This window comes from Nocardia sputi (assembly GCF_023501985.1).
The window spans coordinates 1-51,931 of sequence record NZ_JAMFLC010000038.1 but is presented as its reverse complement, the minus strand read 5'-3'; the positions used below and the strand labels follow the sequence as shown (position 1 = coordinate 51,931).

35 protein-coding genes and 3 pseudogenes are annotated in these 51,931 nt (G+C 67.7%); 14 read left to right on the top strand and 24 right to left on the bottom strand.

Annotation, left to right across the window (positions count from 1 at the left end; all coding sequences use genetic code 11):
* Window positions 1-206: 206 nt before the first annotated feature.
* Window positions 207-402 (top strand): annotated as a pseudogene (locus tag M8859_RS37900) (transposase); the annotation flags it as partial.
* Between the two features lie 626 nt (window positions 403-1,028).
* Here M8859_RS37900 and M8859_RS34285 read toward each other — a convergent pair.
* Entirely contained in the window at window positions 1,029-2,231 is a 1,203-nt protein-coding gene (locus M8859_RS34285; protein WP_249645501.1) for an epoxide hydrolase family protein, read from the bottom strand.
* A gap of 103 nt (window positions 2,232-2,334) precedes the next feature.
* Here M8859_RS34285 and M8859_RS34280 point away from each other — a divergent pair, with 103 nt between their 5' ends.
* Window positions 2,335-2,922: a CGNR zinc finger domain-containing protein gene (locus M8859_RS34280; RefSeq protein ID WP_249645500.1), complete on the top strand. Its 588-nt coding sequence runs from the start codon at window positions 2,335-2,337 to the stop codon at window positions 2,920-2,922.
* 104 nt (window positions 2,923-3,026) lie between these two features.
* Window positions 3,027-4,568: a lipase family protein gene (locus tag M8859_RS34275; protein WP_249645499.1), complete on the top strand. Its 1,542-nt coding sequence runs from the start codon at window positions 3,027-3,029 to the stop codon at window positions 4,566-4,568.
* Between the two features lie 957 nt (window positions 4,569-5,525).
* Here the strand turns inward: M8859_RS34275 and M8859_RS34270 are convergent.
* From M8859_RS34270 to M8859_RS34245, 6 genes are all read right to left on the bottom strand, one after another.
* Window positions 5,526-7,832 (bottom strand): ATP-binding protein, encoded by a 2,307-nt coding sequence (locus M8859_RS34270; protein ID WP_159928472.1) that lies wholly within the window; start codon window positions 7,830-7,832, stop codon window positions 5,526-5,528.
* Between the two features lie 151 nt (window positions 7,833-7,983).
* A complete protein-coding gene (locus tag M8859_RS34265) occupies window positions 7,984-9,072 on the bottom strand; it encodes an ABC transporter ATP-binding protein (protein WP_249645498.1) in 1,089 nt (362 codons plus the stop codon).
* Window positions 9,073-9,085: 13 nt separating this feature from the next.
* On the bottom strand, window positions 9,086-9,955 hold the full coding sequence (locus M8859_RS34260) for a carbohydrate ABC transporter permease (protein ID WP_159928468.1): 870 nt from the start codon (window positions 9,953-9,955) through the stop codon (window positions 9,086-9,088).
* Between the two features lie 67 nt (window positions 9,956-10,022).
* Complete coding sequence (locus M8859_RS34255) at window positions 10,023-10,868, bottom strand: carbohydrate ABC transporter permease (protein WP_201295327.1); 846 nt, start codon at window positions 10,866-10,868, stop codon at window positions 10,023-10,025.
* A 2-nt stretch (window positions 10,869-10,870) separates the two neighbouring features.
* Window positions 10,871-12,181: an extracellular solute-binding protein gene (locus M8859_RS34250; RefSeq protein WP_159928466.1), complete on the bottom strand. Its 1,311-nt coding sequence runs from the start codon at window positions 12,179-12,181 to the stop codon at window positions 10,871-10,873.
* Window positions 12,182-12,531: 350 nt separating this feature from the next.
* Complete coding sequence (locus M8859_RS34245; RefSeq protein WP_159928464.1) at window positions 12,532-13,191, bottom strand: fasciclin domain-containing protein; 660 nt, start codon at window positions 13,189-13,191, stop codon at window positions 12,532-12,534.
* On the opposite strand from M8859_RS34245, the gene M8859_RS34240 reads away from it, so the two are divergent.
* Complete coding sequence (locus tag M8859_RS34240) at window positions 13,170-13,403, top strand: hypothetical protein (protein ID WP_195070901.1); 234 nt, start codon at window positions 13,170-13,172, stop codon at window positions 13,401-13,403. The genes M8859_RS34245 and M8859_RS34240 overlap by 22 nt on opposite strands.
* 364 nt (window positions 13,404-13,767) lie before the next feature.
* Here M8859_RS34240 and M8859_RS34235 read toward each other — a convergent pair whose 3' ends face one another.
* Entirely contained in the window at window positions 13,768-14,985 is a 1,218-nt protein-coding gene (locus M8859_RS34235) for an NAD(P)/FAD-dependent oxidoreductase (RefSeq protein ID WP_195070896.1), read from the bottom strand.
* 328 nt (window positions 14,986-15,313) lie between these two features.
* Window positions 15,314-16,150 (bottom strand): glutamate ABC transporter substrate-binding protein, encoded by an 837-nt coding sequence (locus M8859_RS34230; protein WP_159928462.1) that lies wholly within the window; start codon window positions 16,148-16,150, stop codon window positions 15,314-15,316.
* Window positions 16,151-16,412: 262 nt separating this feature from the next.
* Here M8859_RS34230 and M8859_RS34225 point away from each other — a divergent pair, with 262 nt between their 5' ends.
* Window positions 16,413-17,519: a histone deacetylase-like amidohydrolase gene (locus M8859_RS34225; RefSeq protein WP_249645497.1), complete on the top strand. Its 1,107-nt coding sequence runs from the start codon at window positions 16,413-16,415 to the stop codon at window positions 17,517-17,519.
* Between the two features lie 317 nt (window positions 17,520-17,836).
* Here the strand turns inward: M8859_RS34225 and M8859_RS34220 are convergent, their stop codons facing one another.
* Complete coding sequence (locus M8859_RS34220) at window positions 17,837-18,214, bottom strand: class I SAM-dependent methyltransferase (RefSeq protein WP_308221252.1); 378 nt, start codon at window positions 18,212-18,214, stop codon at window positions 17,837-17,839.
* A 44-nt stretch (window positions 18,215-18,258) separates the two neighbouring features.
* Between M8859_RS34220 and M8859_RS34215 the strand changes: the two are divergent.
* A pseudogene (locus M8859_RS34215) lies at window positions 18,259-18,339 on the top strand (TetR/AcrR family transcriptional regulator); the annotation flags it as partial.
* 173 nt (window positions 18,340-18,512) lie between these two features.
* A complete protein-coding gene (locus M8859_RS34210; RefSeq protein WP_249645496.1) occupies window positions 18,513-18,800 on the top strand; it encodes a TetR family transcriptional regulator C-terminal domain-containing protein in 288 nt (95 codons plus the stop codon).
* A 150-nt stretch (window positions 18,801-18,950) separates the two neighbouring features.
* Here the strand turns inward: M8859_RS34210 and M8859_RS34205 are convergent, their stop codons facing one another.
* From M8859_RS34205 to M8859_RS34195, 3 genes are read right to left on the bottom strand one after another with little or no spacing between them, the layout of a single operon-like run.
* Entirely contained in the window at window positions 18,951-19,784 is an 834-nt protein-coding gene (locus M8859_RS34205; RefSeq protein ID WP_249645495.1) for a hypothetical protein, read from the bottom strand.
* An 8-nt stretch (window positions 19,785-19,792) separates the two neighbouring features.
* Window positions 19,793-20,092, bottom strand: a complete 300-nt coding sequence (locus M8859_RS34200) for a hypothetical protein (RefSeq protein ID WP_159928454.1) — start codon at window positions 20,090-20,092, stop codon at window positions 19,793-19,795.
* A complete protein-coding gene (locus M8859_RS34195) occupies window positions 20,089-20,235 on the bottom strand; it encodes a hypothetical protein (RefSeq protein ID WP_249645494.1) in 147 nt (48 codons plus the stop codon). Before M8859_RS34195 ends, M8859_RS34200 begins: the two co-directional genes overlap by 4 nt.
* A 143-nt stretch (window positions 20,236-20,378) precedes the next feature.
* Here M8859_RS34195 and M8859_RS34190 point away from each other — a divergent pair, with 143 nt between their 5' ends.
* Together M8859_RS34190 and M8859_RS34185 are read left to right on the top strand one after the other, a co-directional pair.
* Window positions 20,379-23,159, top strand: a complete 2,781-nt coding sequence (locus tag M8859_RS34190; RefSeq protein ID WP_249645493.1) for an AfsR/SARP family transcriptional regulator — start codon at window positions 20,379-20,381, stop codon at window positions 23,157-23,159.
* A gap of 422 nt (window positions 23,160-23,581) precedes the next feature.
* The gene (locus M8859_RS34185) at window positions 23,582-24,886 is read left to right on the top strand and encodes a cytochrome P450 (RefSeq protein ID WP_159928448.1); all 1,305 of its coding nucleotides are present in this window, start codon (window positions 23,582-23,584) and stop codon (window positions 24,884-24,886) included.
* A gap of 108 nt (window positions 24,887-24,994) precedes the next feature.
* Here the strand turns inward: M8859_RS34185 and M8859_RS34180 are convergent.
* Window positions 24,995-25,228, bottom strand: a pseudogene (locus M8859_RS34180) (serine hydrolase); the annotation flags it as partial.
* 262 nt (window positions 25,229-25,490) lie between these two features.
* Window positions 25,491-26,621, bottom strand: coding sequence for an alpha/beta fold hydrolase (locus tag M8859_RS34175; RefSeq protein ID WP_195141239.1), 1,131 nt, complete (start codon window positions 26,619-26,621; stop codon window positions 25,491-25,493).
* Window positions 26,622-26,730: 109 nt separating this feature from the next.
* On the opposite strand from M8859_RS34175, the gene M8859_RS34170 reads away from it, so the two are divergent.
* Together M8859_RS34170 and M8859_RS34165 are read left to right on the top strand one after the other, a co-directional pair.
* A complete protein-coding gene (locus M8859_RS34170; RefSeq protein WP_236565644.1) occupies window positions 26,731-27,813 on the top strand; it encodes a glycosyltransferase family 4 protein in 1,083 nt (360 codons plus the stop codon).
* The gene (locus M8859_RS34165; RefSeq protein WP_159928442.1) at window positions 27,810-28,724 is read left to right on the top strand and encodes a hypothetical protein; all 915 of its coding nucleotides are present in this window, start codon (window positions 27,810-27,812) and stop codon (window positions 28,722-28,724) included. Before M8859_RS34170 ends, M8859_RS34165 begins: the two co-directional genes overlap by 4 nt.
* Here M8859_RS34165 and M8859_RS34160 read toward each other — a convergent pair.
* The 6 genes from M8859_RS34160 to bla all read right to left on the bottom strand — a co-directional run bounded on the left by M8859_RS34160 (window position 28,654) and on the right by bla (window position 34,576).
* The gene (locus tag M8859_RS34160) at window positions 28,654-30,144 is read right to left on the bottom strand and encodes a CocE/NonD family hydrolase (protein ID WP_195070871.1); all 1,491 of its coding nucleotides are present in this window, start codon (window positions 30,142-30,144) and stop codon (window positions 28,654-28,656) included. The two genes, M8859_RS34165 and M8859_RS34160, sit on opposite strands and share 71 nt — an antisense overlap.
* 31 nt (window positions 30,145-30,175) lie before the next feature.
* Window positions 30,176-30,961: a PIG-L deacetylase family protein gene (locus tag M8859_RS34155; protein WP_201295326.1), complete on the bottom strand. Its 786-nt coding sequence runs from the start codon at window positions 30,959-30,961 to the stop codon at window positions 30,176-30,178.
* Window positions 30,958-31,704: a lysophospholipid acyltransferase family protein gene (locus M8859_RS34150; protein WP_201295325.1), complete on the bottom strand. Its 747-nt coding sequence runs from the start codon at window positions 31,702-31,704 to the stop codon at window positions 30,958-30,960. Before M8859_RS34150 ends, M8859_RS34155 begins: the two co-directional genes overlap by 4 nt.
* 216 nt (window positions 31,705-31,920) lie before the next feature.
* On the bottom strand, window positions 31,921-32,337 hold the full coding sequence (locus tag M8859_RS34145; RefSeq protein ID WP_159928438.1) for a VOC family protein: 417 nt from the start codon (window positions 32,335-32,337) through the stop codon (window positions 31,921-31,923).
* A gap of 120 nt (window positions 32,338-32,457) precedes the next feature.
* Window positions 32,458-33,462 (bottom strand): glycerophosphodiester phosphodiesterase family protein, encoded by a 1,005-nt coding sequence (locus M8859_RS34140; RefSeq protein ID WP_195141243.1) that lies wholly within the window; start codon window positions 33,460-33,462, stop codon window positions 32,458-32,460.
* A gap of 184 nt (window positions 33,463-33,646) precedes the next feature.
* Entirely contained in the window at window positions 33,647-34,576 is a 930-nt protein-coding gene (gene bla, locus M8859_RS34135) for a class A beta-lactamase (RefSeq protein WP_159928434.1), read from the bottom strand.
* Window positions 34,577-34,740: 164 nt separating this feature from the next.
* Here bla and M8859_RS34130 point away from each other — a divergent pair, with 164 nt between their 5' ends.
* From M8859_RS34130 to M8859_RS34120, 3 genes are all read left to right on the top strand, one after another.
* On the top strand, window positions 34,741-35,616 hold the full coding sequence (locus M8859_RS34130) for a LysR family transcriptional regulator (RefSeq protein WP_249645492.1): 876 nt from the start codon (window positions 34,741-34,743) through the stop codon (window positions 35,614-35,616).
* Window positions 35,613-36,512 carry a serine hydrolase gene (locus M8859_RS34125; protein ID WP_159928430.1) on the top strand — a complete coding sequence of 300 codons (900 nt, stop codon included), beginning with the start codon at window positions 35,613-35,615 and terminating at the stop codon, window positions 36,510-36,512. The genes M8859_RS34130 and M8859_RS34125 overlap by 4 nt, the downstream gene beginning before the upstream one ends.
* A gap of 250 nt (window positions 36,513-36,762) precedes the next feature.
* Window positions 36,763-38,793: an NADPH-dependent 2,4-dienoyl-CoA reductase gene (locus tag M8859_RS34120; protein WP_195141244.1), complete on the top strand. Its 2,031-nt coding sequence runs from the start codon at window positions 36,763-36,765 to the stop codon at window positions 38,791-38,793.
* Between the two features lie 46 nt (window positions 38,794-38,839).
* Here M8859_RS34120 and M8859_RS34115 read toward each other — a convergent pair whose 3' ends face one another.
* The 3 genes from M8859_RS34115 to M8859_RS34105 all read right to left on the bottom strand — a co-directional run.
* Window positions 38,840-39,343 (bottom strand): PaaI family thioesterase, encoded by a 504-nt coding sequence (locus M8859_RS34115; protein WP_159928426.1) that lies wholly within the window; start codon window positions 39,341-39,343, stop codon window positions 38,840-38,842.
* A gap of 39 nt (window positions 39,344-39,382) precedes the next feature.
* Entirely contained in the window at window positions 39,383-50,311 is a 10,929-nt protein-coding gene (locus M8859_RS34110) for a type I polyketide synthase (protein WP_372492969.1), read from the bottom strand.
* A partial coding sequence (locus M8859_RS34105) for an SDR family NAD(P)-dependent oxidoreductase (protein ID WP_249645490.1) occupies window positions 50,274-51,931 on the bottom strand: 1,658 nt, incomplete at its 5' end. The genes M8859_RS34110 and M8859_RS34105, both read right to left, overlap by 38 nt.

Genomic DNA, 51,931 nt, shown 5'->3' with positions numbered 1-51,931 from the left:
GCAAGCTGACCGACAAAGCGCTGATCACCGCGCTGGCATCCTGTCGGCCCGACAAGACCGATCCGATCGCACGTGCGGTGCTCAGCGCGTTGAAAACCCTGGCGCGGCGTCACCGGTTCCTCACCACTGAGGCTCAGAACCTGCAAGAACAGATTCGTGACCTGGTCAAAACCGCCAATCCGCATCTTCTCTCGCTACACGGGGTCGGCCCCAACAGCGCTGCGCAACTACTGATCACCGCTGGCGCCAACCCCGACCGGCTACGCAGCGAAGCTTCCTTCGCCGCCTTGTGCGGCACCGCACCGGTCCCAGCGTCCTCGGGCAAAACCACCCGCTACCGGCTCTCCCGCGGCGGCGACAGACAGGCCAACCGCGCCCTGCACACCATCGCGCTGGTCCGGATGTCCTCCCATGCCCGCACCCGCGAATTCGTCCGCACCCAACGCGCCAAAGGCCGCAACGACGCCGAGATCCGGCGCATCCTCAAACGCGCGATCGCGCGCGAGATCTTCAAATCCCTCACCCGCGGCCTGGCCGCCCCCGACCTCGACGACCTCCGGCCCGCACGCCAAGCCAAGAACATCACCCTCACCGCCGCCGCAGCCGCGATGGACACCTACATCAGCAAGCTCGCCCGCACCGAACTCGGCACCTACCCCGACTACGAACTCGCCCAACGCTACCGAACATGGCTCACCGCAGCTTGACACAAATAGGAGCATCATCTTCGGCGGCGCAACGGATCTTGCCGGACCGGTTATGCCGCATGATGTTCGACTCGCCATCGAGCTGTCTTGTGCCCGGCGACCTGCGAGGTCTGGTCGAGTCGTTGCTGCCGGGTTCAGCGGTGTGGGCCCGGTAACCGTTCGCTACGGGGACGCCGGGCCGCAGACCGCCGGGACCGGCACGGTCGACCGGTTCTTCCCAGATCTACGGGTGGCTAGGATTTGGGACGCTCGCCGGGCCGAGCAGCCGGCGCACAGCTCGGATCCTCGGACCGATTCCGAGTGCCCGGTACCCAGCCGCGTTCACCGATTAGCGGCCAACACTGCCGCGAGGCCTTCTTGCAGGTCCTTGACAAAGTACTCGGGAACCTCCAGCGACGGAAAATGTCCCCCGGTTTCGGGCGACCTCCATCGGACGATTTGTCGGTACCGCTGCTGTGCCCAGGGGCGCGGACACTTCTCGATGTCGCGGGGGTACATGGTGATTGCTGACGGGACGTCGACCCGAAGTTCGGGGTCCAGCGAGTTGTGGCTTTCGTAGTAGATGCGGGCCGCCGATGCGCCGGTCCGCGTCAGCCAATACAGGGTGACGTCGTCGAGAACGCGGTCTATGGAAATCGTCTCGAACGGGCTGTCTTCGATATCTGTCCACTCGGCGAACTTGTCGAGGATCCAGGTAAGAAGCCCGACCGGTGAGTCGACGAGCGAGTAGCCGATGGTCTGCGGTCGGGTCGCCTGTTGCTTCGCGTACGCCGCGCGGTGCCGCCAGAAATCGCGGGTTTCCTCGGTCCACTCGCGCTCGACCGCCGTCAGCCCGTCCGTTGTCAAACCGGGCGGTGCCTGCGCGAGCGTTGTGTGGATGCCGAGAACATGCGCTGGAAACCTGCCGCCGAGAATTGTGGTGATCACACCTCCCCAGTCGCCACCGTGGGCTGCGAACTTGCTGTAGCCGAGCCTTCCCATCAGTTCCACCCATGCGGCCGCGATTTTCTCGGTTCCCCACCCGGTGGTGGCCGGCTTATCGCTGTAACCAAAGCCTGGTAGCGATGGGACCACGACGTGGAATGCCGGCGCGCCCGCATCTTTCGGATCCGCCAACTCGTCTACCACATCGATGAACTCGGCGATGCTGCCTGGCCAGCCGTGCGTCAAGATCAAAGGAGTGGCGTCTGCGCGCGCGGATCGGCGGTGCAGGAAGTGGATCCCCAGATCATCAATGGTCGTGCGGAACTGGCCGATCCGGTTGAGGCGCTCTTCGAACGACCGCCAGTCGTACCCGGTGCGCCAGTAGTTCACGACATCGACGAGGTCGGCGAGAGGGACGCCCTGTTCCCATCGGCGAGGGCCGGGCGCGGCGCGATAGACCGTCTCGGTCTCCGGTAGCCGCGCTACGGCCAGCCGCGCGCGCAGATCGTCGAGGTCGGCGTCAGGTGCGTGGGCTTCGAATGCATGCACCACTACGGGGTCGGGGGTGAGAACGGGGTCGAGGTGGCCAAGTGTGGGCATGAGACCTCCTGGTCATCGCGGAACCGGCAACGGCTTACCTGGAACCGGCTAAGACGGTTCTAACATGCCCCGGCGGCGGCCGGCAACCCGCTAAGGTGGTTCCATGCCTGCTGGGTTCCCTGACTTTCGCCTCGGTAACGTGCTAGCGACCAGCTTCACGGGGACTCTGTCGGAGCGTCATGGCGACCCGGTGGAACGCATTCCCACGCCGCAGCGACTCGTCGACTGGCTGGTCGTGAACGGCCTGGCCGTGGACTCCTGCACCGCAGCCCAGCTCGAACTCGCTCGGGAACTGAGGGAATCAATTCACGCCGCCGCGACAGCGGCCGCGATCGGAGACGGTCTTCCTGCGTCTGCTGTTCAAGTCATCAATGACTGCAGCATTCAGGGTCGGGCGGCGGCCGTCCTGACGCCCGAGGGCAGCCGTCGATGGCGACTCGGCTCGGCTTCCAGCGTAGAAGATGCCCTAGGCGTGATCGCCGCCGACGCGATCAGCATCATCGCAGGCGAACGAGACGGAAAATTGGCCTTGTGCGCATCGCCAACCTGCCGAGCCGCCTTCTTCGATACCAGCCAGAGTCGCACCCGCAAATGGTGTGACATGAACACGTGCGGGAATCGTCAGAAGAAGGCGCGCTTCAATGCCAACCAGCGCAAGACCAGGACTGCCGCACGGATGGGTGTCATCTGATCCGGCTTGCCCGGGAGGACCGGCTGGAATGATCGGCCGGACAGTGCTGCTAGCCGTCCAGGCCGAGGCGCCGGGCGAAGAGAGCGGTTCTCGCTATCCCAAGTTTGTTTTTGTCAGAAAAGTTAATTTTCGGTGTGGGCCGTTTCGAACAGGGCGCTGGGCATCTACGCTCAGGCGGGGTCGATCGGCCAATCGGTAGCAATCCCATCAGCATGGTGTTCGGGTGTAGCGGCAAGCTGCGAAAGGTAGCGATGGGAGTGGGCTCTAGCGTGGGGAGGCAGGCGGGGCCGGTGCTGGGCCGCTTCTCGGTGTGGTCGCGGATGGGGACTCGCAGGGCCCAGCCGGTGGAGGTGCGGTCGCGGGATGAGTTCCTGCATCCGGGCGGCGACCTGCGTACGTTGCCGCCGGGAACGATCCTGCGGAGTCGTCGGGTCGAACTGGCGTTGTTCGGGCTGGTGCCGCAGAGAGTGTCGGCGTGGCAGTTGGTGTATCGGAGCACGGATATGCACGGTCACCCGGAGGTTGCGGTGACGACGGTGGTATTACCCGCCGACGCGGACCCCGACGTCGAACGGCCGTTGCTGGCGTTCGAGTCGGCGATCGATGCGGTGACCGAACGTTCAGCGCCGTCGTATGCGTTGCGGCGCCGTTCACGGGCTCACGGTTCGATCACTCCGATCGAGTGGCCGTTGATGATCGCCAACGCCGTCCGGCGCGGCTGGGCGGTTAGCATCAGCGACCACGGAGGGCCGCAGGGCAATTTCGGCGCACCGCGCGAACCCGGGTACCGCACTCTGGACGGGGTCCGGGCGGCGTTGAGCTTCGAAGCCCTGGGCCTGGGCGATGGCAGCCCGATCGTGGTTTGGGGGTATTCCGGTGGCGGGATGGCCGCCTCGTGGACGGTGGAGATGGCCCCCGCCTACGCTCCTGAACTCGACATCACCGCGGCGGTGCTGGGGGCGCCGGTGGGAGATCCCGCGCAGGTGCTGGTGCGGCTCAGCGGCGGGTTGTTCGCGGGTTTTCCCGCGATGGTGATCGCCGCGCTACGCCGGCTCTATCCGGTGGTGGAACGCGTGATCGACGCGCACATGCGTCCGGGAGGCTACCGGCTGCTCGAGCAGGCGAAGACCCTCACACCGTTGCTCACCCTGTTGCGGCTGGCCGGGCGCGATTTCGACGATCACCTCGATCGGCCACTCGCGGACATCCTCGCCGAACCCGAGATGGTGGCCATGCTCGATGACCTGCGGCTGGGCGGCCACGCGCCAGCCTGTCCGTTGCTGGTAATCCAACCGGTTCATGACCAGGTGATCCACCGCGAATGCGTGGATGCTCAGGTGAACCGATACCGCGACCACGGCGCGACCGTAGTGTACGTGCGCGACCGGCTCAGCGAGCACTTCACCCTGATGGCGTTGTCGACCCCGCTGGCGCTGAATTGGCTGTCCGATCGCCTGGCCGGACTCCCGATCACAGAGTCCGGAACCCGCACTGTGTGGTCTGTCGCGACCGCGCCCGGCGTCTGGCGCGGCTACCTCGAGATGGCGGACACCGCGCTGCGCGTCACGCTCGGAATGCCGCTGCGCGACAGCCGCACACGGCCCGGACCGGGCCGACGCGGCGGTGAACTGCGTGAAACAGCGTAAGAAGTCACCAAACCCGGCGAGCACGGTGAGTTCGCGGCGCCATGTGGTGCCTTCGCCCGCCAGTTCCCGCTGCAGGCTGCGAGCACTCGTCGCCATTCGGCGTGCCGCGTGATCGACTGGGATCGGACCGTTACCGAGCTTCCCGAGCAATATGTGGTGCAGTTGCTCAGAGCAGGTCACCGCAGGGTGACGCACCGTCGCCAGCCCCGCGCTGCGTTCCGCACTGGAACGTCAGTTGGCGCATGCCCACGACGGCCACCGTGAGGGCGGCTTCAACTCGTTCATCAGCGACTCCAGGTAGCCCGAGCCGTTGAGGAGCGGTCACGGGGTGGGCCGCCGACGCGGACCGCCCCGTGACCGCTCCCCCATCGAGGGCGGCGAATCACTGTTTTTGCCCGGCTACCGGGCAGGTAGGCACTATATGCGCTTATCGCCCTGATTGCGGCGATCGAGGTGGTGGCGGAATGAGCCATGCCCAGAATTCGTGGCGCACCGCGTCCCACAAATTCGTCAATTCTGGAAAAAGTTCTCGTGCTTGCACGAGATCTGGGTAGGTGTCGGGGCCGAAGGAGACGATCGGCGCTGTGTCGCATGTATTATGCACCGCAAGAATCGAAATCAAATGGTCCTGCAGCAAGCGCCACGTGACGCCCAGGCCCTCTGCCTCGGTTCGACGGACGTCATTCATCTCCGGCCCCATTCGGCTGCCGACGGCGCTCCGCGGCGATGTCGAATACTGTCAAAGCCGACCTCCTGCTCGTCAAGATCTGTCGAGCATCACAGATCCGGCACCGCACGGCATGGGTGGAAACACCCACTCGATTACCCATTTGCGCAGCTCGAGGGCGCCTGAAGCGTCATGTGCCCGGCAACGACGACCCGGTCCGGCGCCGATCTCGTTGGTGAGAAGCCGGGGCAGGGCATCGTAGAGTGCCCCGGTGCGCCAGAACAACAGGTTCAGTGCGGACGCGCGGTCCAGGCCGCGACCTGCGCGCGAGAAGAGAAGCCGAGTTTGCAGAGAATGTTCTCGACGTGCCGATCGACCGTTCGAGGCGACACCACCAGTCGCTCGGCGATCCGCCGGTTGCTCAGGCCCTGTGCGAGTAGCTCGGCGACCTGCCGCTCGCGTGCTGTCAGCACCCCCGCTTGCACCGTCGCAGGTTGCGGGGCGCCCGCACTCCGGTCGAGGGCGTAGGCGATCGCCTGGCCGTGATCGAGTCCTTCGCCCCGCACCCGTTCCGCATGCACGATCGCCTCAGGAAGCGCATCGGCCACGACGTGCTCACACGCTGCGTGCCGCTCGGACATATAAGGCCCGAACGTTGCGATGGAGGTACCGATTCGCCGCCACATCGTGTGGATCGCTCCCAGGAGTCGGGCCGCATGGCGGTGCTCGCCGCGGGCGGCCGCGGTCCAGGCCAGTAGCTCGATCATCAGCGCTGCACCGACATGGTCGTTGAATTCGCGCTGGATCTCGAGGGCGGCGTGAGCCGAAGCCATCGCCTGGTCGTAGTCGCCCCGGACCAGCTGATCGTAGCCGAGTGCCCAGACCGCGTACGACTTCGTCCACTGCTCGCCGCACCGGTCTGCCAGCTCTATCGCTCGCCGAGCCGTCGCGCATGCTCTCGGATCATGCGCGTGCGTATAGGCGACCGCGAGCTGGAAGAGGGTCATCCGGACCAGCTCGTCATCCTCGGAGAAGCTCTCGACCGCTCGTTCGAAACCTGTCACGGCAGCGGCGAGATCTCCACGGAAGCCCGCGGCAGTGGCGCGCAGGCTACTGGCCCAGCCGAGCGCACGGCGGTCTCCGGCTTCTGCGGCGAGGGCCACGCATTCATCGAGCACCGACTCAGCCGCGTCGAGGTCGCCCTGCAGAACCATCACCCATCCCGCTACCCAGAGTGCGGAGATCCGCCCGGCATCCGAGTCCGCGGCAATCCGTAGGGCGCGGTCGATCCAGCGTCGCCCGGAGCCGAGGAATCCATCGGCGCACCAGTGATAGCGCAGTGCCGTGACCAATAGCAGCGCCTCGCGGGAACTCGACGGAGTGCTGGTCGCCCACTCCAACGCCCCTCCGAGATTTCCCCGGTCGGCGCGCAACAGGGCGAGGCCGGTCTCCTGGCCGGGCCCGTTCCACTGTCCGGCGATCTGCTCAGCGAACGCGAGATAGTAGTCGCGGTGCCGGTCACGCAGCGTGGAGCTTTCGCCGCGGTCGGTCACCCGCTGCCATCCATACTCACGGATCGTCTCCAGCAACCGATAACGCGTCTGATCGTCGGCCGGGACAAGCACGACGACCGACTGCGCGACGAGGTGATCGATCAGGTCGAGCACCTGCCCACGCGGCAGATCCTCACCTGCGCAAACGTCCTCCGCGGCATGCAGGGTGAACCCTCCGACGAACACCGCAAGTCGCGCCCACAGCAGCTGTTCGGTCGGCGAGCACAGCTCATAGCTCCAGTCGATCAGCGCACGCAGAGTCCGCTGTCGTGGCAGCGCAGCTCGCGCACCCCCGGTCAACAACGCGAACCGATCCTCGAGCCGGTCCAGAATCGCTTGCAACGGCAGTGATCGCAGCCGGGACGCGGCCAGCTCGATCGCGAGCGGAATCCCGTCCAACCGCTCACACACCCGCACCACCGTGCCCGCATTACGCTCCGTGACCGCGAAGTCCGGGCGCACCGCCCGAGCACGCTCCATGAGCAGCATCGGAGCGTCGAACCCCGCCACCGCCCCAGCTGTGACGGATTCATCCGAAGCGGGCATCGACAGCGGGCTGACCGGATAGACGTGCTCGCCCGCTTCGCCCAGCAGTTCGCGGCTGGTGGTCAAGATCCGCAGTCCCGCGCAGGCACGCAGCAGGTGGTGGCACAGCACACGGCAGGCGTCCAGCAGGTGCTCGCAGTTGTCCAGCACGAGCAGCACCTGCCGGTCGGCGAGCCGTTCCACGATCTGCTGCTCCGCTGTCCGGTGCGACAGATCCGGCATCCCGAGACTGGTCACCACCGCACGCGCCACCCGTTGCGGATCATCCACGGCAGCCAGGTCGACCAACCACGCCCCATCCGGAAACGAGCGGCCGGACGCAGCGGCTACCTCCGTGGCAAGGCGGGTCTTCCCCACCCCACCCACTCCGGTCAGAGTGACGAGTCGGGCAGTCGCCAGCAGTGCCCGGACCTCACGAATCTCCCGCTGTCGACCCACAAAACTCGTGACCGCCGACGGCAGATTACCGGCTCCGCATACGGGCCTGCGCTGCCCCATGACATGTGAATCCTAACCGGTGCGGCGAGCCCGGCGCATCCCGTCACTTCATCGCGCGGCCGGCAGTGTGCCTGGTTCCGTGACGGCAAGGTTCACGTCGAGGTAGGGCAGCTCGATCGAGATGAACATATCGCGTCACCCGCGATGGTAATCATGCGACCTGCAAGAGCATTCCGGTCTCCGGGTCGTACCAGCGGCATGCCTCGGGCGGCAGGTACAGATTCGAGGGGCCGCCCTCGTCGGCGCGGAATCCGGGCGGCGCTTGAACCTTCACCGTCTGCCCGCTGACGCGGGTGGTTAGCAGAGTCGAGGAGCCGAGGGGCTCGAGCACTTCGAGTTCGCCCCGCACCGTCGCGGCCGCCGGTCCGTCGGTCACCACGATCGCCTCGGGTCGGATACCGAGCCGCAGCGTCTGGCCTTCGAACGAGGACAGCGCGGCGGGAACGGCGAGCGATTGCCCACCCAGGTCGATGCGCAGCCCCGTCTCCGCCGCGCGGACTGTGCCGGTGAGGAAGTTCATCGGCGGGCTGCCGAGGAAGCCGCCGACGAATTCCGTCGCCGGGTCGTCGTAGACCTCGGTGGGCGGGCCGCACTGGACGATTGCCCCGGCACGCATCACTGCGACGCGATTGCCCAGCGACAACGCCTCGACCTGATCGTGGGTGACGTAGATCGTGGTGGTGCCGAGTTCGGCGACGAGTCTTTTCAGCTCGGCCCGGAACGACAGCCGCAGCAGCGCGTCCAGGTTGGACAGCGGCTCGTCCATGAGCAGCACGTCGGCATCCATCACGATCGCCCGCGCCACCGCGACGCGCTGGCGCTGCCCACCCGACAGCCGCGCCGGGTACCGGTCCAGGTACGGGGTCAGCTGCAACAGCTCCGCGGCCCAGGCGACTTTGCGACGGATCTCGTCATGTGGCACGCCGTGCACGCGAAGGCCGAAGCCGATGTTTTCGGCGACTTTCTTGTTCGGAAACACGGCGTAGGACTGGAACACCATCGAAAGATTGCGACGCCGCGGCTCGAGATAGGTGACGTCCTTGCCGCCGATCACGATCTGTCCCGAGTCCGGCAGTTCCAAACCGGCGACCATGCGCAGCAACGTGGTCTTGCCGCAGCCGGACGGCCCGAGCAGCACCATGAACTCACCATCGGAAATCTCCAGCGAGACCTCGTCGGTGGCACGCGCCGTGCCGCCGGGATAGGTCTTCACCAGATCACGGACAACCACTTCAGCCATCAGCGAACCTCTGTCATCGCAGCGTCGTCCCCCACATGTTCACCAGGTAGCGCCGCATGACGAAGATGAACACCAGCGCCGGGATGATCAACGCGAAACCACCCGCGAAGCGGTACGCGATCGACGCCTCGTCCAATGCCGTGAGCACCTGAGCGGGCAGCGTGCGGTGCCCGAGTGTCACGATCGTCGCGCCGAGGATCTCGTTCCACGACAGGACGAACGTGAAGATCGACGACGCGGCCAGCCCCGGCAGTGCGAGCGGCACCACGATCCGGCGTGCGGCCTGCCAGCGGTTGCATCCGAAGACCTGGGCCGCCTCCTCCAGATCGGGAGGCACCGCGACGAAGATGCTCGCCGTGATGAGCACGGTCGTCGGCAACGCGAGCGTGGTGTGCACCAGCGTCACGGCCAGCACCGTGTCGTACACCTCGATGCGCAGGAACACGGTGGCCAGCGGCACCGAGAGCACCACGATCGGCAACGCGCGCACGAAGAGGATGAAGACCTGGTATGTGTCTTTGCCGCGAAACGCGTGGCGCGCGAGCGCGTATCCCGCGGGTGCGCCGATCACCAAGGACCAGAACACCGTGTAGAGGCCCACCAGCAGCGAATTGCCCAGTGCCTCGACCGTTCCCGTGGCACGGAAGAACGACATCAGAGTCTCGGTGGAGAAATCTCTCGGGATCAGTGGCTTCGGAAACTCGCTGAGCGCCTCACGGGAGGACACCGCGGCCAGGCCGATCAGAACGATCGGCAACACCATGAAAAGGCTGACGGCCGAGCAGGCCACCTGCACCCACACCGCGCGTCTGCGGCGCCTGCGCACGGGTGCGCGATCGATGGGTGGCAGCGCGCGCCGCGGCGGCGCCTCGGTACGGTTCATCGCGTTCCTCGGCTTCCGCGGGCGTACCCGCACCCCGTCGCCTCGATCAACGGCCGGCGAAGGTGTCTCATGGCGCCTGCTCGGGCTGCCGGACCGCCCGCAGGTAGAACACCGCGGTGGCGAGCGAGATCGCCAGCACGATCAGCGAGACCGCGCTGGCCACCGCGGGATTCTGCAGATTCGCGTACCACTCGTAGGTCTCACCCACCAGCAGGGGAAAGTCCCGCCCGGTCAGCGCCTGCGCCACAGCGAAAGCCTGCAGCGCGAGGATGGTCCGCAGGATCAGCGCCACCTGAAGGCTCGGCCCGAGCAGCGGCAACGTCACGTGCCGCGTCCGCTGCCAGAGATTCGCGCCGAACACCTGCGCGGCCTCGTCGTAGTCCCGCGGGATCATCTGCACGCCCGCCACCACGATCACGAACACCAGTGACGTCGCGCGCCAGATCTCGGCGACCACCACGGCGAGCAGCATGGTGCCCGCGTTCTGGTAGCTGAGCCACTGCACTCCGTCATCCGAGACCCCGATGCCGACCAGCAGCGAATTCAGGTAGCCGCGATTGTCGAAAACCGACAGCCATACCAGGCCCGCGGCCAGCTCGGAGACCGCGAGCGGCAGGCACCACAGGTAGAAGTGGCCGCCGGCGAAGCGCGGCCGCGCCTGCATGAGCAGCGCCATCCCGACGGCGAGCGCGAGCTGGACCGGCACCACGATGACGATCAGCAGGAGGGTGTTGCGCAGTGCGGTGCGTACATAGAGATCATCGATCAGTCGCCCCCAATTGGCGAGGGTGAAGCCGTGGTCGCCGCGGAACGCCTCCAGCACGCCCTGCACGAGCGGCCAGCCGAACAGCGCCGTCATCAGGGCGATCGAGGGCATCAGCAGCATCCACGGCGAGCGCAGTCGTGACATCATGGCTAGCCCACCCGGCACAGGTCGGCGGCGGGGTCGGGAGCCCAGCACGGCGCTTTCACATCGTCGAGGATGTTTTGCAGGACCCGTGCCTGCTGGTCCAGCGTGGAGCGAATATCGGCCCCGTCGAGCACGATCGAGCGGAAGCTGTCCTTGAAAACCTTGCTCACCTCGCCTTCACGCTGGCCCAGCCCGGCCGGAGGTAACGACAGAATGGCACCCGGCGCCTGCTGCTGCCTGCGCACCGCATCGGCCTCGAGCTGGATGGCCGGTGGCAGGTCGCTCGGGATCGCCGTGTCGACCGCCGGAAAGAAGCCGTTGGAACGGAGCAACCGCAACTGTGTTTCGGGGCGGGTGAGCGTGTCGATCGTCCGCTGCGCCAGTTCGGGGTCCGAGCTACCCGCGGGAATCGCGAGTCCGGCGATCACTGCCATGTAGCCGAGTCCGTGCGCAGCCCGGGGCGCGGGAAGCATCCGCCAATTGCGCGGATCGCGCTCCGGGGCGCGCGCGAGGCGCACGACGTGGTCCCACGCCAGACGAACCTCGCCGCTGTCGAGCGGCTCCTGCATGAAGTCGAAGTTCGTGCTCGCCGGGACGCAATTCGCCCACAGCTCACGCAGATACCGCCACGCCGTCACCGCCTCGTTCGAGCGGAAGGTGGTGATCTGGCCGCCGGTGAAGGAAGGCAGCAGGAAACCTTGGACGAATCGGTGCAGCAGACCCTTGGGGCCCGCGGGCAGGCCCAGCACAGGGCGATTGCCATTGCCGCGGCGCGCGGCGATGGCCCAGTCGAGGAACTGGTCATAGGACAGCGACACGGCATCCGCGCCGGACGGCAGGTGCTCGAGCGCATCCGCGTGTGCGGCAAGGACGTAACTCGCGGTCGCCCAAGGGATGTACCACGTACGATCGGTGCCCACCCTGGCCAGTTCCAGGTAGTCGGCGGGCCAGCCGCGGGCGCCGAGGTCGGCGAGTAAGCCGGTGAGGTCTTCCAGATAGCCGTCGGCGAGCGGTGCGATGTCGCCGTGCAGGCCGCCCAGCAGACCGATCTGCGTCGCGCCCGCGTGGACCTGACTACGCACCTGGCTCGCGAAGGGGCTCTCTTCGATGGTCACGTAGCCGACACCGGGTGCGGCATCGGCGAGCAGACCACGGAAGCGTTCCGCCTCGTCGGCGGGCCGGAACTGTGTGGACAGGAAGATCATTCCGCCCTTGCCGCTGGTGGCGAATCCGGTGCAGGCCGCGGCGGATAGGGCGGCCGCGCCGGAACCCGCCGCGCGCAAAAAGGATCTGCGCGTCAAACCGGGTACCGGCATGCATGGCTCCTCTTCGCGCACAACCTGTTTCAGGCAAATGTCAGGTTGGTCAACGTAAGTGCGCTGAGGGATATTGTCAATGTGCCTGCGTAACTTCGCCGCCGTCGAGCCGCACCTCGCCCGGCCATGTGCCCGGCCTGCTGTGTACGGCAGGCCCGCTGACGCGCCTCGAGTTGCAGGAACGCGCGGGGCTGTCGAGGTGGCGCTGGTCGAACGACTGGAAGCACTGCGCATCTCGGGCTCGTTCGCCGAGCCGGGCGCGACGGCGCTCTCGGCGCCAGGCCGAATCCTGCGGACCCGGGCGGAGCGAGCGGCTGATCACCGGCCCGATCCGCCCGAGGTCGGCTGCGTCATGCCGCAGGGGGCGTCAACACCGTGTCGATCATGTACACGGTGGCGTTCGCGGTTTGGAGTCCGCCGCAGATCACGCCGGCATCAGCCACTTTGAGATCGTCACCGTTGCCGGTCACGGTGACCGTGGAACCTTCGACGGTCTTGTGGTCCCCCGCGATCTCGCCCGGCCCCACCCGTCCTGGCACCACGTGATACGACAGGAGCTTGGTGAGCGCGGCCGAATCGGTCTTCAACGTTTCGATCGTCGCGGGATCGACCTTGGCGAAGGCCGCGTCGACCGGTGCGAACACGGTGGATTGTCCGCCGTCGAGGGTACCCACCAGGTTCACCTGCGGATTGAGCTGACCGGATATCGCGGCGACGAGCGTGGTGAGCATCGGGTTGTTCGATGCGGCGACCGATGCGGGTTCGGTCGCCATGCCGGTCACCGAACCCGGGCCAGTCGGCACCTGCTCGGCGTACGCGGCGCAGCCTGGGCCGACGGGAGCCGACGCGGGTGTTCCCGTCGACGGGGATGTCGTCGCCGTCGTCTCGGCGGCCGGACTGGTTGTCGAGGTCGCGGAGGATGTGTCGTTGTCATCCGCGCAGGACGCCGCCCCCAGGACGGTGGCGGTGAGGGCCGTAGCCAGCAGAAGTGATCGTTTCGCGTTTCGCATGTTCGGTTGCTTCCTTCGGATTGACCGCAGCGGTCGTGGTTGTCATTGCGCGCGAGTACCCAACCGCTGCGGCAGGCTGGAACAGCCACCGCCGCGTTCACGCGCCCCGTGCAGGAGAGCCGCACGAGCGGATGTTCACTTCAGGAAGTCTTGCACCGATCGCGCTCGAATGCATCGTTTCTGCGTCGATTGATGCTGAAAATTCGCTGTGAGTTCGCCTGACCGGTTCCGGCGACCTCCGAACCCTGCTGCTCGGGTGGTGCGCCGCGGCGATGGCTCCCCGCCGTAAGGCACCGCTGCATCTTCTGCCCGCCAGCGGCGTCCAGGTTCATGCCCTGCCGTTGATGGGTTCTTTGCTGTTCGACATCGGCGCATATCGGGAAAATAGGTGAGGCCGCACTCGGTAACGGACGAAGCATCGTCAGTGAGTCGGATGGCCTCCCTGGCGCGGTCGAGATTGCTTTCTATGAAGCGGCCTGGCGGCCTGTCCCCCACCGAACACTTTTGTAGCGACCATCGCATCCGGTGGCGGAGGGCATGCCACCGGGGAACCTGCTGCGCGGAGCGCCTGGCAGACTAGTGTCCGTGCTCGGGTGCGGTCTGCAGTTCGGGCGCGGCGGCGGCCAGCAATGCATCGCGGTCGCGGTTCAACGGAGGGTAGATACGCCGGGTGTTGATGGCGCGCTTGGTGTCTTTAGCCGCCTTGCCGCACGCGACCACGTGGCGGTCCCAGCCCTCGGTATACACCGCTCCTGCCGGTCCCAGATCGAGAACCGTGACATACCAGGGGATCCGCAACGGCTTCATGGGCTCGCCGAGAAGATCGCCGATGACGTTGTATCCGGCCCATCGGCCCATCGGGCGGCTGTGCTGGCAGGACATCACCGACATATGCTCGTCGTCCATTTGTGCGGCGGCGACGTCACCGGCGGCGAATACCCCGGGCACACCGCAGACCCGCAGATAATCGTCGACGGGGAGTCGACCCAGCCGGTCAAGGTCGACGCCGAAGTCCGCGGTCAGCGGGTTGGCCCGCATGCCGGCGCACCAGACGACGGTGGCAGCGGTCACCATTTCACCCGAGGAGAGCGTCACGCCGCGCTCACCGATGGCGACGACCCCGACGCCCAACCTGGTCTCGATCCCGGTGTAGGCCAGCGCCGCCTCGATGACCGGTCGCGCCGAGGCGCCCATGTCCGAGCCGACGAACGGATTGCGGTCGACCAGGATGACCCGCGGTGCGACGGCACGCGGGGCGAAGGCGTCGGCGAGCATCGCGGGCAGCTCAGTCGCTTCTTCGATGCCCGTCAAACCTGCCCCGACGACGACTACTGTCGCGGCCGCCGGGTCAGCGGGGCCCTGGGCAAGCCTGCGCAGGTGGGCTTGCAGTCCGGTCGCTGCGTCATGGGTGTCGATGTCGAAGCCGAACTCCCGCAGGCCGGGGATATCGGGCTTGACCACCCGGCTGCCCACCGCGAGCACCAGCCGGTCGTAGCCGTGAGCGCCCGCGGTGGATTCCACGACCCGCGCCACGGCATCGATCGCCGTCACTTCGCCGATGATGTGCTCGATTCCGACCGGATCCAGAAGAGCGCTCAATGGGATGCGGGCCGTGCTCAGATCGCTCTCGTAGTCACGCACGCGTATGTCGTGGTACGGAGTGGAACTGATCATCGTGACATCGACGGTTCCGACCGCCACACCGAGCTCGTCGAGCCGCCGCGCCGCCGCGAGCGCCGCCCACAGACCCGCAAACCCGGACCCGAGAACCACGACACGCGAAGGATCGGTCACCGCAGCGCGCTGCACATCGTCATTCTAATTACTCCGGCCGGACTTCGTGATCGTTGATGCCGCTGCTCACGGCGCTGGAGTCTCCGAGATTTCCGGCTGCTGACCCGGATCGGGCGTTGGCAAGCCGCGCGGGCGGAGCACCTTGCCGCCGATCCGGGCGGATCGACGGCGGGCGACAGGCGACAGCGGACCAGCGATACCCGCCTGGTAGGCGACTTCCTGGCGTGTCTCTACGCGAAGAAGTTAGGCGTTTGTGCATGCGTCGTCTATGGCGTTGCGCCGCGCGGGGACTCGGTGGCTCGCCGAGCCACCCGCGCGTGCGGGCCTGTCAGTAACGATCGATGGCGGGTGGCGTCAGCGTCGAGTCCCGGAGCGGACCGATCGTGTTCTCGAAGGCCTTGTGCCACGAGCCGTCGGCGATCATCTGCTCGATCGCGTCATTGATCTTGGCGCGGGTCTGCTGGTCGCCCTTCTTCAGGCCGATGCCGTATTTCTCGGTGGTGAACGCGTCGCCGACCAGCTTCAGTTCGCCCGACACCTGTCCGGCGAACCCTGCGAGGATGATGTCGTCGGCGGTCACCACGTCGACCGCACCGCTGCGTAGCGCTTGGACGCACTGCGAATAGTTGTCCAGTTCGACCAGCTGAACGTCTCTGGCGTAGTGGTCCTTGACATACTGCGCGGGAGTGGAGCCTTTGACCGAGCACAGTTTCTTGTTTCCGGCCAGCGACTCGACGCCGGTGATATCGGTGGTCTCGTTCCTCGCCAGCAGGGCCTGCCCGGCAACGAAGTACGGTCCGGCGAAGTCGACCTTCTGCTTGCGTTCGTCGGTGATCGAGTAGGTGGCCACGATGAAGTCCACCTCGCCATTCATGATCATCGCCTCGCGTTGCGCCGTCGGCGTCTCCTTGAAGGTGATGCCGCCGGGCGGTACGCCGAGCTTGCCGGCCACATACTTGGCGATCTCCACGTCGTAGCCTTGGTACGAGCCGTCCGCCTCGCGAAAGCCCAGGCCGGGCTGGTCGAACTTGATGCCGATAGTCAGCTTGCCCTCGCGCACGTGGTCTTCGGTGGTCGTGGTGTCGCTGCCGCCACCGCAGGCGGTGGCGACGAGGGCGACGGCGATCGCCCCGATGGCGAGGCGAAATGTTCGGTGCGTCCTCATCGAATTCGGTTCCCTCTCAGGCTGAGCTGCCAGGCCGGGCCCGGCCGCCGGGTGCTGACGACACGTCATGTTTCCCGGAAACTCCCGGTGCCCCCTATCGATGGCCTCCCCGCCAGTGGAAAGCTTGCCGACGCCGCCACTGCTGGCGATCTTCTCGGTTGCGGAGTGGTCGCTGCTGTGCTTCTAATGGGGCCGGTCACCCTCGAGACCAAGTTCGGAACGAGCGGACGGTGTGGTGGTCCGCTGACTGCTGGGAGTCACCATGACAACTGGATACGTGTGGAACACCCTCTACGGGTGGGCCGACACGGGTAGCGGAAGCCTGTTCCCGTCCGACGTCACGGTCGGTCTCCAGCCGATCGGCCACCACCTCGCGCACCCCGATACCAAGCGACGATTCCATGAATTGGTCGCGGTGTCCGGCCTGTTGGAGAAGTTGCATCCGATCGAGGCGGTGCCCGCTACCGAGGCCGACATACTGCGCGTGCACACGGTGCAACATCTGGAGCGGATCAAGGCCGAGAGCTTGCAACCGAAGGGCGGAGACGCCGGCGACGGGGTCTCGTCCTTCGGCAGGGGCGGGTACGAGATCGCCGCGCTTTCGGCGGGCGGCGCGATCGCGCTCGTCCAGCAAGTGCTCGACGGGACGGTCGACAATGGTTATGCGCTGGTCAATCCGCCGGGTCACCACGCGACCCGTGCTAACGGCATGGGCTTCTGCATCTTCAACAACGTTTCCGTCGCCGCCGCCTACGCGAAAGATGTTCTCGGTGTGCGGCGCATCGCCGTGGTGGACTGGGACGTCCACCACGGCAACGGCACCCAGGACATCTGGTATGAGGATCCCTCGGTGCTGACCATCTCGATCCACCAGCACCTCTGCTTCCCGCCGGAGTCCGGTTACCGGGAGGAGCGTGGCGCGGGCGACGGATACGGTTACGCGATCAATGTGCCGCTTCCGCCGGGCAGCGGCGACGCCGCGTATTCGCACGCGATCGACCGAGTGGTGGAGCCGGCGCTGCGCGCCTTCGCGCCCGAACTGATCCTCGTGGCGTCGGGCTTCGACGCGAGCATCCTCGATCCGCTGGCTCGGCAGATGGTCACCAGCGGCGGCTTCCAGCACCTGACCCGCCGGATGCTGGAGATCGCGGACGGAACCTGCGCGGGCCGCATCGCCTTCGTGCAAGAAGGTGGCTACAGCCCGCACTATGTTCCGTTCTGCGGGCTCGCGGTGGTGCGCGAGCTGCTCGGTGAAGAATTCGTGGACGATCCGTACACGCCGATCGTCTCGACGCAGGGTGGCGACGTCCTCCTCGAGCACGAGGCCACGGCGATCGAAGCCGCGGCGGACTTGGTCGCCGAGCTCTGATCCGCCAAGCAGTGTCCTCATAAGCCACATGAGTAGGGTCGCGAGGTTCAGCATGCCGCCGTAGGGGGGTTGCTGTTTGTCGTATCGGGTGGCGATGGCCCGGTATTGCTCGAGCCGGTTGAAGCAGCGTTCGACGACCGCCGCTACAACGGACTGCTCGAACGCCTCGGCCATCACCTGCCGTGGGTGCATGCGCACGCATCGCTATTCACCGATAGCTGTTTACGTGGCCCAGGAGCGTGGCGTCATCCCGTCCGCCGGGCGGTGACGGCGAAGTTCAGTGGGATCCGAGGCGCCCCGTCCGGCAGCGCCCATCCTTATGGGCAGGCAACGAGTTCGGGGAAGCCGCGCCAATCCATGTAGGGCAGTTCGGCCACTGCTTCGATGCGGAGTCCGGCCCGCAGTAGTGCGCCGATTACATCGCTCAGGGCGTAGCGCCACTCGTAGACGGTGACGTGGGTGATCTGCCCGTCCGAGTTATCGGTGTAGCTGCCTGCGTTGTCGTAGGTTCGGCTGCCACCACCGCCGAGGTAGTCGTCGGTGATCTCCCAGGGCTGGAAGGCCATAGCCCCCCAGGATGGGGTGATGATGATGTCGAAGCGCCGGTCGATGAACGCCGAGGCAAACCGTGCATCGCCCTCCACCCACGTGATGTCGCGGCCGTCGGCCTTGGCGAGCCGGGCGGCGTGGCGCAAGGAGTTGGGCGAGCGGTCGAGCCCGTGGACATCGACGGGGCCACATCGTCGAGGCCGCTCTGCGGCTCGTTGTCACCGGAGGTGTCGGCGCGGCGACCTTCCGGAAGGTCGCCGCGGAGGCCGGTCTGAACATCGGGTCGGTGCGCCACTACTTCACCGATCACGAATCGCTGGTCGTCGCCGTGGCGACCGAGGTAGGAGACCGGATGGAGCGGCGTCTCACCCGTCACTGCGCACCCCCCGGTTCGGGGACCGCCAGGCCGCGAAACGTCACCTGCTCGATGTACTCGACGAGTTGGTGCCCGCGGACGAGGAGAGGCATCGGGAATCCGTCGTTCTCCTGGAGATCATCGCCGCTTCGCGGTTGAACCCTGCATTCGCACCCGTGGTGCGACAGATGGCCTCGAACCTGCACCAAGTGCTCGCCGAGGCGATCACCACGATGGGCGCCGCCGACCCCGCCCGGGAAGCCGTCCGCCTGGCCGCTCTCATCTCCGGCCTCTCCCTGAAGGCCGTCACCCCCCACGGATCGGTCGAACCGGCAACAATTCGAGCCGTGTTGGAAGCGCACGTGGCAGAGCTGTGAGACCCCCGGTCCGGAACCGGAGCACGGGACGGCACACGAAACCTGTTGCAGCTCCACCCCCCCATTCATGCCGCATACCGACCGCAGGGGTTTCGGCGAGACGCTTCGTGCAGAGCGGAAGCCATGAACCGTGACGCTGGTGGATTTGTGTCAGAAACTGCCGTAGTTACTGGTCGGCCCGCCGTGGTACTTCGACCAGATCGGCGGCTTGCTCGGGTCGTGTGGGTCCGGGATGATGATTTCGCCGGTGAGCCGCGCCCACCCGGATACCGCAGTCTTGTATTTCTCTTCCAACGCGCGCTCGGTCTCCTGCCCCCAGCGCACACGGGTGTATCGGTGTTCCGCCCGCTCCGCGGTCAATGCCGCGTGGACCTCCTGCGCCGTGTGCTCGCCGCTGCCTCCGTCGTCCAGGTTCCTCAGGTAGATCCAGAAGCTGCGTCCGCCCGAATACTTGCTGATCTCGTAGGACCACACCGTGCCGGACGCGTCGGCGATGGCCTCGGCTCGCTTCTGCCTGGCCTGTTCCTCCTCGCGCCGTTTGCGTTCCTTCTCCAGTTCGGCGAATTCCTTCAGGTACTCGGGGAGGTCACCGGTGCAATTCCGGTAGGCCGCGAGGGCGGTGTCGAAGTCCGATCGCAGTTGCACGCTCGCCTCGTCATATCCCCTGCGCAGCAACCAGTTCCGCCGCGCGTACCTGATCCGCCACCACAAGCCGCCCCGAAACGGCGCACGCAGGTGGAGACTGGCGGCTTCCTCGCGCTCCTGCAGGGCGCGGATCTCGACCAGCAGCCGGTGTGTCGCCGAGCACCACCGGTCGTGATCCTCAGGGCTCGCCCTGATGACCCTGTCCGAAGAGAAACCGGAACTACGGGAGCCATGGGCGCACAGCAGACGGCTGTGCTCACTGAGTTCGGTGCCGACCACGTTGACCGTCCAGCCGCCAAGCAGCTTCCCGAGGTCCGTGACATAGAGTTCGCGCTCCATAGACCCATTCACCTGACCGGTGAATCGATCGTGCGACCGCCGATTGTGATCTTGCCCGAGATACGTCTTGCTTGGACTACCTTGCCTTGCACGCTACCGCCAATCGAATTCGCGCCGGCCGAGCTGAGCTGGCCGACATCACCGTTCATCGAATTCGCGCCCGCCGAGCTGAGCTGGCCGACGTCACCGTCGATCGAATTCGCCGGGCCGAGCTGGACGACGTCGCCGTAAACATCGCCTGTGATGGTCGCGCCCTCCCACATGACCACACTGCCGTACACATTGCCCTCGATGGTCCCGCCCTTCATGAACACATCACCACGCACGTAAGCAGCAGCGGCACCAGCGCGAGGACGCCACCGATTACCGCGAAGGTCGCTAGGGTCCGTCGGTGCGGATCGGGTTCGTATCCCAGCCCTTTACCGCCACCGGCGCCGAGCACCTCGTCCATCGTCACCCTCCAGTGCGCTGTGCTGGAGCCGGCACGAGCGCCGGCCTCGGGACTACTACTTTGGGCGACGAGTCCTGTACGCACCTTGCACTAACCTTGAATCAGCAGGTGAGACGGGTCCTTGACGGAGTCAGGAGAATGCTGTGGGGGTCGAGTTCGCCGTGCTCGGCGACGTTCGCGTCCAGGTCGACGGACGGGATCTCGACATCGGGCACGCTCGCCGACGGACCGTGCTCGCCATCCTGCTCGTCGAGGCAGGTCGGATCGTGACCGCCGACCAGCTCGTCGACCGTGTCTGGGGTGAGCATCCTCCCGTACGGGCTCGACATACGCTCTACAGCTACCTGTCTCGGCTCAGGGCCGTGCTGGAGGACGACGTCGCGGGATTCGACATCGCTCGCCGGGACGGCGGGTATGTGCTGCACATCGACACCGAAACCGTCGACATGCACCTGTTCCACAGCCTTCTCGGACAGGCTCGCGGAGCGGCGGAAGGACGGCGAGCGCTGGCCCTGTTCGACCGTGCCCTTCGAATGTGGCGAGGCGTGCCCTTCGACCGGCTGGACAGCCCGTGGCTGGCGTCGGTGCGCGACCGACTGCGGGAAGAGCGGTTCACCGCCGAGATTCAGCGTTACGACGTCGCACTGAACCTCGGGATGCACACCGAACTGCTGACCGAGCTGACGACCGCGACGGCGGCGAACCCGTTCGACGAGCGGCTCGCCGGTCAGCACATGCTCGCCCTGTACCGATGCGGACGCCGGACGGAGGCATTGACGCGGTACCGCACGTTTCGTACCCGGCTCGTGGCGGAGATAGGCGTCGAACCCGGCGATCAACTGCGACGTCTGCACCAGCAGATGCTCGCCTCGGAGGTACCGCCTCCTCCCGCCGAACGGCGAACGGTGGAGGTCTGGGAGCCGGTGCCGCGGCAGTTACCGGCACCGTCACCGTGGTTCGTCTCCCGTACTCGCGAACTCGGTCTGCTCCAGGACGCACTGAACGCCGCCGCGGGCATCGTCGTGGTGACGGGGACCGGCGGGGCGGGCAAGACGTCGTTGGTGCTGCACTGGGCGCACCGCGAGGCCTGGAGATTCCCGGACGGACAGCTCTACGTGAACCTGCGCGGATTCGACCGAGTTGGCAGCCCGTTGCCTCCGACGGATATGTTGCAAGGTTTCCTGGAAGCACTCGGCGTGCAGCCAGAGCAGATCCCGGCCGGTCTGGACGCGCGGGCCGCGCTGTACCGCAGCCTGCTGGCGGGCCGACGAGTGCTCGTGGTGCTGGACAACGCCTACGACGCCGAACAGGTCAGACCTCTGCTCCCCGGCGAGGCGAACTGCCTCACGGTGATCACCAGTCGGGACCGGTCTTCCGGCTTGGTCGCCCATGAGGGGGCGGTGCCCGTTCCCTTGACCGTGCTCGACGAGACCGAAGCCGTGTCGCTTCTCACCAGGCGATTGGGACCCGACCGGGTTGCCGCCGAACCCGACGCGGTGGCACGGCTCGTCGCGCACGCCGCACGACTTCCATTGGCCCTGGCGGTGGTGGCGGGCCGCGCGGTGAGCAACCCGGCGTTCCCGCTGAGCGCGCTCGCCGGTGAACTGCGTAACGAGCGAGCGCGGCTGGACGCGCTGGAGACAGACGACAAAACGTCGGGCGTGCGAGCGGTGTTCTGCTGGTCCTACCGCACGCTGAGTCCCGAAGCGGCCCGGTTGTTCCGGCTGCTGAGCCTGCACCCCGGCCCCGACTCGGACCGGTTCGCCGCGGCTTCACTCGCCGGGATCGACCTGTCGCACACCCGCACGCTGTTGCACGAGCTGACGCGGACGCACCTCGTGGACGAGCACCGCCCCGGCCGCTTCCGCTCGCATGACCTGCTCCGCGCGTATGCGGCGGAACTGGCCGAGCTGGAGGACACCGAGCACGACCGGCGAATGGCACTGCGACGATGCCTCGACTTCTACCTGCACACCGGGTTCGCCGCCGAACGGCATCTGGCACCGCACTGGCCACCGATCGAACCCACCGCAGCGCAGGACCACATCCCGCACCTGCCCATCACGAACTACCACCAGGCCATGGAATGGCTCACCGCTGAGCACGACACGCTGCTGGCCGCGACGGCTGAGGCAGTCCGCGCAGGCCTGGACGTGCACGCATGGCAGTTGCCCTGGGTGCACAGCACGTACCTGAGCAGGCGAGGATATCTGGCGCACCGCGCCGAGTCGCAGCGCACGGCACTCGCAGCCGCCGACCGCCTGTGCGACGACGACGCCCGGGCCTCTTGTCACCACCTCCTCGGCAGAGCCGAAATCCTGTTGGGCAATCAGGACGAGGCTCTCGAGCACCTGCAATGCGCCCTCGGCCTCTACACGCGCCTCGGCGACACCACCGGTATGGCCATCACCCATTTCTCCCTCAGCTCGGCCTACGACCTGGGCCAGCGCCACACGAGGGCACTGCTGCATGCCCGCGACGCGCTGCGGCTGTTTCGCGAGGCGAGCGACCACGTTTGGGAGGCATTCACCCTCACCGCCATCGGCTGGTGCCACGGCAACGCAGGCCACCACGCGCAAGCCCTCGCCCACTGCATCGAGGCGAAACCACTACTGGACCGGATCGGAGACCGAGACGGCACCGCCCACAACCTCCACTGCCTCGGGCGCGCACACCACAATCTCGGCCAGTACACCGAGGCCGCGCGGTGCTACCGCGACTCGTTCGTCCTGTTCCGCGAACTGGACAGCCCTTACCTGGAGGCGAAGAGCCTCAACCACCTCGGCGATGCATTGCAGGCGGCGGGTGACCATTCCGGAGCGTTCGAAGCATGGACCCGAGCGCTCGATGTCCTCGAACCGCTGGCCCACCCGGACGCCGTCGAGGTCGAAACGAAGCTCCTCGACGCCGGCGTGGGCCGGTAGTCGATATACCGAACTTACATCTGAGGCCACCTGCGAAACTCGAACAGGATGAACCCGGTGCGCTTCCGGCCGCGCACCGTATGATCCGACGCGCGGGTGTCGGCTCCTTCCCACGACCAGCGACCGCACCGCGATCGCCTTTGCGGCGTCTGCACGGCTGTCGAGGACAGTGGCTCGGCCTGGACCCACTTGTGTCCCGGCGATTTCATGGAGAACACCCTGATCTGGTCGGCCGGGGCGCAGCTGATGCAGGTGACCAATCCCGATTCCACACTGTGGGATCGGCGCCTGGAGACACGCACGCTCCGAAGGCCGTGTCCTCTACCACGGTAGGTTTCGAGACGCCACTCCGACAGGTTCTACGAGACCTGTGATATTCGTTACGCCCAAGAGGCGCGACGGTTCGATGATGGAGGGGCTCGATGAAACCGCATTACGTGTATCGGTGGGTCAACAATCACGGGTTGATCCGCCTGTTCAATACGATACTGCTCCGTCGTGGTGATCTGTTCGCTCGGTTGATCGGCAGCGCGGAGGGTATCGAGAATCCGTACGGTCTGATCGAGGAGATGCGCGGGGAGGGTGGGTTACACCGTGCCCTTCCGGTATGGATCACCTTCGATCACGATATGGTCCGGGAAATCCTGCGCGACAACCGTTTCGGTGTCGGGATACCGACCGTATTCGGTATCCCGCAGCCCGTGCTGCGCGCGCTGGAGCATCGGCCCCTCCCACCGAATCCGGTGGACCCGCCGTCGATGCTGGTGATCGACCAGTCCGAGCACACGCGGATGCGCAAACCGGTCACCGCGGCATTCACCCCGCGGGCCGTCGCCCGACTGCGTGACAGGATCGAGACGGTCACCGAGGAACTGCTCGCTGCCCTCCCCGACGACGGCCCCGCCGACCTGGTGGCGCGGTACGCGGCGCAGGTGCCCATCGCCATCATCTCCGAGATGCTCGGCTTCCCGGACTCCGACCGCGAGATGTTCTTGCGCTGGGGTGACGACATCAGTCCGTTGCTCGACCTCGGGATCTCCTGGCAGACGCACCAGCGGGCGATGGAGTCCTCGGAGCGAGTGCACCGGTATCTCATCGAGCACGTCGAGCGACTCCGCGCCGAACCCGGCGACGATATCCTCAGCAGCCTGGTCACCGCAGGCGAACTGTCCACCTACGAACTGTGCGCGTCGGCGACCCTGCTGATGGCCGCAGGCTTCGAGACCACGGTCAACCTGATCGGCAAGGGCATCATCTGGCTGCTCCGTCACCCCGAGCAGGTGGACCGGTTGCGCGCCGCGCCGGAACTCTGGCCCAATGCGGTGGAGGAGATCCTCCGGATCGATCCGCCGGTGCAGACCACCGCTCGCACCACGCGGACAGCGCTGGAGATCGGTGGTGTCCGGTTGCGCGAGAGGTCGACCGTGGTGCTGTCGCTGGCCGGCGCGAACCGCGACCCCGCCGTGTTCACCGACCCGGCCCGTTTCGACATCACCCGGGACAACGCCAAGAATCATCTGTCCTTCGGCAGCGGTACCCACGTGTGCCTGGGCGCCGCTCTGGCCCGTATGGAAGCGACGCATGCCCTGCGCGCGCTGTTCGAGGCGTTTCCGAACCTGCGATTGACCGATCCGCCCACCCGGAGGCCGCTGTTCACCCTGCACGGTTACGAACGCCTTCCCGCACACACCGGTCCACGCGTCCGCAGCCACCAGCCCATTGGCTGACTCGTTGAACTCACGCAGGTCGGTGGTGTGGGAGCTGCCCGGGCGGGCGGCAGCACTTTCAGCACGGCGACGGCCAGTGCCCCAGGTCGCGAGCGCGGAGTCGTGACGTCACCCTCCTGGTAAGGGAAGGCGCAGTTCTGTGACGGCGATGGCGGCGTCGACCACGGGCAGGTGCGGGTCCGCGCGGGCGGCCCGGGTGAATATCGCGACCGCGACGGGGTGCTCGCCGGGAAATTCGACGACCGCTACCTCGTTGCGGATGACCCCGATTGTTCCGGTTTTACCTGCGACCGACACACTGCGGTAGGGGAATCCGGCGGTGACGCGGTGCGGCCAGACTTGGTAGCGACAGCCAGCCCCCGACCCCGCGGGCGATCTAGCGCCGCGACTGTCCCTCAGCGTGACGAGCCGGAATCGCGCGGCGCCCACCCGCGGCCGCCTGCCCTCGCGGCCGCGGGTGGGCCGCGGCTTCCAACCCGTCACGGGTCTTGCGGGCGACATCGCGGCGACGGTCTTCGCCCAGCGCGAGTGCCGGATCGAACGTGGTTGGCTGCGTTGGGATGCGAAGGCGTCGGTGCGTCGATGATCGTGGCAATCAGGCCGGTCACCCATCGTTCGCCGGGCGTGGCGCAGGCGTCGTGCCCTCGCGTCGAGGCGTCCAGGCTGACGAATGTGGTGTGTTCGGCGGCTTCGGCGGCCATGACGGTGTTGAGTTGGCCGGTTTCGGCCCGCAGATAGCTGGCGTCGGCCGCCCAGAGCGGATGGGTGCTGCGGCAACTGTCGAGGCAGATGGCCGCGGGGTAGCCGACGAGGACGATCGTGGTGTGGGCGGCGCGGCGGCGGATCTATTCACCTGTACGTGCGGGGCTGGTAGTGCGCTGATGAAGGCGCGCAGGTGCCCATCGACGCAGTCTGGATTGACGATCGAGCTGAGGTGACCGGCCTCGGGCACGATCACCAGCTCGGCACCGGGTATCCGGGCGGCGGCGCGCACCTTGTGTCGCAGAGGAATCATACGGTCTTCGGCGCCCGCGATGACCAGGACCCGGGCGCGCCCGAGAGCCGAGAGGCCGGCGCTGTGGTCACAGGTCGACACATCGGCCAGCAATGACAGCAACGTCATCGTTCGCAGGGAAGCAATCAGCCTGCGGGCCCGATGTAGCGAGACGAACGGCGTGCGCCTGCTCGGCACGGTCCGACCTCCGGCGAGTTCAGGGTGTCGGCGTTCGCTGGTGTCGGTGAGCAGGCGACGCAGCGGGGGTATCGCCCACCAGAGCATCCGCACCACCGGACCGACAACGAAATCAGGTAGGCGCAAGGCGATTCCACCCCATCCTCGCGCAACACAGTCCAGGAGTGCTACTCCGGCCACCTGGCGCCCGAACAGCTCTGGACGCTGTTCGGCCAAGGCGGACACCGCCATCCCTCCCAGTGAGTGCGCGACGATCACTACCGGACGCTCGGATGCGATAGTGTCGATGACCGTTCCGATATCACGCCCTAGCTGCGCGACCGTCGCACGGCCGGTCACCGGTTCGTCGGAGCGGCCGTGCCCACGGTGGTCGAACAGCACGATGCGGCCCAGGTCGGCGAGAGTCGCGCGCTGATGGCCCCAATAGATCAAGCCGGTATTGATACCGTTGACGAAGAGGAGGGTGTGCGGACCGGCCGGGTCTCCGTCGAGTTCGACATGCAGTCCGACGCCGTCCTCGGTGATGATCCGCATCTCATCCATGCCGAGGATTATGCGTCAAGTTTCGGATTGCTTGTACGCCAGCATTATTCGTCCGAAGGTTTGTTGACATACAGGGGGACTTACTGTGGCGCAGGGGTCGGCGTTGATAGTGCATCTGACCGATGTTTTCGCGCCCCGCGTCGGGGGCATCGAGGTGCTGGTCGAGTCCCTGGCTCGCGCACAGACCGCTGTCGGCGAGGAAGTTCACGTGATCACCGGGACCGTCGGCGGCAGCGACTCGGAACTGCCCTTTCGGGTCCACCGGGCACGCCGAATGACCGACGTGCGCGGCATACTTCGGCGACTGCGGCCCAGTGTCGTGCACATTCATGTGAGTGTGGCGTCACCGCTGGCGGTCTACTCCGCGCACCACGCGCTTCGGTTGTGTATCCCGCTCGTGGTCACGGTGCACAGCATGTGGGATCCCCCGGTCCGGGCCTGCTACAGCCTGCTCGGGCGGCTGGCGGGCTGGCACGACGGCATGGTGTTCACGGCGGTGAGTACAGTCGTCGCCGATCAGGTCGGGCGGGCGTTGTCCAGTACTCCCGTTGTAGTGCCCAACGCGGTGTCAACCGACCTGTGGGAGGCACCGTACACGAGTGGCGCCGGTCTGCATGTCGTATCGGTGGGCAGGCTGGTCACGCGCAGGCAACCGTTGAAGCTGCTCGAGGTGCTTCGGTTGGCGCAGGACCGGCTGGCCGGTGAGGTGCGGGTGCGCGCCACGATCGTCGGCTCGGGCCCGCGCCGCGGTGCGATGCTCCGCTATCTGCGCAGGCATGGCATGGCCGAGTGGGTGCGATTGGTGGGTTCGCAGGATCATCGGGCGGTGCGCGAGATCTTGGCGTCGGCGGATGTGTACTTGAATGTCACCCGCCGCGAGGCCTTCGGGTTGGCGACTTTGGAGGCTCGAACGGCCGGTGTTCCAGTGATCGCTCGATCCGGCACCGGCGTCGCGGATTTCGTCGAGGACGGCCGCGAGGGCCTGCTGGGCCGCTCCACCGAGGACCTCGTCACCGCACTGGTATCGCTGGGCCGGCGACGGACGCTGCGCGATCGCATCAGCGCCCATAATCGAGCCGTACCCCCTGCCGAATTCAGTTGGCCTGTCGTATTGGATCGGCTGCGTACTTGCTACGACGATGCCGCACGGCGCGTCACCGCACCGGCCAACGGGAAGGACGCGCTCGGATGATCTCGCCAATCCATGTTGCCCGCATCGGGTGGAGCAACGTCGAACATTTCCGAAAACGGTTCGTCAATACGACGATCAGCGGTCTTGCTCATGACCTCTCGCGGGCCGTCCGGCTGTTGCACCGGGATCCGCCGACGCGTACGGTGCCTGCCCGCGCCGAGCGCGTGGTCATCACCTTGTCGACTGTGCCGCACCGTGTGCAGTACCTGGGTCCGGTGCTGCGCAGCCTGCTCGACCAGACCGAACCCGCTGATCGGTTGGTACTTACCTGGCCGCGGCACTCGCTACGCACGGGTGACCCCTACCCGCAACCGCCGGCACTGCCATCGGGTGTGGAGGTGCTGCGGTGCACGGATCTGGGCCCAGCGACAAAACTGCTGCCCACGCTGCTCGCCGAGCCGGACGCCGTCATCGTGGTGGTCGACGATGACGCGATCTATCCGGATACGTTCGTCGCGGATCTGCTCGCGGGGCATCGCGCGGAGCCGAAAGCCGCTGTGGGAGTGCGTGGATCGAGCGCGTGGATCGACCGCGATCCACGCTATTCCGGACATGTATGCGGAACCGCGGTGTCCGAGGCCACCCCAGTCGATGTGCTGATGGGTATGTGGGGATATTTGATCCCGCCTGGAGCGCTGGACGATGATGTCCACGATTTCGACGGCTGGCCGCCGGAAATGCGATGGCAGGACGACGTGTGGATCTCCGGGCACCTGGCGCGCCGGGGTGTGCGGCGGTTGGTGACACCGATACGCGGTGTGCCGATCGAGGCGGCGGGCGCGTTCGTGGGCGCGCTGCATCACACAGTGAACAGGTCCGGCCGTAACGAGGCCGTCGCCCTCAGCATCTTCCGAGACCGGTGGGGACCGTCGGCAGAATCACCGACGAAGGACCGCTGGGGTCGCGAATGAGTTCGTAGGCGGTGGGGTCCGGCTGCCGCATGTAGCGCGGAACCGCTGCTCCGCACACTTGCACGCGCAACCGATGGCCAGCGGCGAAACGGTGCGCGATCGGCCACAACTCGAGCCGGACATCGTCCGCATCGGTTGGTGGCTCGACCCGCCGTATGCCTTCGCAGATGTTGAAAGATCGCCCACCGGGATGGACGTCGCACACGCGCACGACGACATCGGAGACGCCACGCCCGCGCTGCGGGTGTGCGGTGGCTATGCGCAACCGAAGCTCGGCGACCACCGTTCCGATGATCTCGAGCGGTGCGCCGAGCGGGTCGCTGGTGTAGGTCAGCAGGTCGGGTCGACTTTCGATCTGCCGACAGTCCTGTGGCCGCGAGAACCCGACGATCACGGGACCACGGGGAGCGGGCGTGGGGTCCGCAGGGTCGTATCGGAAATGATCGCTTCCCGCCTGCTCAGCAGATACACGCGACAGCCGCCCGAACTCACGCAAATGCCATCGTACGAGGCTGGTTCCGGGTGGAGGCCACGAAACGTATTCGCGCCAGCGCCGGACTCCGGTGACGAACAGGCGAACGGGCCTGCGAGACGGGCTATCCTCGCTTCCACGCAGATGGGTGTCGAACCACTGCCGGGCCTCACGATTCGCGACGACGAATTGGCGGAAGTTGTAATGCCCCCATGGTCCGATGGTGAGTCGCGGCGCACCACCGGCTGCACTCAACGCGACATAGTCGCGGACGAGGCCCGGCAGGAAGATGTCGTACCAGCCGCCGACCAGATGCACTGGGGTTCCGGCGCACTCCGCGGGTGCGCGAGCGTGGTCGAGAAGTTCCCGCAACGGGCTGCCCGCGCCGATGTCGGCGATCACGGCTTGATAGAAAGAGACCGTTCGACCGCCGGTCAGCACGTCCAACTCCGCGGCCGGGCGCCCCGACGCGATTGCCCGGCGCGCTCGACGGGGCGCCCGCAGCGCGGTGATGAAGCTGTGATTCGAGCACCAGATCAGCACGGACTCCAGCGCAGTCGAACCGCCGGTGAAGATCGTGTCCGCAACAGATGAGGCGGCGACATGAACTGAGACAGCGCGCAATTCGGGGATGTCGGCCGCAATAGCCCAGTGCGCGAACCCCATCGCGCTCATTCCATGCAACGCCAACCGTCCGTCGAACCACACCTGACCTCGAAGCCACTCGATCGTCGCCAACCCGTCGGCACGCTCGGTGCTCAGCGGTAACACATCCTCCGCCGAGCGGCCGTCCTGCACCACCACCTGAAATCCCGCGCGTGCGAAGTACAGTCCATAGACGATGCCAAGCGGTCGGCGTCCCATAGGGGATCGCACCAGGATGGTCGGTCCGGGTGCACCCGACGCACGGTAATACCGGTCGGCGAGCAGAGGTTCACCATCCGGCATCGGAACGGACAGGTCTCTCTCTATCCGCAGGTCAAACATTCCGCTGGACAAACCATTCCGTGCCGCAGATTCGTCGGAACAGCGGCATCGGTAGCCGCCGCAACAAGCGCAGGGTGCGCAAGCCGTCACCGCCACCCGCCTGGCTGGCATGGGCCATCATGCTGGCGCGCTTGACGCTCGCATGGCGGCGCACGTCGACCCGGTGGGTGATGTCCGCGCCGGGGACAAAGCTCGTGCTGAACCGATCCATCGCTACCCCCGCGGGCAACAATCCCACAGCATGTATCAAGCGCAATACCCGCAGTAGCCGATCGCGATCGACTGTCGCCTCCAGCAACAACGGTGTGGCGGCCTGCCGCGCCGCCGCCGCAACCACCCGATTGACCTGCACGTGATCGGGATGCCCGTAACCTCCGGATGAGTCATAGGAAGTGACCACACCCGCCCGCTCCTCGATCAAGAGGGCGGCAAGCCGCTCGGCCGCCTGGGCGACAGGTACGCCGCAGAAGCCGCCTGGCACATGACCGTCGAGTCCGGAATCCGCGTACCCCAGGAATTCCACCCGGTCGCATCCCAGGACCGCGGCTGATGCCAACGCCTCCGCCTCGCGACGCGCTGCGAGCTGCGGACCTGGTGGCGAATCCGCGAGTCCCGCGGCGCCATCGGTCGCGAACACGACGACGGTGCGCCGTCCGGCCTCGCTGACCCTGCGCATCGTTCCCGCCGTCAACAGTGACTCGTCATCGGGATGGGCGTGCACGAAGACCCACGGCGTATCCGGCGCACCGAGCCACTCCACAGCGGTTTGGGATGTCACGGTTCGCGCCGATCCCGTGCGTGATTCTCCGCGACGTCCAGGGCCACAGCCTCGGCCGGGGTGAGTGCGGACCCGCCGAGATGACGGGGTTGCCACCACTGTCCCGTCCCGGAATCGGGATACTCCCGCTGTGCCCGGTCCAAAAGATCCTTCATACGGTCACGCAACTGGATGGTGACGTAGTCAGGGTCGTCGTCAGCCGCGGGGAACATCGGCTCACCCACGATAACCGTGAGTGGTAGACCCCGCTGACCGAGCTCACGGTGGTGGGTGGTCCACAGCCGCTGCGTGCCCCACACCGCCACCGGCACCAGCGGCACCCCGCACCCTGCCGCCAACCGTGCTGCTCCCGTCCGCAACCGCTGGACGGTGAACGATCGCGCGATCGTCGCCTCCGGAAACACCCCGATGAGCTCCCCTGCGGCCAGTGCGGCGGCCGCGGCGCGGTAGGCCTCGCCATCACCGCCGGAACCCACCGCGATGTGCCGCATACTGCGCATCGCAGCGCCATATACCCGATGGTCGAAATGCTCCCGCGTCGAGAGGAACCTCGCCACCCGGCCCACCTTGTCCGCAGCAAGCGCGATAGCGAAAGGGTCCAGATACGACACGTGATTGCTGGCCACCACCACACCCCCGACAGGGGGCAGGTGTGATTCATCGACTATCCGAGTCCGCAGGCGCAATACGCGCTGAGCGGCCTTCACCATGAAAACCGCGAAAGGATAGACGATTTCATCCACAATCCGAATCTAGCCCTTACGAGCCGGTACCGAGTGTGCTGGGGTCGTGCGATCGCTGCCGCCGGACGGCTATCGCCGTACGGACCTGACTCGGCCTGCGGCGTCGGCGGCTCATCACGCCGGGGAGCAGGTCGGTGCGGCCCGGCCGGCGCAGTCAGGTACTCACCGGCGTGATGCGGCAGCCGCGGTGCCGCGCCTACGCGCGAGAAGTGGCGATTACTGCTTGCGTACGACCAATTCCAGCGCGATGTTGTCCGGGTCGCGGAATTCGAGAATGTACATGGGACCGAGGTCTTTCACTCCCGCGTGCGCGATGCCGAGTTCGTCGAGCAAGGCAGCCGCCGAATCGAGATCCGACCGAGTGGCGAGGGCGAAGGCGAGGTGGTCGAGTCCCACTCGATCTTCGTCGAACTCGTCGCTGGCGACGGGGCGAAGTCCGAGCAGCGCATCACCCATCTGGTAGATCACACCGCCGAAGAGGAACCCGAAGCGCGCACGGGTGTCTTCGTCCGCGTCCACGGGACATTCCCAGGCGATCGGCCATCCGAAGACGGCGTCATAGAAGGCCCGGGATCTGTCGATGTCGGTCACTGTCAAGCGGACATGGTCGAACGAACTGGTGGCGATCGGCATGATCGAGATCCTGTCATGATCGCCCGGCTCGGTTCAGGCGACCTGTCTTCAGCGTCCTCATCCGCGTTTCTCGCGCTGACCTCTGCGTTGATTTTTCCGGGGAGGTCGTTGCGCCGGTGCTTACCGAAGTGCGGCCGCAATGGTGTCGACTCGGTTGGTCCAGACCAGACCGGTGAAACCAGCGGGGATTCGGCCGAGGGCTTCGGGAGTGTCGAAGCCCTCGGAGAACCCGCCGGATCCGGCGACCAGCACGATCCGGGCGTCCGCGTCGGCCATGCGTTCGGCGAATCGGTGCGGCCAGCCCCACAGCCAGGGCGCGTAGCCTTCGGGAATATGCAGTTGGGTGTGGCGGCAGGCGCCGGGGGCCGCGCTGGTCCATCCCAGGGCCTCGTACCGGCCCAGGCAGTCGATCATGATCTGTTTGGACATGACGCGCATGTCCGGCAAGCGCTCATGGACAGCCGCAACCGGTTCGTCGCCGCCGTAGACGGTGAGCCGGTCCGGTTTTTCAGCGGCGAGCCGATCCGCCAGGGCCGCGCCCTCGGCGGGGTCGTTGCTCTTGATGTGGATCAGCAGCGACTGGGTGGGGAAGGTGGCGAGCACCTCGTCGAGCGTGGGCATGAGACCGACGCCCCTCCCACGGAACGGGTAGGTTTTGCCGCCGTCGGCGGTATAGCCGTACCCGATATCGAGTTTTCGCAGCTCATCCATGGTGTGGTCACGGGTGGTGCCGGTGCCGTCGGTGCGGCAGTCGAGCGTCCAGTCGTGGAAGACCGCGAACTCGCCGTCGGCGGTCCAGTGGACGTCGAACTCGACCTGATCCGCGCCCGAGTCGAAGGCGGCCTGAATCCCGGCGATGGTGTTCTCCAGATAGTCGTGCACCGGCGGATTGATACGCGAGGCGGTGCAGGTGTCGGCGTCGACGCCGTCCATGGCGAAGGTCTGCGCCATTCCGCGATGTGCGAGCACCAGCGGCCTGCCCTCGGGCTCGGCCGCGAGCAGCGTTGTGTTGTTGGCGAACAGGAACCCGGCCAGCAGCGCGATCACTGTGACGGGCATCCAGTAGCGCTTCTTCTTCCAGCGGCGCTGTGGGGCGGCGAGCGATACATTCTCGGGCTCGGGCATGCCGGGTATCCTTGCACGTCTGTGACGCAACCGGCGAGTGCGGACCGAAGGCCGGGCGACATTGTGCGCCTTGGCTTTCCAGATCATTGGAGCGAACCGGCCTGGGTCTTTTGCGGGGCTTGGCCTGCGCCGCGATCGGGAGTGCAGTCGCCGATCACGGCGCGCTGCGGCAAGGGCGCTGGGTCTACCCGAGCGCACCAACTGCGGCGCGGGCGGCCTCGGCGACGAGAGGGTTGTCGGCTTCGGCGTTCTGCTCGAATTTCGTGGAAAGCACGGCGATGACGAGCGGGGCGCGTCCGGGCGGCCAAGCGATCGCGACGTCGAGCGCGCCGCCGTAAGCGGGGCTGCCGGTCTTGTCGCCGACGGTCCAGTCGGCGGGCAGCGCGGCACGAATGCGTGCGTCCCCCGTCTTGGCGGCGACCAGCCACGACTTCAATTGCGCTCGCTCGGGTTCGGCGAGAATGTCGCCGAGGACGAGGTTGCGGTAATCGGTGGCGAGGGCGGCGGCTGTGGTGGTGTCCCGCTCGTCGCCGGGAATGGCGGTGTTCAACTCGGGCTCCCAGCGGTCCAGGCGGGAGACGGTGTCGCCGATGGACCGCAGGAACGCGGTGAAGCCTTCCGGGCCGCCGAGAAGCTTCAGCAGCAGGTTGCCCGCGGTGTTGTCGGACAGGGTGATCGTGGCATCGCACAGCTCGGCGACGGTCATGCCGGTGTCGACATGTTTCTCGGTCACCGGCGAGTTGAGGACGAGTTCGGACCGGGAATAGTGGATCACCTGATCGAAGTAACCCGTTGCCAGAGGATGGTCGCGCAGGAGGGCCCCGCACGCGAGACCTTTGAACGTGGAGGCGATCGGGAACCTCTCCCCGTCTCGATGGACAACGGTGCGGCCGGTGCCGGTGTCGATCGCATACACACCCAGCCGTGCGGAGTGTGTCGTCTCCATCTCGGCGAACGACGGAATCGTGGCCGCGGGTGTGGTGTTCGAGGCCGCTGGCGTATCGGCGCCGGACCCGCACGCGGCGGTGGCGAGAGACAGCGCGGACACCGCCACAGCGGCGAGGAGCCGGCGACGACCGAGCGGGGCACGGTGAGCAAGAGCAGAAAGGGTCACTGCCGCACCACATCATCCACACCGCCGCCGACGCCAATATCCGGCCCAGGCATGGGCGAGTCGAGTTGGATATCGTCGCAGGCCCGCCCGCGGTTCGGCGCCGGTCGGCGTGCCCGGTGGGACAGCGGAACCGATCTCCGCGAATCCGCTGGTTCAATGACCGCATGGACCTGATCCGCCACCTTCGGTTCTTCGTCTCCATCGCGGAGGAAGGACACTTCGGCAGGGCGGCGGCCGCGCTGGACATGACCCAGCCACCGCTGTCGCAGGGACTCCGTCGGCTCGAACGGCATCTCGGCGTCGACCTCATCCACCGCACCCGGCAGGGGGCCGTGCTCACGTCGGCAGGCCTACAGCTGCTCCCGCGCGCTCGGCTGCTCGTGGACGACGCCGAGCGCCTGCTCGCCGAGTCGCACCGCATCGCGAGTGCCCACGGCGCCGTGCACTGGGGCGCGACCGCGGCGTTGCCCGACCGGGTGGTCACGGCGTGCGTGGGCGCGCTACGCACGGCGGTCGTCCCGGATACCGCGGTGTCCACGACGGTGGGCGCCAGCGTCGACCTGGTCGCCGACGTGCGCTCGGGACTGTGCGACGTCGCCGTGGTCGAGCATCCCGCGCTGGTCGACGGCGTCGAGGTCCGCCCGGTCGTCAGAATTCCGCGGTGGCTCGTGGTGCCGTCGGATCATCGCAGCGCCGGCGCCGAACGCCCCACCTTCCCCATGCTCGCCGGATTGAGTTTCGCCTGCCCACCGCGCGCCGCCAATCCTCCTGCCTTCGACACCATTGTGGATCTGTTGCGCGAGCGGGGCCTGGACGCACCGGCCGTGCCCGCGCCCGACGATCGGGCCGTGTTCGCGGCGGTGGCCGCCGGAACGAGCTTCGGTCTCACCGCCATGCCTCCGTCATCCACGCCTGGCGTGACCTGGATGCGCATCGCGCCGCAGGCGGTCGCCCTGCGAGTCCGCGTCGTCTACCGTCCGGGCGCTGCTGCCCATGCCGATGCCGTCGACCGGGTGCTGTATCGGGAGCGCCTGCGATGAGCACCGCCCAGGACAGGATCCGCGCCGTATTCGCGGACGCGGGATGCAGCGGCTGGCTGCACGCCCGCCGGTGCGACGGCTCCGCGACCGAGATCTCCGTGGGCGGCGACGAACGGGTGGTGCTCGCGTCGGTGTACAAATTGCCGCTGTTCGTCGCGTTCTGCCGCCTCGTCGACACTGGACGCATCGATCCTGCTGCCCGGCTGACGGTGGCACCGTCCGATTGCACGCCGGGGCCCACCGGCATCGCCGTCATGCGCGATCCGGTGACCATGAGCCTGCGCGACCTCGCGACGTCGATGATGACCGTCTCGGACAACGCCGCGGCCGATGTCCTGCTCGGCGCGACAGGCCTCGGTGCGGTGGAGGGCCTGCTGGACGATCTCGGCCTCACCCGCACCCGGATCGTGGGCGGCACCGCCGACCTGCACCGCAGCCTCGTCCGCGACACCGACACCCACACCACCGCCGAGGCGTTCGCCGTGCTCGCCGAGAACGACGACGCATGGTCGGTGTCGGCGTACGACCCGGCGTACACGAGCGCGACGACACCGGAGGAAATGACCCGTCTCCTGCGCGCACTGTGGAGCGGCGCGGTGCTGTCCGACGAGCAGACCGAATTCGTCCGCACCGTCATGCGCCACCAAGTCTGGCCGCACCGCGTCACCGCCGGATTCCCCTACCGCAGTGTGTCGGTCGCAGGTAAAACCGGAACAATCGGGGTCATCCGCAACGAGGTAGCGGTCGTCGAATTTCCCGGCGAGCACCCCGTCGCGGTCGCGATATTCACCCGGGCCGCCCGCGCGGACCCGCACCTGCCTGTCGTCGACGCCGCCATCGCCGAAACCGCCCGCATCGCCGTCACAGAACTGCGCCTTCCCTTACCGGGAGGGTGACGTCACGACTCCGCGCACATATCTGTCCGATGTTTCCCGCCGGGTACAGCGGCTGGGTCATCGACAGAAAAGCAGTGCACGATACGCAAGATCATCGACCGCACCAGGTCGCCCGCAGCTGACGGAGTTGCGGCGTGCGGCGGGACGTCATTCGTGATCAGAAGACAGCACGCCATCGAACGCCGGACTGTTGGACATGGGTAGACGCCCAGCGATTGCGGAGGCACGTCGATGCCGTTAGGTTCATCCCATGAGCTGCACCTTTCCTCATTTGCTGTCGCCGATCGAGCTGGGGAGGGTCAGGCTCCGAAACCGAGTTGTGATGGGCTCCATGCACACTGGCCTGGAAGATCGGGCCTGGCACATCGACCGCCTGGCAGCGTTCTTCGCCGAACGCGCACGCGGCGGAGTGGGGCTGATCGTCACCGGGGGTTACTCCCCCAGCCGCGAGGGATGGCTCTGGCCGTTCGCGTGCGCGATGCTCGACGAGACCGACGCCGAGCGGCACCGGGTGATCACCGAGGCGGTCCACGAAGCGGGCGGCAAGATCGCCCTGCAGATCCTGCACGGTGGACGCGATTCGAACATTCCCACCAATCTGGCGCCCTCCGCGGTGGCGTCGCCGCTCACCGCGTTCGAGCCGCGGGCGTTCACCGAGCAGGAGATCGAGACTACGATCGCCGACCACGTGCGCTGCGCGCGATTGGCGCAGCTTGCCGGATACGACGGCGTGGAGATCATGGGCGGGGAAGGCTTCCTGATCAACCAATTCCTCGCTCCGCGCACCAACACCCGGACCGATCGCTGGGGCGGATCGGCGGCGAACCGGCGGCGTTTCCCGGTGGAGGTCGCCACCCGGACCAGGGCCGCCGTCGGCGAAGACCTACTCATCATGTTCCGGATGTCGCTGGCCGAATTCGTCGAGGACGGACAGACCTTCGCCGAGATCATCGACCTGGCGAAGGAACTGGAAGCCGCCGGGGTGGATGTCATCAACACCGATATCGGCTGGCACGAATCGCGGGTACCGACGATCGTCACGTCGGTGCCGCGGGCCGCGTTCGTCGGATATACCGCGGCGCTCAAGGAGCACATCACGATCCCGGTCTGTGCGTCGAACCGGATCAACATGCCCGAGATCGCCGAGGACATCCTGGCGCGCGGCGACGCGGACCTGATCTCGCTGGCCCGTCCGCTGCTGGCCGACCCGGATTGGGTCAACAAGGCCGCCGAGTCGCGCGTGGACGAGATCAACACCTGCATCGCCTGCAACCAAGCCTGCCTGGACCACACCTTTACCCGGCAGACCGTGTCATGCCTGGTGAATCCCCGCGCCTGCCATGAGACGCTGCTGCAACTGCTGCCCACCAGGCGGGCCAAACGCGTCGCCGTCGTCGGCGCCGGTCCCGCCGGGTTGTCGGCCGCGATCGGACTGGCCGAACGCGGACACCAGGTGGAGCTCTTCGAAGCGGAGAATCGGATCGGTGGCCAGTTCGACCTGGCCCGCCGCATCCCCGGCAAGGAGGAGTTCGACGAGACGATCCGGTACTACCGCCGCAAGCTCGAACTCACCGGCGTCACCGTGCATCTCGACGTCCGCGCCACCGCCGAGCAGCTCGCCGCGGGTGGCTGGGACGAGGTGGTGCTGGCGACCGGCGTGCGTCCCCGCGTTCCCGACATCCTCGGCATCGATCACCCCATGGTGCTGTCGTATCCGGAACTGATCAGGAAGGAAAGGCCCGTCGGCAACCGGGTGGCCGTCATCGGCGCGGGCGGAATCGGTTTCGATGTCAGCGAATTCCTCACCGCGAACCACCACACCGCGCTCGCACTCGATCAATGGCGCGACGAGTGGGGTGTCACCGATGACATCCACGCTCCCGGCCAGCTGCGCACTCGTCGGCCCGCCCGGGCTATCCGAGAAGTGACCCTGCTGCAACGCAAGTCGGGTCCCTTCGGACTGACCTTGGGGAAGACGACCGGTTGGATCCATCGCGCCGCGCTGGAGGCGCGCGGTGTCGAGCAGATCGGCGGCGTCAACTACGAGCGGATCGACGATCGGGGGCTGCACCTCAGCTTCGGCCCGCAACGTCTGGGCGGCCGGGTGATCGAAGTCGACAACGTGGTGGTGTGCACGGGCCAGGAATCGGTCCGCGACCTGAAGGACCAGCTCGAATCACGGGGTGTTCGGGTGCATCTCATCGGCGGCGCCGACGAAGCGAAGGAACTCGACGCCAAACGCGCCATCCAGCAGGGTACCCAGCTCGCGGCCGAACTCTGATCGTGGACGGTGGGCCCGGGGCTCGATCCCCCGGGCCCCCCGGGCTTCACGTGTTTCCGCCGCCCATCCGCACGAATGTGGCGGTGGCTGTGGCATAGACCTTGCCGTTGGCGTCGATGAGGCGGCCTTCGGCGGTCGCCGTCGTCCGGCCGACGTGCACCGCCTCCGCGACCGCCCGCAACGGCCCCTGGGTGTGCGAGACCCCGCGCACCAGGTTGGTGTTCATGCTCACGGTTGTGAGCATGGACTTGTCCTCCACCGACAGCTGGACCGCGCCCCACATCGCGACGTCGAGCACGGTGCCGACGACGCCGCCACCGACCACGCCGAGGAAGTTCACGTGGCGCTCGTCCGGTGTGAGACTCAGGGTCATCCGCCCCGGCTCCGCGTCGAGCACCTCGATATTGAGCAGCTTGGCCAGCGGCGGCAGTTTCAGTTCACCGGTGCGAATGCGCTCGACGAGTTCGTCCCGCGTGAGCTGGATCATGCCGAGTACGGCGATGCCGGGATCGTCCCACTCCAGGTGCAGCGAGCGTACGCCATCGGTCACTGCGATCGTCGATACGTGGTCTTGTGCCATGAGCTTCCTCTACTTTCCGGTGATCTGCTGGTCGATGAGAGCGAACAGTTCGTCCGCGGTCGCGGCCGCCTCGACGGCATCGCGGCCATGAGCACCGACGGAATCGGAATCGGAATCGGGTCCGTCCACGGCCTCGGTCAGTGTCGCGCGGATCCGCTCGGCCAGCCGCGCCTTGTCCTCCTCGGACGGCAGCGTCGCGAACAACGCGGTGAGCGCGGCGATCTGGTCGTCGATCGCCGAGCTGGTCGAGGTGTCCTCCCATTGCGACCGCAGCAGTTTCGCCACCGCACTCACCGTCGGGTAGTTGAACACCAGCGTCGACGGCAGCCGCGTACCCGTGCCCTCCGACAACCGATTCCGTAGCTCGACGCCACCCAGTGAATCGAAACCCATCTCCTGGAACGGGGTTTCGGGATCGATGGCAGCCGCGGACTGGAATCCCAGCACCGCCGCGGCGTGTTCGCGAACGAATCCGAGTACCAACGCATCGCGTTCGTCCTCCGGTGCGGCGGCGAGCCGGTCGGCCAGCAGCCCGCCCTGGCCGCTTCCGCTCGTGACCCGTCGCGCGCGGCTGGGCACCAGGTCGCTCAGCACCTCGGGCAGCAGGCCGGCGCGTGCCTGCGCCGCCAGGGCGGGCTTGTCGAATTCCACGCAGGCGGCAACGGCCGCGTCCATCGCGACCGCGGCATCGAACAACGCCGTCCCGTCGGCGTCACCGAGGATCCGCAGACCCATCCGCTCCAGCCGCGCCAGCGCGGCGCGGTCCATCTCGCCGGTCATGCCGGTGCCCTGGTTCCACAGTCCCCAGGCGACCGACAGGGCGGGCAATCCTTGCGCACGGCGGGCGTGCGCGAGCCCGTCGAGGAACGCGTTGGCGGCCGCGTAGTTGCCCTGCCCGGGTGATCCGAGGATCGCCGCGGCCGAGGAGAATACGACGAACGCGGCCAGATCGTGCCCTCGGGTGAGCTCGTCCAGGATCAGCGCCCCGTCGACCTTGGGCACGAGCACGCGCTCGATCTGTCGTTCGGTCATCGTCTCGATAGTGGCGTCGTCGATCAAGCCGGCGGAGTGGACCACCGCCGTCAAAGGATGCTCGTTCTCGATCGACTCGAGCACGGTCGCCATGCCGGCGCGATCGGCCACGTCGCACGCGGCGACCCGGATCCGCGCGCCGAGCCGTTCCAGCTCGGCGACCAGCTCCGCGACCCCATCGGCCGCGGCACCACGACGCGACACCAGCAGCAGGTGTCCGACGCCGTGTGCGGCCACCAGGTGCCGCGCGATCACCGCACCCAACCCGCTCGTCCCGCCGGTGATCAGCACCGTGCCGTTGCCGAAAGCGCCGCTGTGACCCAAATTTGCGGCGGGTAGGTCACCATAGGACAGGCGCGGCAGGTGTGCCTCTCCGGCCCGGACCGCCACTTGGGCGTGCCCCGATCGGATCACGCCGAGTACCGTGTCGGCGTCCAAGTCCCCGTCGTGATCCAGGAGCACGATCCGGCCCGGTTGTTCCGATTGCGCGCTACGGACGAGGCCGGTCACCGCGGCAGCGGTCAGATCGACCGGCTCGCCGTCCAAGCCCGTCGCCCGGCGGGTCGCCACCACGAGGCGGGTGTCCGCCAGCCGCTCGGTGGACAGCCACGACCGCAACAATTCCCAGGCCCGCAGGGTCGCATGCCGGACTGCCCGGGCACGTCCGTCGAGCACGGAATCACCGGGCCGGTCCAGCTCGGCCGAGGGCAACTCGCCCAGCGACCAGACGACCACAGCCGGAACTTCTTCGGCCGCCGCCACTTCCGCCACATCGGCGTAGTGCGCATCGACGCCGGACACCCGCACCCGCCCCATCGTCGCGGTCACGCCCGCGGGCGCGGCAGGCAACGCAGGGAGTTCCGAGCGCATCCAGCGTAGGCGCAGGGGCGCCGCACCCTGCGCGGCGTTCGCCGCGGTCAACGCGTCGGCGGCGATCGGACGGGCGGTGACCGAATCGATGCGCGCCACGAGCGCGCCGGTGTCGTCGGCGATGTCGATCTCGGCCCGTCCTTCGGCGTCCCGGACGACGCGGACACGCACCGCGGTGACGCCGGGTCGCCACAACCGCACACCGGCGAACGAGAAGGGCAACAGCACTTGCTCGGCGGGCAGGCCTTCGATCAGATCGTCGAGCGCCACATGCAAGCATGCGTCCAGCAGCGCCGGATGGATGCCGAACGCGGCTGCCGCGACGCTTGCGGATTCGTCGAGGGAGACCTCGGCGAAGGTCTGCTCGCCGCGAGTCCACAGCGCGGTCACGCCCTGGAAACCGGGACCGTAGTCGAAGCCACGCTCCGCCAGCCGGTCGTAGAGCGAGCCCTCCGATGGCTCGGCGCCGGAGGGCGGCCACACCGGTTCGCTCCACACCGGCGCCGGATCGTCGGCGGCGATCAACACCCCACTGGCGTGCTGCACCCACGCGCCCGCGCCCGCCGAGTCCCGCTCCGCGGCGCGGGAGTGGACGGCGAAGCTCCGTCGCCCTTGCTCGTCCTGCGCGCCGACGCTCAATTGCAGATCGGTCTCGGCGCCCGCGGTGAGCAGCAGCGGGGCTTGCAACAACAGTTCGTCGACGTCCCCCGCGTCCAGATGCGCGCCCGCGGCCAGCGCCATCTCCGCGAAAGCCGTCGCGGGAAGCAACACCGAGCCGAAGACCGCGTGGTCGCCGATCCACGGCTGGGTGCGCATGGAGCACCGGCCGGTGAACAACCACTCGTCCTTCCCGGCCAGCGGCACCGCGCTGGTCAGCAATGGATGCCCGAACGAGCCCGCCACGGCCTCGGGAGCGGGCTGTACCCAGTAGCGGCGGCGCTGGAACGCGTATGTCGGCAGTGTCACCCGTAGGTCTCCTCCGGGCAGCAGCGACCGCAGGTCCACCGGTACGCCGGCCGCGAAGGACTGGCCGAGGAGGGTGACGAACTGTGTCACCTCGTCGACCGAGCGGCGAGACGAGGCGGCGACCATCGACTTCGCCGCTATTTCGGGACGCTCGGCCAGGCATTCTCCGGTCATCGCGGTGAGCGCCGCGTCCGGTCCGACCTCGACGAAACGCCGCACCCCGGAGTCGAGGAGACTGCGCACCCCGGGAGCGAAGCGCACACAGCTGCGCACCTGCGCCACCCAGTAGCCCGGATCGCGCACTTCGTCGCCGACTGGTGCGCCGGATACGTTGGACACGATCGGCACGGTGGGCTCGCCATAGGTCAGACCCTCGGCCACCGCACGGAATTCCTCGAGGATGGGCTCCATCAGCATCGAATGAGACGCATGCGAGATTCGCAGCACGGTGTTCTTCCGGCCCGCCTCGGTCAGCCGCCGCTGCATCTCAGCGACGGCATCGGCGTAGCCGGAGAACACCACCGACTCCGGACCGTTCACCGCCCCCAGCGCGAGCCGGTCGCCGAGACCGGTCAGCAGTTCCTCCGCTTCCGTCTCCGACACCGCGGCCGCCAGCATCGCCCCGCCCGCGGGAGCCGCTCCCATAAACCGTCCCCGCGCCGCCACCAGCACACAGGCGTCGGCGAGCGACCAGACCCCGGACACATACGCCGCGACGAGTTCGCCGAGCGAGTGACCCGTGAGCACATCCGGTAGGAGACCGTACGACTCCAGCAGCCGGAACATCGCAACCTCGAACGCGAACAACGCGGGCTGCATCCAGTCCATCCGGTCCAATACCCCGGCCTCGTCGGTGAACATCACCTCCCGCAGCGAACCCCCGAGATGCCGGTCGAACTCCGCACACACCTCGTCCAGCACGGTCGCGAAGACCGGGAACGCCCGGTATAGGCCCGCGCCCATGCCGACTCGTTGCGCACCACCACCGGTGAACAGGAAAGCCGTCGTACCCGCCACCACCTCTGTCTCGACCGCGTGCGGGGACGCCGCCCCCGCCGCCAGCGCGGCCAGCCCGGCGAGCAGTTCCTGCCGATCGCCGCCGACGACCACAGCGCGGCGATCCAGTAGCGCCCGTGAGTCGAGCAGCGCACGCGCCACCCGCCACGACTCGATATCCGGCGCACCGGCCAGCCAGGAGCGCAACCGTTCGGCCTGACCGCGCAGGGCTTCCGCGGATCTCGCCGAGACCACGAGCGGCACCGCGGCGACCGCGGCGCCTGCCGCCGGATCGGGGTTCCCCGTCGTACGCACGTCACGCGCGGCCAGCGGCGCTTCCTCGAGGATCACATGCGCGTTCGTACCGCTGATCCCGAACGACGACACCCCCGCGCGACGTACCCGGCTGCCGGAGTTCCACGGCTCGGCTTCGGTCAGCACCCGCACCGATCCGGCCGTCCAGTCGACATGCGGGGAGAGTTCGTCCGCATGCAGGGATTTGGGCAGCATTTCATGGCGCAGGGCCTGCACCATCTTGATGACGCCGCCCACACCGGCCGCCGCCTGGCTGTGCCCGATATTGGATTTGAGTGAACCGACACGCAGCGGGCGATCCGGGCGGCCCTGCCCGTAAGTGGCGAGCAATGCCTGCGCCTCGATCGGGTCGCCCAGTGTCGTTCCGGTCCCGTGCGCTTCCACCGCGTCCACGTCCGACGGGCCGAGCCCGGCATCGGCCAGCGCCGCCGCGATCACCCGCTCCTGCGACGGACCGTTCGGCGCGGTGAGACCGTTGCTGGCGCCGTCCTGGTTCACCGCGCTGCCGCGCACCACCGCGAGCACGTTGTGCCCGAGCCGGCGGGCGTCCGAGAGCCGTTCGACCACCAGGACGGCCGCACCCTCCGCCCAGGCCACCCCGTCGGCGGCGCTGGAGAACGATTTGCACCGCCCGTCCGGGGCCAGGCCGCGTTGCCGGGAGAATTCGACGAACACCGTGGGGGTGGCCATCACCGTCGCACCGCCTACCAGGGCGAGCGAACTCTCTCCCTGCCGCAGCGCCCGGCACGCCACATGCAGTGCCACCAGCGAGGAGGAGCACGCCGTATCCACCGTCATCGCGGGGCCTTCCAGGCCCAGTGAATAGGCGATGCGCCCCGAGACGACGCTCGCAGCCGAGCCGGTCCCCACGTAGCCTTCGGCCTCGGGCCCGGCCTTGCGGGTCAAGACCTCGTAGTCCTGATACATCACCCCCGTGTAGACGCCGGTGTCGGTACCCCGCAGCGACGTCGGATCGATCCCCGCGTGCTCGAGCGCTTCCCACGACACCTCCAGCAGCAAACGCTGCTGCGGGTCCATCGCATTCGCCTCCCGCGGACCGATTCCGAAGAATCCGGCGTCGAAATCGGCCACACCGGTGACGAATCCGCCCTCTTTGGCGTAGGAGGTTCCGCTGTGCTCGGGATCCGGATGGATCAGACGATCGAGATCCCAGCCGCGATCCGACGGGAACTCGGAGATGGCGTCGGTTCCCGATGCCACCAGATCCCACAGATCGTCCGGAGACGCCACACCGCCGGGATACCGGCAGGCCATACCGACGATCGCGATCGGTTCGTCGGCTCGCGTGCGCCGTTGCGTCTGGCGAACCCCCGGCCCGGCACCGTCGATCCGGGAACGCAGCAGTCGAGCGACGGCCGCCGAGGTCGGATGATCGAAGGCGAGGGTCGACGGAAGACGCAGACCGGTGGCCTTGGTGAGACGGTTGCGCAGATCCACCGCGCCGAGCGAATCGAATCCCAGTTCGTTGAACGGCTTGTCGGCCTCGATCAGGTCGCCCGTGGCGTGTCCCAACACCCCGGCGACCTGATGGCGCACGAAATCCAGCACGATCGCGTCGTGCCGGTCCGGCGGTACCGACGCGAGCCGCGCCGCCAGATCGCCGCCACCGCCCTCGGCGCGGCGCGGTACCGATACCAACGAACGCAGCAGCCGCGGCAGCAAACCCGCGCGGGCCTGCGCGGACAATGCCGCGGTGTCGAAGTCCACGGCGGCAACCAGCGGCGTGTCCGCGCCGGTGGCTCGGTCGAACAGCGCGATCCCGCCGGCCTCGGTCAGTGGCCGGAAGCCCATGCGCGCCAAGCGGTCCAGGCTCGCGCGCCCCAGTTCGGCGGTCATCCCGCCGTTCTGGCTCCACGGGCCCCAGGCCACCGACACCGCGGGCAGACCCGCCGCGGCGCGGCGCCGGGCCAGCGCGTCCAGCGCCGAGTTCGCGGCGGCGTAGTTGCCCTGGCCCGCCGAGCCCAAGACGGCAGCGATCGACGAGAACAGGATGAACGCCGAGAGGTTCCGGTCACGGGTGAGTTCGTCCAGGTGGAGTGCGGCGTCGACCTTCGGCGCGAATACCCGCTCGATCCGGTCGGGCGTGAGTGCGTCGAGAGTCGCGTCGTCCAAGATGCCCGCGGCGTGGACGACGGCGGTCAGCTCGGGGCCTTCGGCCAGCTGGTCGAGCAGGGCACCTACCGCGGCGCGGTCACCGACGTCACAGGCCAGCACCCGTGCTCGCGCACCGAGTACGGCGAGTTCGGCCACCAGTTCACGCACACCGTCGGCTCGTTCGCCGCGCCGTGAAACCAGTACCAGGTCGCGCACCCCGTGCGTGGCGGCCAGGTGCCGGGCCACGAGGGCGCCCAATCCACCGGTGCCGCCGGTGATCAACACGGTGCCCGGACCCATGGTGACGGCTGAGCCGGACACGTCGTCCCGCCGGGCGAGCCGGGGCGCGAGCAGTTCGCCCGCACGGGCCGCCAGCTGCGGCTCATCGGTCGCGAGGGCGGCCGAGATCAGCTCGGGCCCGACCAGCACGTCGCTTTCGGCGTCCACCAGGACGATGCGGCCGGGATGCTCCGATTGCGCGCTGCGCAGCAAACCCCAGGTCGCCGCGGCGGCCAGGTCCGGGTCCTCGCCGCCCAGCCCGGCGCCGTTGCGGGTGACCACGACCAGCTGGGTGTCGCCGGACTCGAATAGGCGCAACCAGGACTGCACCGCTGCCAGCGCGGCGTTCACGCTCCGGCGCACCCTGTCGGCCTCGGCACGGTCCGTGTGCCCGGGTCCGGGCTCGGCGAACCACACGACCGCGTCGGCATGCGCTCGAGCGTTCGAGCCCGGGGCGTCGGTCCCGGCGGCCGCTACCAGCGCGGCCATATCCGAATGATTTTCGTCGAAAGCGGACTGCGATGGTCCGCCGACCGCGGTCAGCCGCACCGCGCCGGATCGCGCGTCTGATTCCACCGCGGCCCAGTGCATGTCGTAGAGACCGTGCGGCCCGGCGGAGCGCGCGTTATGCACCGCGTCGCTGTCGACCGGCCGCGCCTGCAGCGCATCGACCGTCAGCAGCACCGCGTCCGCATCGTCGCGGAGTTCGACCCGCACCCCCTCGGCGCCCGTCCGCTGGATCCGCGCCCGCGCCGCGCTCGCACCACCGCGGTACAACCGCACGCCGGTGAAGGAGAACGGCAGCGGCGCCTGGTGCGCGGCCGAATCAGCGGCCAATTCGTCGACGGCGGTGTGCAGCGCGGCATCCAGCAAGGCTGGGTGCACGCCGAAACGGGAAGCGTCCGACGTCATCTCGCCGAGCCGCACCTCGGCCAGGACGGCGTCGCCGCGACGCCGGAATCGGCGCACGCCCTGGAACGCGGGCCCGTAGTCGAGACCACGCGCGGCCAGTTGGCGGTACAGCGCGTCTCCGGTCGTCGCGTCCTCGTCCAGAGACAATCCGTCCGTACCGGCGGACACCGTCGCGTCCCCCGTATCGGGAGCGAGCACACCGCGCGCGTGCGTGGATCCGGCGGTCCGGTCACCTACTGCCCGCGACGCGATGACGAAACTTCTGCGCCCGGTGTCATCGGGCGATTCGACGCTGATCTGGATATCGACCTCGGTCCCCTCGTCCAACCGCAGCGGCGCTTCGAGCACCAGTTCGTCGACCGTCCCGGCATCCAGTCGCGCGCCGACCGCCAACGCCAACTCCACGAACGCGGCTCCCGGCAACAGCACCGTGCCGAACACCGTGTGGTCGGCCAGCCACGGCTGCGACACCGTGGACAGGCGGCCGGTGAACAGCCACTCGTCGGTACCGGCCAGGGCCAGCGCAGCGCCGAGCAGCGGATGGTCCATCGCCGTCAGTCCGGCGCGGCCCACGTCGCCGATACCGTCGGCCGGGGGCAACCAGTACCGCTGACGCTGGAAGGCGTAAGGAGGCAACGGCACTCGGCGTGGCGGCTGACCGGTGAACACCGGTCGCCAATCCACGTCGACGCCCGCGGCGTGGGCGGCCGCCAGGAAAGCGGTGAACTGCCCGACCTCGTCCGCCCCACGTCGCGCGGCGGCGACCACCGTGCAGCGGGCCTCGATGTCGGGTTGTTCGGCCAGACACTCCCGGGTCATCGCGGCCAGCACCGTGTCGGGACCGATTTCCAGAAAGCGCCGGACCCCGCTCGCGGCCAGCGCCCGGACTCCCGGGGCGAACCGCACCGCCGCCCGGACATGACGGACCCAGTACTCCGGATCGGTCAGCTCGTCACCGGCTGGTGCGCCCGAAACATTCGAGACGATCGGGATCGTCGGCTGCCGATAGGTCACACCGCGAGCCACGGCCCGGAACTCGGCCAGCATCGGTTCCATCCGCGCCGAATGGAAGGCATGGCTGACGCGCAGCCGGTTCGTCCGGCGACCCTGGTCACCGAAGAGCCGCTCGACCTCGGCGACAGCGTCGGCGTCACCGGACAGCACCACGGACGAGGGACCGTTCACCGCGGCCACGGACACCCGGCCGAGGTATCCATCGAGCGCGGCGGCTGCTTTCTCCTCCGACACCGCCACGGCCAGCATCGCGCCGCCCGCGGGCAGTCCGCCCATCAGCCGCCCCCGCGCCGCCACCAGCGCACACGCGTCGGGCAACGACCACACACCGGCGACATACGCCGCCGCAAGTTCACCGATGGAATGGCCGAGCAGCGCATCCGGTGTCAGGCCGAATGATTCGACGAGCCGGTACAACGCCACCTCGAAGGCGAACAGGGCGGGTTGGGTGAACTCGGTTCGATCGAGCGGTCCCGGCGCGCTGTCGCCGGCCGGCGCTTCTGTGCGGATCAGGTCCTTCAACGACCGTCCGAGCAGCGGATCGAACTCGGCACACACCCTGTCCAGTTCCGCGGCGAACACCGGGAACGCGTCGTACAGTTCTCGCCCCATCCCGGCGCGTTGCGCACCCTGGCCGGTGAACAGCAACGCCGTGCGCCCCGAGCCCGCGCGCCCCTCGGCCACGCCCGGCGCGGAACGCCCCTCGGCGAGTGCCGCCAAACCGGCCAGGAGTTCGTCCCGGTCGCGGCCGACGACCGCGCCGCGCCACTCCAGCCGGGCGCGGGAGGTGAGCAGCGAATGCGCGATATCCCGCGGGTCCGCCTCCGGATCGTCTCCCATCCACCGCCGCAGGCGATCCGCCTGTGCCCGCAGGGCCGCGCCGGAAGCCGCCGACAACAGCAACGGAATCGTTTCCACCGAGGTGTGATTCGACCCGGCCTGCTCCGTGGGAGCAGGCTCGGAGTCTGCCTCGGCGGCAGCGGACTCGGCGGGAGCTTCCTCGAGGACGACGTGCGCGTTGGTGCCGCTGGCGCCGAATGAGGACACGCCGGCGCGGCGAATTCTCGCACCGGCGGGCCACGGCTCGCTGTCCTTCAGCAGCCGCACCGTACCCGCCGACCAGTCCACATGGGGGGTCGGCGCGTCGATGTGCAGGGTCTTCGGCAGCACTTCGTGCCGCATGGCCTGCACCATCTTGATCACTCCCCCGACACCCGCCGCGGCCGAAGTGTGACCGATATTGGATTTCAGCGACCCCAGACGCAAGGGCACGTCGGTCTGCCGGGCGCCGTAGGCGTTGATCAGGGCCCGGGCCTCGATCGGATCGCCCAACATCGTGCCCGTGCCGTGCGCCTCCACCGCGTCGACATCCGCCGGCTCCAGGCCCGCGTCGCGCAACGCCTGCCCGATAACGGCTTCCTGCGACGGTCCGTTCGGAGCGGTCAGCCCGTTGCTCGCGCCGTCCTGATTGATGGCGCTGCCGCGGACGACCGCCAGGACAGTGTGCCCGAGCCGCCGTGCGTCGGAGAGCCGTTCGAGTACCAGCACGCCGAGCCCCTCGGAGAAACCCGTCCCGTTGGCCGCCGCGGCGAACGCCCGGCACCGGCCGTCGGGTGAGAGGGCGCGCTGGCGCGCGAACGCGATGAGCAGGGACGGGTCCGACATCACGGTGACCCCGCCCGCCAGGGCGAGGGTGGCGTCACCGTTGCGTAGCGCCCGGCACGCGAGATGCAGGGCGACCAGCGACGACGAGCATGCCGTGTCGATCGAGACGGCCGGACCCTCCAGCCCGAGGGTGTAGGCGATCCGGCCCGACAGCACACTGTTGGAAGTGCCGAGATAGACATGGCCTTCCGTTTCGGCCGTGATATCCGGGGAGCCGACGCGGGGCCCGTAGTTCTGGTGGGCCACCCCGGCGAAAACGCCGGTATCGCTGCCGCGTAGCGATACCGGGTCGATGCCGGCGTCTTCCAGTGCCTCCCAGGCCGCCTCGAGCATCAGACGCTGCTGTGGGTCCATCGCGGCGGCCTCGCGCGGGCTGATGCCGAAGAAACCCGCGTCGAAGTCGGCTACCGAATCGAGGAATCCGCCCTCCCGCGTGTAGATCGTCCCCGGTACGTCCGGATCGGGATCGAACAACCGCTCCAGGTCCCAGCCACGGTCGGAGGGATACCCTCCGACGGCGTCCACGCCCTCGGCGGCGACGCGCCACAAATCCTCGGGTGAACGAACTCCGCCGGGGTACCGGCAGGCCATGCCGACGATGGCGATGGGTTCCCGCGTTCGATCGGTGAGTTCACGCAGGTGTTGTTTGGTCTCGTAGAGCTCCTTCGCGGTCTTCTTGAGGTAGCGGCGTAGCTCGTCGGTGTCGGCCATCGGTGGGGCTCCTGATCCTGCAAGTTCAGCTGAGGTTGTCGATGAACTCGAAGAGTTCGTCATCGTCGGCGGTGTCGAGGTGGTCGGCGTCGCCACCCGGATCGGCATCCCCGGCGTCCCTGCCTTCGAGTTCGCGCAGCAGGGCGGACAATGTGGTCGCCAGTGACGACCGGTCGGCGGCGGATAGGTCGGCGGAGGCGAAACTGCGGGCCAGCGCTTCGACGTCGGCCGCGATCCGTTTCGCGGGGTCCTCCACCGGAGCGATCTCCTGCCGGAGGTAGCCGGCCAGATCCATCGGAGTCGGGTAGTCGAACATCGCTGTCGCGGGAACCTGAACGCCGACGGCCGATTTCAACCGGTTGCGGAATTCCATGACACCGAGTGAGTCGAATCCGATATCGCTGAACGGTTTGTCGGCGGCGATGGTCTCGGCGTCGCCGCCGAGAACCGCCGCGGCCTCGCCGCGAATCAGATCGAGGACGATACGGTCCTGCTCGGTGGTCGACAGGCCCGCCAGGCGGTGCACCGGTTGGGGCGATCCACCCAGCGCGGTCTCGGCTCGGCGCCGGGTGGGTCCCAGCAGGTCGCGCATGATCGGACGCGGGTCGTGATCGCCGCTGTCCGTGAGCGCGGATCGGTCGATGCGGGCCGCGACGAACGCCGCCCTGCCGTCGGCCACCGCGGCGTCGAACAGTGCCATACCCTCCCGCTCGCCCAGCGGCGGGAAGCCCTCCCGCCGCAACCGAGCGAAGTCGGCGTCATCGAGCGCCCGCGTCATGCCGGTGTTCTGCTGCCACGGCCCCCAGGCCATGGAAATCGCGGGTAAGCCGGTCACGTGCCGGTGGTGTGCCAGCGCGTCGAGGAACGTATTGGCCGCGGCGTAATTGGCCTGGCCCGCGTTGCCGATCACGCCCGCGATCGAGGAGTACAGCACGAACATCGACAGATCCAGATGCCGTGTCGCCTCGTGCAGGTTCCACGCCGCGTCCACCTTCGGCCGCAACACCTGCTCGATCCGCTCCGCCGTCATGTTCTCCAGAAGTGCGTCGGCCAGCACCCCGGCCAGATGGATGACACCGGTCAACGGATACTCCGGCGGGATCGCCGCCAGGACCGCATCCACCGAGGCTCGGTCGGCCGCGTCACAGGCGACCACGTCCACGTGCGCGCCCAAGGCGACGAGTTCAGCACCCAACTCCTCGGCCCCCGGTGCATCCGGGCCGCGTCTGCTGGCCAATATCAGTCTGCGCACGCCGTACTCGGTGACCAAATGCCGAGCGGCCAACGCAGCCAATCCTCCGGTGCCACCGGTGATCAGCACCGTGCCCTCAGGCGACAGCGGCGTCGGCACGGTGAGCACGTTCTTCCCGATATGCCGCGCCTGACTCATGAACCGCAACGCCTCGGGCACATCCCGTATGTCCCATGCGGTGAGTGGAGACGCGGTGAGCACACCCGCCTCGAAGAGATCGACAACACGAGTCAGAATCTCGTGGAGCCGATCGGGCTCTACATCCATGAGCATGAAACCGCGGTAGGTGACGCCCGGGTGTTCGGCGGCTACTTGCTGGGGGTCGCGGCGATCCAGCAACCCCATCTCCACGAACCGTCCACCCGGCCGCAGCAACCGCAGCGAGGCATCCACGAATTCCCCCGCCAGCGAATCCAGCACCACATCCACAC

Coding starts and splice junctions, on each gene's coding strand:
- M8859_RS34145 (WP_159928438.1), bottom strand. CDS start 32,337: ATGCCGATCGCCACCAGTTCGTTCGACCATGTCCGCTTGACAGTGACC.
- M8859_RS34255 (WP_201295327.1), bottom strand. CDS start 10,868: ATGATGTCACGACTGCGCTCGCCGTGGATGCTGCTGATGCCCTCGATC.
- M8859_RS34260 (WP_159928468.1), bottom strand. CDS start 9,955: ATGAACCGTACCGAGGCGCCGCCGCGGCGCGCGCTGCCACCCATCGAT.
- M8859_RS34265 (WP_249645498.1), bottom strand. CDS start 9,072: ATGGCTGAAGTGGTTGTCCGTGATCTGGTGAAGACCTATCCCGGCGGC.
- M8859_RS34195 (WP_249645494.1), bottom strand. CDS start 20,235: ATGGACGAGGTGCTCGGCGCCGGTGGCGGTAAAGGGCTGGGATACGAA.
- M8859_RS34125 (WP_159928430.1), top strand. CDS start 35,613: ATGAGCACCGCCCAGGACAGGATCCGCGCCGTATTCGCGGACGCGGGA.
- M8859_RS34140 (WP_195141243.1), bottom strand. CDS start 33,462: ATGCCCGAGCCCGAGAATGTATCGCTCGCCGCCCCACAGCGCCGCTGG.
- M8859_RS34270 (WP_159928472.1), bottom strand. CDS start 7,832: ATGGGGCAGCGCAGGCCCGTATGCGGAGCCGGTAATCTGCCGTCGGCG.
- M8859_RS34110 (WP_372492969.1), bottom strand. CDS start 50,311: ATGACGAACTCTTCGAGTTCATCGACAACCTCAGCTGAACTTGCAGGA.
- M8859_RS34165 (WP_159928442.1), top strand. CDS start 27,810: ATGATCTCGCCAATCCATGTTGCCCGCATCGGGTGGAGCAACGTCGAA.
- M8859_RS34205 (WP_249645495.1), bottom strand. CDS start 19,784: ATGGAGCGCGAACTCTATGTCACGGACCTCGGGAAGCTGCTTGGCGGC.
- M8859_RS34175 (WP_195141239.1), bottom strand. CDS start 26,621: ATGGATGAGATGCGGATCATCACCGAGGACGGCGTCGGACTGCATGTC.
- M8859_RS34200 (WP_159928454.1), bottom strand. CDS start 20,092: ATGAAGGGCGGGACCATCGAGGGCAATGTGTACGGCAGTGTGGTCATG.
- M8859_RS34250 (WP_159928466.1), bottom strand. CDS start 12,181: ATGCCGGTACCCGGTTTGACGCGCAGATCCTTTTTGCGCGCGGCGGGT.
- M8859_RS34245 (WP_159928464.1), bottom strand. CDS start 13,191: ATGCGAAACGCGAAACGATCACTTCTGCTGGCTACGGCCCTCACCGCC.
- M8859_RS34160 (WP_195070871.1), bottom strand. CDS start 30,144: ATGCCGGATGGTGAACCTCTGCTCGCCGACCGGTATTACCGTGCGTCG.
- M8859_RS34225 (WP_249645497.1), top strand. CDS start 16,413: ATGACAACTGGATACGTGTGGAACACCCTCTACGGGTGGGCCGACACG.
- M8859_RS34130 (WP_249645492.1), top strand. CDS start 34,741: ATGGACCTGATCCGCCACCTTCGGTTCTTCGTCTCCATCGCGGAGGAA.
- M8859_RS34280 (WP_249645500.1), top strand. CDS start 2,335: ATGCCTGCTGGGTTCCCTGACTTTCGCCTCGGTAACGTGCTAGCGACC.
- M8859_RS34185 (WP_159928448.1), top strand. CDS start 23,582: ATGAAACCGCATTACGTGTATCGGTGGGTCAACAATCACGGGTTGATC.
- M8859_RS34120 (WP_195141244.1), top strand. CDS start 36,763: ATGAGCTGCACCTTTCCTCATTTGCTGTCGCCGATCGAGCTGGGGAGG.
- M8859_RS34230 (WP_159928462.1), bottom strand. CDS start 16,150: ATGAGGACGCACCGAACATTTCGCCTCGCCATCGGGGCGATCGCCGTC.
- M8859_RS34285 (WP_249645501.1), bottom strand. CDS start 2,231: ATGCCCACACTTGGCCACCTCGACCCCGTTCTCACCCCCGACCCCGTA.